Consider the following 56120-nt stretch of genomic DNA (forward strand, 5'->3'; position numbering starts at 1 on the left):
CCCGGGCGTCCTCGGGATCTATCAGCCCGGCTGCGGCCAGTGCATCGAGGCTGGCGCGGGTGCCGCGCAGCCGCAGCGCGGGGTTGCGCCCGCCGTGGATCAGCTGGTGAGTCTGGGCGAAGAATTCGACCTCGCGGATCCCGCCGCGGCCCTGCTTGAGGTTGAACCCCGGGCCGGGGCGGAGCGGGCCGGAATGGTTGGCACGGATCCGCCGGGTCAGCCGCCCGATTTCGGCGATCGCTCCGAAATCGAGACTGCGCCGCCAGACGAATGGCCGGATCGCGGCAAGGAAGCTCTCGCCCGCTGCCACGTCTCCGGCGCAGGCTCGGGCGCGGATGAAGGCGGCCCGCTCCCACGCCAAAGCCGAACTCTCATAGTGCGTCAGCGCCGCTTCATAGGGGATCGCCAGCGGGCTGACCTCGCTGGCGGGCCGAAGGCGCAGATCAACCCGGAAGACATAGCCTTCATGGTCAACGTGGCTCATCAACTGCATCAAAGTGCGCGCCACCCGCTGCGCCGCCTCGCCGGGCTCGTCGCGCTCGCGCCGGGGCAGTGTCGCCGGGTCGTAGAGCAGGATCGGGTCGATGTCGGACGAGTAGTTGAGCTCGCGTGCGCCGTGCTTGCCCAGCGCCAGGGCGATGAACCCGGCGGGCTCGGCATCGGGCACCCGCGCGCGGATCGCGGCGGCAATCGCGGCATCGAGTGCACGGTCGGCAAAGTCCGACAGTTCCTGCACCACCCGGCTGAGCGGAAAGGCACCGGCAAGATCGCCGATCGCCAGCGCCAGAGCCAGCGCCGATTTTTCGCGCCGCAAGGCCGATCCGGTATCGGGCGCATCGGCTCCTGCCGCCTTGACCCAGGCCAGAGCCTCTTCGCCTCGCCCCGCCGCAAGCAGCGCTTGCAGCTGTGGCAGCTGCTCAAGCCCGCGCTCAAGGAACGGTGCGTGCGCCTGCGCACGGGTCAGGGCGGAGGTCCAGTCAGCACTCATCACCCGGTGCGATGCCGCCTTGCGCGGCGGCAATCAAGTCGTTCGTCGGATCGGTGCTTGCGCGGGGGCAGGGGCTTTGCCAGACAGCGCGGCAATCCCCTTCCCGCAGATCAGAGGTCACCCGATGCCTTTCACCCGTACCAAGCTCGTCTCCGCCGTGACGCTGGCCGCCGCCTTGGCACTCGCCGCTGGCGTGTCAGCCCGCGCGCCGCGCGCCGGAGGCGTGCCGATCCCGCAAGTCGCGGCGCCGATGATTTCTGCCGATACGCTCAACACGGTTACCCGTGAACTTTCCTCTGACGCGTACGAGGGCCGCGGCCCGGCGACCCGCGCCGAGGATCTGACGATCACCTACATCATCAAGCGGTTCAAGGATGCCGGCCTCAAGCCTGGCAACAAGGGCAGCTGGCTGCAGGAAGTGCCGACGCTGGAGATCGAGGCGAAGAACCCCAGCGCGCTTTCGGTCAAGGCCGGCGGCCAGACGATGAGCTTTGCCTTCGGGTCGGACTATGTTGCCGGATCCTATCGCGCGGTTCCGCAGACCCGGATCGCCGACGCCCCGCTGGTCTTTGTCGGCTATGGCATCAATGCCCCTGAACTCGGCTGGAACGACTATGCCGGGATCGACATGAAGGGGAAGATCGCGGTCGTGCTGGTCAACGATCCCGATTACGACGCCAAGGATGAGGTCGGCCTCTTCAAGGGCAAGCGGATGACCTATTACGGCCGCTGGACCTACAAGTATGAGGAAGCCGCCCGCCAGGGCGCGGCCGGGGTACTGATCGTCCACGATACCTTCCCGGCTGCTTACGGCTGGCAGGTGGTCAATTCGAGCTGGACCGGGCCGCAGCTCTACATCCAGTCGGCCGACAACGGGATGAGCAATACCGAGGCCAACGGCTGGATCCAGAAGCCCGCCGCCGAAGCGATCCTCAAGGCCAGCGGGCAGGATCTGGGCGCGCTGACTGCTGCCGCCCGGAAGAAGGGCTTCAAGGCGGTGCCGCTTTCGGCCACGGCCAGCTTCGGCTTCGACAACACCTTCAAGAAGACGGTCAGCCGCAACGTGATCGGGATACAGCCGGGCAAGAAGCGCCCCGATGAATATGTGCTCTACACCGGACACTGGGATCATTTGGGCCGCTGCAATGCCGATGCCACCGGCGACGATATCTGCAACGGCGCGATCGACAACGCCACCGGGATCGCCGCGATGGTCGCGATCGCCGAAGCCAACAAGCGCGCCGGGCCGGCCGATCGCAGCCAGGTCTTCCTGGCGGTGACGATGGAGGAATCGGGCCTGCTGGGATCGAAGTACTACGCCGAAAACCCGGTCTATCCGCTGTCGAAGACGGTCGGCGGGGTCAACATGGACGGAGTCGCGCCCGGCAGCCCGAGCCGCGACGTCCAGATCACCGGCGGCGACAAGAACGAACTGACCCGCTACCTCACCGCCGCGATGAAGACGATGGGGCTCTACCAGACCCCGGAGGATCATCCCGAGCGCGGCAGCTACTACCGCTCGGACCATTTCAGCTTCGCCAAGCTGGGCGTGCCGATGTTCGCGGTCGGGCGAGGCAGCGACTGGGTCAAGGGCGGCAAGGCCGCGGGCGAGGCGGCGAGCGAAGACTACGTCCAGCATCGCTATCACCAGCCGAGCGACGAGTATGATCCCAGCTGGGACTGGTCGGGCGCGGTGCAGGAAACCTCGCTCTACTACCGGCTCGGGCGGATGCTGGCTTCGACCACCGACTGGCCTAACTGGCACAAGACCGACGAATTCCGCGCGATCCGCGATAAGAGCCGGGCGGGCGGGAAATAAGGCGAGTTAGGTCTGATAGGCGAGGCCAAGACGTTCGGCCTGTTCACGCATGCGGCGGTCATGCGACCAAAGTTTGGCGCCTTTCAACTGACTTACGGCCGCCAAGAGGTGAACATCGACAAAGCTAAGACCGCGACCATTGAGGCTGTAGTGATCGAGAAACCTGAAAAAGGATGAATCGTCGACCGGCTCAAGTTGCTGAAGGCAGCGCAGGAGCAGGATTGTCCGGTGGCGCGGGTTCACGGTTCCTACTGCCAATTCGCCGCTGATGAACGGGTGGGAACATACCTGTTCGTCAGCAAGCAGATCTCCAAGCCGCGCAATTGGTTTCCTGAAGTGGTCTATCCACACTGACGTGTCTGCGAGAATCACCAGGTCGCCCGCCGCCGTGGAGGTGCTTTGGCGTCGGGCATCGTGCCTCCCAAAGCAGCCAATTGGCGACCTGCTTCTCGCCGAATAAAGTCGGTGATGGCTGCCCGTTCAAGCTCAGCTTTATCGGTAATGCCGCTCAACTCGCTTGCCCTCTTCCACAATTCGTTGAGCTCTGCTGTTGCTTCGCTTCGCCCTTTCTTGGCTGACCGTTCCAAACGAACCTTTTGCCGCGGAAGATCGACCTCTTTGACCAACCAACCTGCATCGATCCAGCCTTTGGACTGCACATGATTTCCACGGGTCGAGTTGCCCCACCATGATTTGTGTGTACGTGCGCTGGGAGGAAGGCTGGTCTTGAGAACCTGCTCGATCTCGGTGAACTTTGCGTCCCATTCATTTCGCGGTATCTCGCTCAAATAACGCGAAAGCGGTTCGTACTTTCCCATGCGAATGCTCCTTTGAAACTAGTTATATGTGACCTAGAAAATGATTTCAAATAGTTTCATGCCCCCCGAATGGCATCCGCAGCGCTGGTTGTGGGTCGGTTTTCCGCACGATGCCGAGGAGTGGCCGGGCTTTCTTGGCCGCGCGCAGGAGCAGATCGCGGCCTTTGCCAGCGCGGTGGCCGATAGCGGGCAGGAAGTCCGGCTGATCGTCCGCGACGAGGCCAACCGGGCGCGGGCGGCGGCGCTGTGCTCGGCGGCGGTCAGGCTGGAAGTGCGGCGCTATGGCGACATCTGGCTGCGCGATACCGGGCCATTGGTGGTCGAGCGCGGTGGCCATGCCTTGGGCCAGCGCTTTGGCTTCAACGGCTGGGGCGGCAAGTATCTGATGGACGGCGATCAGGAGATCGGCGTGGAGCTGGCGGAAAGCGCTGGACTGCCGGTCGCCAGCGCCGACTGGATCCTTGAAGGCGGGGCGCTCGATTGCGACGGCACCGGCCTAGTCGCAACCACCGAACAATGCCTGCTCAATCCCAACCGCAACCCTTCGCTGTCGCGCGCCGATTTCGAGACGCGGCTGCACCGCGATCTCGGCTTTGACCGGGTGCTGTGGCTTGGTGACGGCCTGATCAACGATCACACCGACGGTCATGTCGACAACCTCGCCCGCTTCGTTGCGCCGAATGTGCTGGCCGTGCCGCGTGCAACCGGAGCGAATGATCCCAACGCCGCGATCTATGCCGATGCCAGGGCGCGGGCCCAAGCCTTCGGGGTGAGCGTGCGCGAAGTGCCTTCGCCCGGGCGCGTTGAGACTCAAGGCCGGATCGAACCCGCCAGCTACATGAATTTCGCGATCACAACGAAGCTGGTGGTTGTGCCGATCTATGGCACTTCCCACGATGCCGACGGAGTTGCCGCAATTGCCGAACTGTTCCCTGACCGTGAAGTGATCGGCGTGTTGGCCGATGCAGTGCTGGCCGGCGGCGGTTCGTTCCACTGCGCCAGCCAGCAGATGCCGGCTTTCTAGCCGCGCTTGACCTTGACTCCTGCGGGCCGTGCATATAGTTACATCTGAAACCAAAACAGTTCCGGAGCTTGCCCGCATGGCCGACCTTTTCGACAATCCGCTCGGGCTCGACGGCTTCGAGTTTGTGGAGTTCTCAGCCCCGGAAAAGGGCCTGCTCGAACCGGTCTTTGCGGCCATGGGTTTTGCCTTGGTCGCCCGGCACCGCTCGAAGGACGTGCAGCTGTGGCGGCAGGGCGAAATCAACCTGATCGCCAACTACGAACCGCGCAGTCCGGCGGCCTATTTCGCCGCCGAGCACGGTGCCTCGGCCTGCGGCATGGCGTTTCGGGTGCGCGATGCGGCAGCGGCCTACAAGGAAGCGATCGAGCGCGGGGCCGAGCCGGTCGAGAGCAAGACCGGGGTGATGGAACTGCGGATCCCGGCGATCAAGGGGATCGGCGGGGCCTTCATCTACCTGGTCGATCGCTATGCCACGCTCGATAACCCAGAGGCGCTGTCGATATATGATATCGATTTCGTTTACGAGCCCGGAGTGGATCGCCACCCGGTGGGCGCCGGTTTCAAGAAAATCGATCACCTGACCCACAACGTCTATGGCGGCCGGATGGCGCATTGGGGCGCCTGGTATGAGCGGATCATGGGCTTCCGCGAGATCCGCTATTTCGACATCAAGGGCGAATATACCGGCCTGACCAGCCGGGCGATGACCGCGCCCGACGGCAAGATCCGCATTCCGCTCAACGAGGAAGGCAAGGCCGGCGGCGGGCAGATCGAAGAATTCCTGCGCGAGTACAACGGCGAGGGGATCCAGCACATCGCCCTGATCTGTGATGATCTGGTGGCGTGCTGGGACAATCTGCAAAAGCTTGGCGTGCCTTTCATGACCGCGCCGCCCGCGACCTATTATCAGATGCTCGACACCCGCTTGCCCGGGCATGGCCAGCCGGTTGGCGCGCTGCAGCAGCGCGGCATCCTGCTCGACGGAACCACCGAGGGCGGATCGCCGCGGCTGCTGCTGCAGATCTTTGCCCAGCCCCAGATTGGCCCGGTGTTCTTCGAATTCATCCAGCGCAAGGGCGACGAAGGCTTTGGCGAGGGCAATTTCAAGGCCCTGTTCGAAAGCATCGAGCGCGACCAGATCGAGCGCGGCGTGCTCGATGTCGCGGAGTAGCACTCAGGCCCGCTCGTGCTGAGCCTGTCGAAGCACCTGGCACTGCGGGGCCTTCGACAGGCTCTGGCTGAGCGGGACAGGTAACGAAGGAATTGACGATGAACACGCCCAACCTCAAGCGGATCCACCACGTCGCCTATCGCTGCCGCGATGCCAAGGAGACCGTCGACTGGTATCAGCGCGTGCTGGGGATGGACTACGTCACCGCTTTTTCCGAAGACAAGGTCCCCTCGACCGGCGAGGACGATCCCTACATGCACGTGTTCCTCGATTGCGGGGGCGGCAACGTGCTGGCCTTCTTCGAGCTGCCGCAGCAGCCCGAGATGGGCAAGGACCCCAATACCCCGGCCTGGGTCCAGCACCTGGCTTTCGAGGTGGAGGATGTGAACGCGCTGCTTTCCGCCAAGGCCCATATCGAGGCGCAAGGGATCGAAGTGATCGGGCCGACCTATCACGGCATCTTCCGCTCGATCTATTTCTTCGATCCGAACGGGCATCGGCTTGAGCTGGCCTGCAACATCGGCTCGCCGGACCAGTATGCCGAACTGCGCGCGCTGGCCCCGGTGATGCTCAACGAATGGGCTGCGACCAAGCGCGCCCCGCGCCACGCATCGTGGCTGCATGAGGATCCGGCCGAGCGCGGCGACGCATAATTCGCTTTTCAAGTCGCTGCCGCGCGCTATGGGCGCGGGGTGCGTTTTGAATTGAAACTGGGGGCGATGACCGGCCTTGCGCTGGCGCTGGTGCCGCAAGCGGCATGGGCGCAGCGTGCGTCGGAGAATGTCGCGACCCAATCGGGCGACGCCTTTGGCCGGACCGTGGGCCAGGACAAGTCCGGGCTCTATTCCAGCGACGACGTGCGCGGGTTCAACCCGGTCGATGCCGGAAATGTCCGGCTCGAAGGGCTCTATTTCGATCAGGTCGACCGGCTTTCACCGCGGCTTTCGGACGGCAATACGATCCGGGTCGGCCCCGCGGCGCTGCGTTACCCGTTCCCCGCGCCGACCGGGCTGGTCGACTATTCGCTGACCCAGCCGCGCGGCGCGACCAGTTACAGCTTCAATCTCGAGGATGGCAGCAGCAGCGCCAGAGGGATCGGTGGCTCGTTCGAATTCAAGCAGCCGCTCGATGGCAAGCGGCTTGGCCTGTCGGGCGGATTCGGCTGGCGCGATGCGACCCGTTGGGAAGGCGGCCAGGCCCGCTATCGCACGGTCGGCGCGACGCTTGGCTGGCGCCCGGCCGACGACGTCAGCGTGCTGGTATTCGGCGGCGCCTTCTATTTTCGCAGCGACGAGGCCCGGCCGACCTATTACCCGGTTGGAACCGAACCGCCGCCCAAGCTGGAACGCGGCGAAGACCTCAGCCAGCCATGGACCGGGCGTAACGCCACCAACTGGGCCTATGGCGCGGTGGTCAAGGCACCGCTCGGCGGGCTGCGCGTGGAAGCTGGTCTGTTCTACAACGGACGGACACAGGACACGGTTTTTGCCGACCTGCTGTTCGGGGTGGATGGCAATGGTGCGGTCGCTTCGCGCCGGGTCATCGCCGATGGCAACAACCGCGATGCCTCGCTTTCGGGTGAGGCGCGGCTGGTGCGGCAATGGCAGCACGGCGATACCAGCCACCAGCTGGTCGCCAGCCTGCGTGGCCGTTCGCGCGATCGCCGGTTCGGCGGCAGCCAGTTACTGGACCTGGGCGCGAGCACGATCCTGTCCCGCGATATCAGGCCTGAGCGAGCCTATACGATCGGGCCGAAGAGCCTCGACGAAGTTCGCCAGCTGACTTGGGGCGGGTCCTATTCGCTGGTCCGGACGGGGCATTACGGCTTTGACGCCAGCTTCTCGAAGACCAGCTACCGCAAGGCGATTGACTTCGCCGATCCGAAGCTGGCCGATCCGGTTACCCGCGATGCGCCGATCATGTGGAACGTGGCGGGGACGGTAAATCTGTCGCAGCCCTTGTCGTTCTACGCCGGCGTGTCGCACGGGATGGAAGAGGCGCTGGTCGCGCCCGAGATCGCCAGCAACCGCGCCGAAGCGCCGCCGGCGATCCACACCCGCCAGATCGAGGCCGGGATCAAATATGCGATCACCCCGCGGCTGACCCTGATCGCCGGGGCCTTTTCGATCACCAAGCCCTATTACAATCTCGATCCGGCGCTGCGCTATCGCCAGCTTGGCACGCTGCGCAACCGCGGGATCGAACTCTCACTGACCGGCCAGATCCGCCCGGGACTGACGGTGGTGGGCGGAACCCTGCTGCTCGATCCCGAGATTTCGGGCGAGGCGGTCGAAACGCGCCTGATCGGATCGCGCCCGGTCGGCCAGGTCCGGCGCCGCTCGGTCCTGACGCTCGACTGGCGGACCAAGGCCGGCAAGGGTCCGCTGTCGTTCGACCTGTCGCTGGAGAGCCTGTCGAGCCGGACCGGCAATGCCGCCAACACGCTGAGCGCGCCGGGCCGCACCGTGGTCAACCTGGGCGCGCGCTATCGCTTCAAGATGAACGGGGCCGACTGGCTGGTCCGCCCGGTGCTGCTCAACGCCTTTGACGAATATGGCTGGAACGTCTCGTCCTCGGGCGGTTTCACCTATATCGCGCCGCGCGCGCTGACCTTGCAGCTGGTGGCGGATTTCTAGGCTTCGCCAGGAACCTTGACCCGGCTCATCGCCAGGGCAGCGAATACCAGCGTCGCGGCCGCGAAGGCCAGGGTCCAGATCGGTTCGCCGGGGAAGAAGGCCTTCATGATGGATCCCATCAGGGTGCCGACCAGCAGCTGGGGCAGGACCACGAAGACGTTGAACAGCCCCATGTAGATCCCGAGCTTGGCCTGGGGCAAGCTGCTCGCGAGGATCGAATAAGGCATGGCCAGAATCGAGGCCCAGGCGATGCCGACCCCCACTTCGCTCAGCAGCAGCCAGTCCGGGTCCTTGATTACGAAGAAGCTGGCAAAGCCGGCCGCGCCGCACAGCAGACCGAAGATGTGGGTGCGGACCTTGCCGATCCGCCGCGCCAGATATGGCAGGAGCGTTAGCGCCGCTACCGCCGCGACCAGGCTGTAGGCGGCGAACAGGATGCCGACCCAGTTCCCGGCATCCTGAAATGCCTTGCTGGCCTCGTCGGACGCTCCGAAAAAGTCCTTGGCGACGATCGGAGTGGTGTTGAACCACATGATGAACAGCGCCGACCAGGTGAAGAACTGCACCAGCGCCAGCCGCTTCATGATTTCCGGCATGCCCGAAAAATCGCCGACGATTCCGGTCAGCATCGACGCGGGCCGTCCCGCCCGCGCCAGACGGATCGCGATGTGGCTCAAGAGGCCATAGCCAATCAGCAACCCGGCCAGCAGGTAAACTTCCTTTTCAAGCTGAAACCGCTCGGTCAGCAGCATCGCGGCGATGCCTGCCATGATCCACAGGAACGGCCCGCCGCTACCACGCTCGGCCAGATTGGCAGAGGGCGGCGCGCCGACCTGTTCGGCTTCGCCGAAATCATCCAGCTCTGCAGGAGAGTATTCCTTGGTGGTAATCACGGTCCATAGCACCGCGGCAAGCAGCGCCGCACCGCCCGCCCAGAAGGAGTAGCGGACCGTATCGGGAATCACTCCCTCGGGGGCTTCGTTGGCGACGCCGAGGTGCTCTAGTAGCCAGGGAAAGGCCGATGCGACCACCGCGCCGATACCGATGAACGCGGTTTGCACGGCATAGCCCGCATTGTGCTGGTCCTTGCGGAGCATGTCACCGACGAAGGCGCGGAACGGCTCCATCGATATGTTCAGGCTGGCATCGAGCGTCCACAGCAGCATCGCCGCCATCAGCAGCGCGCCGCTGTAGGGCATCAGGAACAGCGAAAGCGCGGCCAGCAGCGCCCCGGCGAGGAAATAGGGCCGGCGCCGACCCAGCTTGCCGAGCCAGGTCTTGTCGCTCATGTGGCCGATGATCGGCTGGACCAGCAGCCCGGTCAGCGGCGCGGCTGCCCACAGCCAGGGCAGATCGTCCATGCTCGCGCCCAGCGTCTGGAAAATCCGGCTCATGTTCGCGTTCTGCAGCGCGAAGCCGATCTGGATGCCGAAGAAGCCAAAGCTGATGTTGGCCAGCCCGGCCCAGCCTTGCCGTGGTTTTTCCATGCTGAGCGTCCCTCTCCCCTTATCGCGGCAGGGGGTCGCATGTTGTCGGCGCGGCGACAACACGCATACGAATACCTATCGCGTACCTATCCCGCCGTGCTGCGCCGCACCACCAGCCGGGCAGGGATGGTCGGTGCAGGCGGATCGCGGCCCTCGAACTGGGCGATCAGGGTCTCGACCAGCAGATCCCCGCCGGCCTTCAGATCCTGCATCAGGGTGGTCAGTGGCGGACTGGTCAGGCTGGCGGCGGGGATATCGTCAAAGCCCATCACCGCGATATCCTGCGGCACCCGCAGCCCGGCTTCGGTCAGCGCATGGATCGCGCCGATCGCGATCAGGTCGCTGGCGGCGAAGACGGCGTCGAAGGCGATCCCCCGGGCCAGCAAGGCCTCGGTCGCGCGGCGGCCGTCTTCCTCGCTGGAAAGGGCGCCGACCTGCAGCGCCGGATCGATTGGCAGACCGGCCTCATCCAGCGCCGCACACAGCCCGCGATAGCGGTCGGCAAATTCGGGATAATGCTCGTCGGCCTGGCCGATGAAAGCGATCCGGCGGCGGCCGAGACCGATCAAGTGCTCCCCCGCCTGCTGCCCGGCCCCGAAATTGTCGGAGCCGACGGTGATCCCGATATCCTCGTCGCCGACCGCTCCCCAGCGCACGAAATCGGTATCGCTTTCAACCAGTTGCCGCAGCCGCTCAGTGTAAACCGTATAGTCGCCGTAACCCAGCAGGATCAGTCCGTCGGCGCGGTGGCTGTCCTGATAGCGGACGTGCCAATCGTCTTCCATCTTCTGGAACGAGATCAGCAGGTCGAGCCCGCGATTGGCGGTTGCCCGCGTGATCGCCCCCAGCATCGCGAGGAAGAACGGGTTGATGTTCGCTCCATCGGGAGTCGGATCCTCGAAGAACAGCAGCGCGATCGTGTTGGAGCGCTGCGAGCGCAGCGAGGAAGCATTTTTGTCGACCGAATAGTTGAGTTCGCGCGCGATCTGCTCGATCCGCTGGCGGGTCGCCAGACTGACCGAACGCGATCCGCGCAGCGCGCGGCTGACGGTCGGCTGCGAAACCCCCGCCAGATAGGCGATGTCGAAACTTGTCGGCTTGGTGGAGCGCTTGCGGCCCATCCTCTCCTCCCGGTGAAGGCCAGCCTAAGACTTTGCGGCCATGGCTGCAATCGGTGCTTTCAGTAAGGTCCTGAGCGTGTCTTCGGGGCCACAGCAGGGGCTATGCATAAAATGGGTATACGTATGCCATCTTCCTGCTGCCCCCTGCTGCGCCCTATTCGGGTGATCCAAGCAAGGGGGACTGGACTCTTTTCCTTGCACAGGGTCTGCGCGCCGGGACCCAAGTGTCCGGCACGGTTTAGGGAGAGAGACATCGTGACGCTTCGCACCAAGATCGGTGGCCGTGGGGTATCGGCCCTCGCTATCGCCATTTCCGCTTTCGCGCTGCCGCAGGCGGCTTTCGCACAGGATGCTGCGCCGGCTGACGAAGAAGCCAGCGGTGAAATCATCGTCACCGGTTTTCGCGCCAGCCTGGAAAGCGCGGTCAACAAGAAGAAGAGCGCCGACCAGATCGTGGAATCGGTTTCGGCCGAAGACATCGGCAAGCTGCCCGACGCCTCGATCGCTGAATCGATTGCCCGCCTGCCCGGCCTGACCTCGCAGCGCCTTTCGGGCCGCTCGAACTCGATTACCATCCGCGGCTTTGCGCCCGACTTCTCGACCACTCTGCTCAACGGCCGCGAGCAGACCTCGACCGGCGACAATCGCGCGGTTGAATACGATCAGTACCCTTCGGAAATGGTCAGCCAGGTCAACGTCTACAAGAGCCCGATGGCCAGCCTGGTCGGTCAGGGCCTGTCGGGCACCGTCGACCTGCGCACGATCCGCCCCCTGGCGGCCGGCAAGACCATCGTCTCGATCGGTGCACGCGGCACTTACGCCGACAACGGCAAGCTCAATGTCGATTCCAACGACAAGGGCTTCCGCGTCAACGGCCTGGTGGTAACCCAGTTGAAGGACGACACCATCGGCCTGGCGATCGGCGGAAGCTATGTCGATGAATGGTACCAGACCGAAGAATTCAACGCCTGGGGTTACCCGACCGGTCCGGCGAACAACCTGATCATCGGCGGCTCGAAGAGCTATGTCACCTCCTCGCGGCTCAAGCGCCTCGGCCTCAACGGTACGCTCGAAGTCAAGCTCACGCCGAACCTGACCAGCTCGATCGACGCCTTCTATTCGGACTTCAAGGATGACAATACCAAGCGCGGCATCGAACTGCCGCTGTGGTGGTCGAGCGCTTCGCTGAGCCCGGGCTATTCCGCCACAAACGGTTTCGTCACTGGCGGCACCTACACCGGGGTCAAGGGCGTGGTCCGCAACGACGTGTTCCAGCGCCATTCCAAGCTCTATTCGTTCGGTTGGAACCTCGATTACAAGGGTGACGATGGCTGGGATGCCATGCTTGACCTCAGCTATTCGGGTACCGATCGCAACGAACTGGCGCTCGAAAGCTATTCCGGCACCGGCCGCGCCGGGGTTGGCGCAACCGACACCCTGGGTTTCACCTCGGGTGCAACCGGCACCGTATTCACTCACGCGCTGAACTATGGTGATTACAACACCATCCTGCTGACCAGCCCGCAGGGCTGGGGAGGCACCCAGATCGCGGTCAACGGCACCCGGATCGACGGCGGTCAGGACGGCTATTACAACGACCGCATCGTCGAAGATAAGCTCTATCAGGCGCGCGGTCAGGTGGTCCGTCACTTCGACAATGGCGCGATCGAAAGCGTCCAGCTCGGCATGGCCTATACCAAGCGCAGCAAGTCGCTGGTGCCAGACGAGTACTTCCTGGGCCTGGCCGCGAACAATACCGGCAATGTCAGCATTCCGGTGCCGACCCAGTACCGCCTTGGCGTGACCAACCTGGACTTCCTGGGTCTGGGCTCGATGATCAGCTACGATCCGCTCGCGCTGATCCGCGACGGTATCTACAAGCTGGTGCCGAACCCCTATGGCGACGTGGTGGTGAAGAGCTACTCGGTCGAAGAAAAGCTGATGACCGGCTATCTCCAGGCCAACCTCAAGGCCGATGTCGGTTCAGCCCAGCTGACCGGCAACTTCGGGGTCCAGGTGATCTTCACCAACCAGGATTCGACCGGGGCCAGCGCGGTCTATCAGGGCACCAACCCCAACGGTTCGCCCAACATCGGCAGCGCGGTGCGCAAGGCCAGCACCGACTATGTCGACGTGCTGCCCAGCCTCAACCTGTCGCTGCGCTTTGACAGTGATTTCGTGATCCGCTTTGCGGCGGCGCGTGAACTGATCCGTCCGCGTCTTGACGATATGCGCGCTTCGGCCAGCTTTGGCTACGCCTTCGTCGGGCCGACGACGGTTCAAGTCACGGGCGGCTCGGGCAACCCGTTCCTGCGTCCGTGGCGCGCCAATGCGGTCGATCTGACCTTTGAAAAGTACTTCGGTACCAAGGGCTTTGTCGGCTTGCAGTTCTTCTACAAGGACCTGAAGAGCTACATCTATACCGACCGTCAGAGCATCGCGACATCGACTCTCGCCCTGCCTTCGCCGGGCACCGGCATCACGATCCTGCCCAATGCCGATCTGGACATTCCGGTCAACGGCAAGGGCGGCGCTCTCTACGGCGTCGAGCTGGCTGCAACGCTGCCGTTCGGCGAACTGGTCCCGGCGCTGGACGGCTTCGGTATCACCGGTGGCGGCAGCTATACCAAGACCGAAATCAAGCCCAATCCGGGTGCTCCGGCGGAAGATCTGCCGGGCTATTCGAAGTGGGTGGTCAACGGTACGCTGTTCTTCGAAAAGGGCGGCTTCAATGTCCGCGGCTCGATGCGCTATCGTTCGACCTTCATGGGCGAACTGTCGGGCTTCGCGGCCAACCGTGTCCGCCGCCGGGCCGCTCCGGAAACCATCGTCGATGCACAGATCGGCTATGACTTCCAGGAAGGCAGCGCGCTGCAGGGCCTCTCGCTTTACGTTCAGGGCCAGAACCTGACCGACGAGCCGTTCGTCACCACCAACCCGGGCGATACCCGTCAGGTGATCGACTATCAGAGCTACGGCCGCCGCTTCCTGGCCGGGTTCACCTACAAGTTCTGACCAGTCATGGGGGGCTGGCGCTGCGGGGCGAAACGCAAAGGTTTCGTCCCGCAGCCCGCCGACTGGCTTGAATTTCGGTCCGATCGGCGCTCTGCTGGGTGCCGGGGCAGGGCAGAGGACGGGCGATGACTGACGAACCCACCATGCGCATTGTCATCGTCGGCGGCGGTACCGCCGGGTGGATGAGCGCCGCCGCGCTCGCCCGCTTTGCTCCGCCGGGCTATGCGGTAACCCTTGTCGAAAGCGACGCGATCGGCACGGTCGGGGTGGGCGAAGCCACGATCCCGGCGATCCGCCTGTTCAACGAGGCGCTGGACATCGACGAGGGTTCGTTCCTCGCCGCCACCAAAGGCTCGTTCAAGCTCGGCATCGAATTTGCCGGCTGGCTGGAAGACGGGCACAGTTACATGCATGCGTTCGGCACAGTGGGGCGCCAGTTGGGACTGCTCCCGTTTCGCCATTTCTGGGCGCGCGGCCGCGCGCTGGGGCTGGCCAAGCCGCTGGCGCACTATTCCGCCAACGAACTCGCCGCGCGGACCGGGCGGATGCAGGTTGGCGCCAGCGGGCCGGGTATTCCGGAAGTGCCCTATGCCTATCATTTCGACGCCGGGCTCTATGCAGCGTTTCTGCGCGACTACGCCGAAACGCGCGGCGTGACGCGGATCGAAGCGACGCTGGCGGGCGCCAGGCGCGCGGAAACTGGCGATATCGCCGCGGTGGTCACCGCCGACGGACGCGAGATCGCGGGTGACTTCTTCATCGATTGCTCGGGCTTCAAAGGCTTGCTGATCGAGCAGGAACTGCAGACCGGCTATGACGACTGGCGGCATTGGCTGCCGTGCGACCGGGCGATCGCGGTTCCCTGTGAGCCAAGCGGAAACTTCACGCCCTACACCCGTTCGACTGCGCGCCCGGCTGGCTGGCAATGGCGCATTCCGCTGCAGCACCGGATCGGCAACGGCCATGTGTTCTGCAGCGAATTCATGTCCGATGACGAAGCGGCAGCAATCCTGCTCGGCAATCTGGACGGGCCCGCTTTGGCCGATCCGCGCGCGATCCCGTTCGTGACCGGGCGGCGCAAGCAAATCTGGAATCGCAATGTCCTCGCCGTGGGGCTGTCGAGTGGGTTTCTGGAGCCGCTCGAATCAACCTCTATCCACCTTATCCAGTCGACCATCACCCGGCTGCTGACCGTCTTGCCGGGCAAGCAGATCGATCCGGCGGTGGTCGATGGCTTCAACCGCCGTTCGGCAGCGGAATTCGAGAACATCCGCGATTTCCTGGTCCTGCACTATTGGGCTAACCGCCGCGACGGACAGCCGTTATGGGACCGCATGCGCGGGCTTGAACTGCCGCAAAGTCTGCAACAGCGGATCGGCGAATACCTGGCCGTCAATCAGATCCAGCCGGCTCACGACGAGCTGTTTACCGAAGTCGCCTGGTTCCAGGTTCTCGCCGGACAGGGGCTGATCCCGCGCAGCTGGAATCCGATCGCGGATCGCTATCCGGAGGGCGAATTGGCCGGATTCCTCGGCGCAGTCGAAAAGGACTGCGTCGAAACGGTGCGGCCAATGCCGCTGCACATCGATTGCGTTGCCGCGGTCTGCGGGGCGGCAAAGAAGGAGAAGGCGGCATGAAGCGCGCATTGGGTATGCTGTTGGCCGCGGCGATGGTCCTGCCGCTGGCGGCGCATGGGACGCCCACACAGAAGACTGATTTCCGCGCCCGCACGCCCGAACAGGAAGTGATCTACTTTGTCCTGCCCGACCGCTTCGACAACGGCGATCCGGGCAATGATCGCGGCGGCCTGACGGGCGACCGGCTGGTCACCGGCTATGATCCGGCTGCCAAGGGTTTCTACCACGGCGGCGACCTCAAGGGGCTGACCCGCCGGCTCGATTACATCCAGGGCCTTGGGATTACCGCGATCTGGTTTGCCCCGGTGTTCAAGAACAAGCCGGTGCAGGGTCCCAAGGGCGACGAGAGCGCCGGATACCACGGCTACTGGATTACGGACTTCACCACGATCGATCCGCATTTCGGAACCGAAACGGAGTTCAAGGCCTTTGTCGATGCCGCCCATGCGCGCGGCATCAAGGTCTATATGGACATCATCGTCAACCACACGGCGGACGTGATCCAGTACCGCGAGGCGGGCGACTATTCCTATCGCAGCAAGGCCGACTATCCATTCTCCCGCCGGGGCGGGGTCAATGGCGCGGCGATCAATCCGGGCTTTGCCGGAGACCACGTGCGCGGCCCGGCCAATTGGGCGCGGCTGACCGATCCTTCCTTCGCCTACACACCCTTCGTTCCCAAGGGCGAAGAGAACGTCAAGAAGCCGGCCTGGCTCAACAACCCGATCTACTATCACAACCGCGGCAATTCGAACTGGGTCGGCGAAAGCGCGCTCTATGGCGATTTCGTCGGACTCGACGATGTCGCGACCGAACATCCCCGGGTCGTGAGCGGGATGATCGAGATCTACGGCAGCTGGATCGATCGGTTCGGGATCGACGGCTTCCGGATCGATACCGCGCGGCACGTCAATCCGGAATTTTGGCAGGCCTTCGAACCGGCCATGATGGCCCGGGCGAAGGCACGCGGCATTCCCAATTTCCACATCTTTGCCGAGGTCGCGACCGGCGAGATCGATCCCGGCTTCCTGGCCCGCTGGAGCCACACCGCCCACCTTTCCGCGCCGATCGACATGGCCTTTGCCGCAGCCATGCAGCAGGCGGTCTCGGGCAAGATCGGGACCGACAGGGTGGCCCGGATGTTCGAGGACGATCCGCTCTACCGCGGCGGGGCCAAGGCTGCGCTGCGGTTGCCGACTTTCCTCGGCAATCACGATTTCGGGCGCTTCTCGATGTTCGTCAAGCAGGCCAACCCCGGCATCTCGCAGGATGAGCTGCTCAACCGGGTGATGCTGGGCCATGCGATGATGCTGACCCTGCGCGGGGTTCCGACGATCTACTCGGGCGACGAGCAAGGCTTCGTCTCCGACGGCAACGACCAGCTCGCGCGCGAGGACATGTTTGCCAGCAAGGTCGCGGTCTACAACGACAATGACCTGATCGGCACCGATGCCACTACCGCGCAGGACAATTTCGATACCCGCCATCCGCTCTATCGCCTGATTGCCGATCTTAGCGCAGTGCGCCGCAGCACCCCGGCATTGACCAGTGGCATTCAGACTATCCGCGCCTTTTCGGACAAGCCTGGCCTGCTCGCGATCTCGCGGTTCGATCCCAAGACCGGGCGCGAGGTCGTGTTGGTGTTCAATACTTCGGGCGCACCAATCACGAATAGGATTGCGGTCGATCCGGCCAGCCTTGCCTTCACTCCGCTGGCCGGTCAGTGCGCGCTAACGGCCGACGCACCCGGCTCGCTCTCAATCACCCTACCCGCCTTCGGCTTTGCCGTCTGCGCCGCAAAGTAATGAAAAGCCTCCTCCAGTGATGAACCGAATGGCCCAGATTTCCGCTGCTCCGCAAGCAGACCACCAGGAGTGGTGGCGCGGTGCGGCGATCTATCAGATCTATCCGCGCAGCTTCCTCGATACCAATGGCGACGGCGTGGGCGATCTGCCGGGGATTACCCAGCGGCTCGATCACGTTGCCGCGCTGGGCGTTGATGCGATCTGGGTTTCGCCGTTCTACACCTCGCCGATGGCCGATTTCGGCTATGACGTGGCCGACTATTGCGATGTCGATCCGATCTTCGGAACGCTGGCCGATTTCGATGCGCTGGTTGCGCGGGCGCATGACCTTGGCCTCAAGGTTATCGTCGACCAGGTCTATTCGCACACGTCCGATCAGCACGCCTGGTTCACGGAATGCCGCGCGAACCGGGTGGGCCCCAAAGCCGACTGGTACGTCTGGGCAGATCCCAAGCCCGATGGCTCTCCGCCCAACAACTGGCAGTCGGTTTTCGGCGGTCCGGCGTGGACCTGGGACGCGCGGCGCGGCCAGTATTACATGCACAACTTCCTGCCCGAGCAGCCCCAACTCAACTGTCACCTGCCCGCGGTGCAGGATGCGCTGCTCGGCGCTGCGCGGTTCTGGCTGGATCGCGGGGTCGACGGCTTCCGCCTCGATGCGCTCAACTTCGCAATGTATGATCCCGCGCTGACCGATAATCCGCCTGCGCCCGACGATGGCAAGGTCCGGACCCGGCCATTCGATTTTCAGCAGCATGTCCATAACCAGTCGCACGCCGCGATCCCGCAGTTCATCGAACGGATCCGCGCCTTGTGCGACAGCTACGACGCGGTCTTCACCATGGCCGAGGTTGGGGGCAGCAGCGCGCTTGCCGAAATGCATGCTTTCACCGCCGGAGATGCGCGCCTCAACAGCGCTTACGGGTTCGATTTCCTCTATGCTGATCGCCTGACTCCGGCGCTGGTCGCGGCGGCGCAGGCCCAGTGGCCCGATCGGCCCGGTACCGGCTGGCCCAGCTGGGCGTTCGAGAACCACGATGCCCCGCGCGCCCTCTCGCGCTGGTGTGCCCCCGATCAGCGTGCGCCGTTCGCGCGGATGAAGGCGATGCTGATGATCGCGCTGCGCGGCAACGTGATCCTCTACCAGGGCGAGGAACTGGGGCTGACCCAGGTCGAGATCGGGTTCGACCAGTTGCAGGATCCCGAAGCTATCGCCAACTGGCCGCTGACATTGTCACGCGACGGCGCGCGCACGCCGATGCCGTGGGCGGCGCAGGATGAACACGGCGGATTCAGCGCGGCAGCGCCGTGGCTGCCGCTGGGCGAAGAAAACCTTGCCCAGGCTGCCGACCGCCAGCGCCAGGACCCGGATTCGCTGCTCCATCTGACTACTGCATTGCTGCAATTGCGTCGGAACAATCCAGCGCTGCGGTCAGGCAGTTTCGAAGTACTGCATGCCGATACAGCCACGCTGGTGGTGCGGCGCCGGGCGGACGGTCAGGCGATCCTGTGCGTCTTTAACTTTACTGCCGAGCCCCGGCCGTGGCCCGCCGGAACGCCTGCCACCGGGCGGGTGTTGAGTGCGGTCAACGGCGCCGAGCCGGGATCAATGCCGCCCTATGGCGCGCTGCTGATAGAGGAACTGTCCTGATGCGTTTGATGCCCGTACTAGGGGCGGCCGCCGCCCTGGTTCTCGCCAATCCAGCGCTGGCGCAGGTCAAGGGGCCGGTGTCGGCCGCGTCGCCCGGAGGCACGGTCAGTGTAGAGTTCGGCACCGATGGCGATGGCCGCGCGCTCTACACCGTCAGCCGCAAGGGCAAGCCGATCATCGCACCGTCGCGGCTGGGTTTCCTGTTCACCGATGTCGCCAAGATCGACCGCCGGCTTGAGATCACCGGGACCGAAACCCGCGACTTCGATCAGACCTGGAACCAGCCGTGGGGCGAATGGTCGAGCATTCGCAACCGCTACCGCGAGCTCAAGGTCCACCTGCGCGAAACGACCGCATTGGCGCGGGTCTTCACCGTCACCTTCCGGCTCTATGACGATGGCGTGGGCTTTCGCTACGAATTCCCGCAGCAGCCCAACATGGCGAAGACCAAGATCGCCGACGAGCTGACCGAATTCGCCTTCGCGCAGGACGGCACCGCTTGGTGGAAACCCGCTTACTTGTGGAACCGTGAGGAATATCTCTACGACAAAACCAAACTCTCCTCGGTCTCGACCGCGGCGACTCCGGTCACGATCAAGCTGGCCGACGGCACCCATGTGGCGCTGCACGAGGCAGCGCTGATCGACTTTGCCGGGATGAATGTAACCCGCACCGAAGGGACCACGCTGCGCGCCAACCTGACCCCCGGGGCCGGACGGCCCAAGGTTGAAAAGACCGGTGCCTGGAACACGCCCTGGCGCACGCTGATCATCGCCGACGATGCGCCGGGCATCTACATGAGCCACCTTATGCTCAACCTCAACGAGCCCAACAAGCTGGGCGACATGAGCTGGTTCAAACCGGGCAAGTTCGCCGGGGTATGGTGGAACATGATCAAGGGCGAATGGTCATGGGCGCGCGGGGCCAAGCACGGCGCTACCAATGCCAATGTCATGCGCTACATCGATTTCGCCGCCGCGAACGGCATCCCCAACGTGCTGGTCGAGGGCTGGAACGTCGGTTGGGATGGCGACTGGTTCGGCAACGGCTGGGATATGGACTTCACCAAGCCGACCGAGGATTTCGACATCACGATGCTCTCTGCCTATGCCAGGAAGAAGGGCGTGCGGCTGGTCGGGCACCATGAAACCGGCGGGGCGGTGACTCACTACGACAACCAGATGGACCGCAGCTTTGCCTTCGCGGCAAAATACGGGATGATGGTGGTCAAGACCGGCTATGTCACCGATGCCGCCCAGCTTGAGCGGGTTGATCCGGACGGGACCAAGTACCGCGAGTGGCTCGAAGGTCAGTGGATGACCAACCACTTCGTCCGCGTCGCGGAAACCGCCTACAAGTACCGCGTCGCCTTTGACAGCCATGAGCCGGTCAAGGGCACCGGCCTGCACCGCACCTATCCCAACTGGGTCGCGCGCGAAGGCATGCGGGGGATGGAATACAACGCCTGGGGCGGCAAAAATCCGCCCGAGCATGAAGCCAACATTGTCTTCACCCGGATGCTCGAAGGACCGATGGATTTCACCCCCGGCGTGCTCAGCCTGAAGGGCGAGAAGGACAGCAATATCCTTTCCACAATCGCCAAGCAGCTGGCGCTCTACGTGGTGATCTATTCGCCGGTGCAGATGGTGGCCGATACGCCGGAAAACTATGCCAAGTACCCCGGTCCGATGAAGTTCATCCGCGACGTGCCGACCGACTGGGACGAAACCCGCGTGCTGAACGGCGAGGTCGGTGACTATGTCACCATCGTGCGCAAGCAGCGCGGCGCGGAGGACTGGTACCTTGGTGCGGTGGGCGACGAGGAAGCCCGCACGGTCAGCTTCAAGCTCGATTTCCTGAACCCCGGCAGCAAATACGTCGCCGAGATCTACCGCGACGGCGACGATGCCGATTACCGCACCGACAAGCGCCATGCGATCGTGATCGAGCAGCGGTCGGTCAGCGCGGCTGACAGCATGACCCTCCGGCTCGCTCCCGGCGGCGGCGCGGCAGTGCGGTTCAGGCGGGTCAAGTGATCCGATACCTCTTGGCCGCACTGCTGGCGCTGGTGCTCGCCGCGCCGGCGCTGGCCGAGGCTGACCGTGGCCGCCTGGTCGAGGTCGAGCGGATGGCGGCGGCGGGTCTGCCCGATCAACGGCTGTCGATCTGGTTGCCGCCGGGCTACGACACGTCGAAGCGGCGCTATCCGGTGCTCTACATGCACGATGGCCACAACCTGTTCGATCTGAAGAAATCGAACTTCAACAAGATCTGGGCAGCGGATCAGGCGATGCTGGCGGCGATAGCCAGCGGCAAGGTTGAACCGCATATCATCGTCGGCGTGTGGGCCCCGGGGAAGGACCGCTATCGCCAGTACCTGCCCAAGGACATCTACGATCTGGCCGGTCCGGCCCAGCGCCAGCGGATGGATGCCATGACCGGCGGGCCGGTCATCTCGGACGTCTATCTCGCTTGGCTGGCGGGGCCGCTCAAGCAATGGGTCGACCGGACCTATCGCACCCGGACCGGCCCGCGTGACACCGCCATTGCCGGATCGAGCATGGGCGGGCTGATGAGCTGCTATGCCTTCCTGCGCCGTCCCGACATCTATGGCCGCGCCGCCTGCGTCAGTTCGCATTGGCCCGCGGCTGATCCCGGCGCGCCCGGCGCTTTCGACCGCGATCTGGCGGCTCTGTGGGACGAATGGTTCCAAAAGAATCTGGGCAAGCCGCGCGGGCGGCGGTTGTGGCTGGACCACGGCACCGCGACCCTCGATGCCTGGTATGCACCCTACCAGCAGGTGATCGATGCAAGGCTTGGCCAGAGCGGCTGGAAGAGCGGACGCGACTGGGAAAGCAAGGTCTACGTCGGCGCCGAGCACGAAGAGAACGCCTGGGCCCGGCGCCTGCCCGAAATCTTCACCTGGCTGCTGCGCAAGTGATCAGGCCGGTCGCGGCAATGCGGTAGTGGCCTTCATCTTTTCCATCGAAAAGCTGGAACTGACGTCGGCGATATCGGGCACCGCGGCGATCAGCTTGCGGTAGATCCGGTCATAGTGGGCGATGTCGCGAACCACGATCTTGAGCAGATAGTCTACATCACCGGCCATGCGATGGCACTCGCTGATCTCGGCGATCCCGGCAATTCCGGCGCTGAACAGGTCAAGCCAGGCCGGATCGTGGCGCTGGGTGCGGATCGCGACGAAGACCGTGGTGGCCAGACCAAGCTTTTCGGCATCGAGCAGCGCGACCCGCCGGGCGATGATCCCGCTATCCTCCAGCCGCTTGATCCGCCGCCAGCACGCGTTGCTCGACAAGCCGACCCGGTCGCCAACTTCATGCACCGGCAGCGAGGCATCGGTCTGCAGGACACCAAGGATTGCCCAGTCAATCGAATCAAGTTGCAATTCTGATGCATTCATTGGGATGGATTAGCCGCATAACCAGTGAAATGCCAGAAGAACGGTGATGAAATCGCACGCAGACTGCGGCATTGTTGCGTCTGCAACGGGAGAATGCCGCATGGATCCGCTCAAGCCCTTTACCGAACATCCCGCCAGCGTCGGCGAGACCTATGGCGAGCATCTGGCGATGGCCGGCGGGTTCGGGATCCGGATGATCCTGGGCGGCTGCGCCTGCCTGATCCACGGCCTGCTGCCGTTCCTGTTCGTTCGGACCGGCAGCGCGCAGATTTCCGAACTGCACGATGTCATGGTCGCCAACCGCCGCCGCAAGGCGATGCCGGCGGTGCTCGATTTCGTGATCTAAAGCAGCAGCACTGCAAAGCCGAGCGCGGCCGCAAAGCTGGCCAGGGTCGCCAGCACCACCGGCATGAACGAGCGCCAGCCGGCTTCCAGCAGCAGGTCCATCCGGCTGCGCATCGCGGTCGCAGTCACCGCCAGCAGCAGCAGTGTCTTCGACAGCACCAGCCCGCCCTTGGCCAGATCCGCCGGGATCGGGGCCAGGCTGTTGAGCGTCACCACGCCGAGGAAGGCGAGGATGAACCAGGGCAGAGCCAGGCGCCGCCACAGCGGCTGGCCCTTGGCTTCGCCTGCCGGTCCGATCGCCAGACTGGTCATGGCGACCAGTGGGGCGAGCAGGGCGACGCGGGCCAGTTTGACGATCGTGGCCTGGCTGCCGGCCACGTCCGAAAAGGCAAAGCCGCCGCCGATCGCTTGGGCAACGTCGTGGATCGATGCGCCGATCAGAAACCCGGCCTGCTTGTCGCTGAGTGCAAGCTGCTGGGCCAGCACCGGATAGACGGTCATCGCCAGCGCGCTGGCCAGCGAGACGCCGACCAGGGTCAGGGCGAACTGCGCCTGGCTGAGCCGTTCCTTGCCGATTACGCCGTAGAGTGCCAGCGCCGCGCTGGCCCCGCAGATCGCGGTAGCGCCGCCGGCAAGGATCCCGGCATAGCGCGATTGGCCGAACAGGCGGGCCCCGGCCAGACCGGCCAACAGGGTCACCCCCATCACCACCCCGAGGGCCGCAAAGGGGGCCACGCCGACCGCCCCGATCTGCGCAAAGGTCACTTGCAGCCCCAGCACCACGATCCCCCAGCGCAGGCAGGTGCGCGAGGCGAAGTCGAGCCCGGCATGGGTCCGTTCGTCCTGCGAGACGAAGTTGAGCGCCAAGCCGACCAGTAGACCGAGCAGAATGATCGGGAAGCCATAATGGTCCGACAGCCACGCGGCAGTGGCCGCCGCGACGCCGCACAGCGCCAGGCCCGGAAACAGCGGCGGGCGCTTGGCCGGGGCCTCGCTGGCTTCCCGCCTGGCCAGTTCCATTTCGCCGAACAGGTCACCGCCGTGCGGCAGGTTGTCCCAATCGACCGACTTCAGATTGCGCTGCATTGGTCCCCCGCCCGGCCGTTCGCCGCCGGCCCCTGATAGGCGGCGTCATGGCCGAAAACCGGCGCGAAGGCAAAGCCCGTTCGCGCCGGTTTCCGTGTCCGATTCAATCGTCGCCCAGCGCCTTGTCCTCATTGGCGCGCTTGACCACGTAGAGGCGGATCGCCTCGATCTGCTCGGGCTTGAACTGGTCCTTCCACGCAACCATCCCGTTCTGCTTGAGGATGCCGTCATGGACGATCTCCTGCCACAGCTTGGGATTGCCGAGCGCGACCGAGTGCCGCAGATCGGGGTTGAGCGCGCCCGATACCGCCGAGGCGCCGTGGCAGACCGAGCAGCTGTTGGTATAGAGCTTCTCGCCCATGGCCAGCTGCTGCGGCGTGCCTGCCAGCGGCGGCGGATCGAGCACCCGCTGCGCGCTCGGCGGGGCCGCGGGCAGGGTGCCCTTGGCGCCCAGCTTGAACACCAGCAGGCGGCTGATGTTGGGGGTGATCTTGCTGGTCACCAGTTTGCCGGCGGAAACGTCCCAGACCCCGCCCCAACCGACCAGCACGGCGACATACTGTTCGCCGTCGATCGAATAGGTCATCGGTGCGGCCAGGATCCCGCTTTGCGCCGGGAACGACCACAGCTGCTTGCCGGTATCGGCAGTATAGGCGCGGAATTCGCCCAGCGCGGTGCCCTGGAACACCAGGTTTCCGGCGGTGGCGAGGGTGCCGCCATTGGTCGGGGTTTCCTGCGGCACGCGCCACTTCACCTCACCAGCAACCGGATCGAAAGCAATCAGCGCCCCGGTCATCGCCGCCTTGGTTGCGCTGCGGATCGCCTTGTCGGCCGGGACATTGCCCGGGCTGGCGTCGATCCCCAGCTGGAACCCGGTGGTGCCGGGCTTCCAGTCTGGATCGTGGGCATAGACCTGCGGGGTGTTGTTGGTCGGGATATAGACCAGCCCGGTCTTGGGGCTGTAGCTCATCGGGGTCCAGCTGTGCGCGCCGACCGCCCCGGGGAAGCCGAGGAACGGCTTGCCGCTGCGCTCATACTGCGCTTCCGGATTGACATCGGGCTTGCCGGTCTTGGGGTCGAGGCCCTTGGCCCAGTTGATCCCGTCGACAAACGGCTTGCCCGACAGGAACTTGCCGTTCTTCGCATCGAGAACGTAGAAGAAACCGTTCTTGGGCGCATGCATCACCACCCGCCGCTTCTGGCCATTGATTTCCAGATCGGTGACGGTGATCTGCTGGTTGGAATCGAAGTCCCAGCGGTCTTCCGGAGTTTCCTGGAAGTGCCAGACATATTCCCCGGTATCGGGCTTCACCGCGACGATCGAGGCGGTGTAGAGACTGTCGCCCGCGCCATTGGTGTTGCGATAGGCCGGGTTCCACGGCTCGGCATTGGCGGTGCCGAAATAGACCAGGTCGGTGACCGGATCATAAGTGATCGAATCCCACACCGTGCCGCCGCCGCCAAGCTTCCAGAACTCGCCGGTCCAGGTCTTGGCCGCAGCGTCAAGGTGCTTGCCGTCCTGCGGCTTGGATGGATCGCCGGGGACGGTATGGAAGCGCCACTGCTCATCGCCGGTTTCGGCATCGAAAGCGGCAAGGTAGCCGCGGGTGAAATATTCCGATCCGGCCGAGCCGATCAGCACCCGGCCTTTGGCCACGCGTGGCGCGCCGGTGATCGCCATGTGCGATCCTTCGGGGATGGTCAGCTTGTCCCAAATGACCTTGCCAGTCTTCTGGTCGAGCGCGACCAGCCGCCCGTCGAGCGTGCCGACATAGACCTTGTCACCATAAAGCGCGACGCCGCGGTTGACCGCGTCGCAGCACACATCGACCAGTTTTTCGCGCGGGACCTTGGGGTCAAAGGCCCATTTGAGCGCACCGGTCTTGGCGTCATAGGCCTTCACCATCGACCAGGCGGTGGTGATGTAGAGTACGCCATCGTGCATCAGCGGGGTCGCTTCCTGCCCGCGCGCGGTGTCGAGATCGGCCGACCAGGCGAGGCCCAGATCGCCGACGTTCTTGTCATTGATCGAGTTGAGCTGGGAGAAACGCGTTTCGGCGCGGTCGCCGCCATAGGTCAGCCACTCATCGGCTAGCGGCTTTTCGATCAGTGCGTCGGTCACTCCCTCGGTGGCCGGCTGTGACGTCTTGGTTCCGCAAGCGGCAAGCGGCACCAGCATGGCCAGCGCCAGTATCTTCAAACGCATCCCAAACCCCTCCATCGGCGCCTGCCCCTGGGGCAGGTCGTTGTTCGCATCTTGCCTTTAACCGCACGGTTAAGCGAGTCCCTTTTTCACAGGTTTGACCTCGTGCCGCTTGGCTCTATTCTCCCGCCCAAGGAGAGCTGCCATGTGTGATGAACTGACCGCGATCGAGGAAGAACAGGCCCTTGCCGCAAAGGGTTTCAGCCGCCGTGAATTCGCCGCGATCGGGGCGGCCGGGGTGCTGGCAGCCTGCACCGGTGGAGAAAGCCAGGCCAAGGGCCGCGCGCTGAAGGAAGCGGTGGTTTCGGTTCCGACGCCCGATGGCAGCGCCGATGCGTTTTTCGTTTATCCGGCCAAGGGCAAGTATCCCGCCGTGATCCTCTGGCCCGATGTGGCCGGGCTGCGCGATGCCTACAAGGAAATGGCCCGGCGGCTGGCGGCGAATGGTTTCGCCGTGCTGGCGGTCAACCACTATTACCGCGCCGCCAAGGCGCCGCTGCTGAACTCGATCAGCGAATGGCGCAGCCCGGCGGGGCAGGAAAAGCTCAAGCCGGCGATTGCCACGCTATCGCCCAACAATACCGTACGCGATGCCGCCGCCTTCGTCGCCTGGCTGGACAAGCAGGGCCCGGTCAACAAGCGCAAGGGGATCGGCACCCAGGGCTATTGCCAGACCGGATCCTTCGCGATCCGCAGCGCCGCCGCGTTGCCGGGGCGGATCAAGGCCGCCGCATCGTTCCACGGCGGCGGGCTGGTCACCGACAAGCCCGACAGTCCGCACCGCCTGTTCGCCGAGAGCCAGGCCGGCTTCCTGATCGCGATCGCCCGCAACGACGATGCCCGCGCCCCGGCCGACAAGGACGCGCTGCGGACCGCCGCGAAAGAATCGGGCAAGTCGGTCGAAGTCGAGGTTTACAATGCCGACCACGGCTGGTGCACCCTCGACGCCCCGGTCTATGACAAGGCCGAAGCCGACCGCGCCTGGGCGCGGTTGCTGGAACTTTACAAGAGGCTCTGACCGCCGGGCCAATTGAGCGCCAGATCCGCGGCGTTTCAGCCAAGTCCGGTTTCGCTTGCTCCGCACCCGGCGGACGCTAACATGTTGCTTACAGACGGTTGGGAGCAATTTTGATGGTACAGACTCTGCTGGCACTCTTGGTAGTTGTCTTCATATTCCTGCTCATGGGCGTGCGGGTCGTGCGCCAGGGTTACGTCTATACGATCGAACGACTGGGCAAATTCACGCTGGCAGCCGAACCGGGACTGCACGTGATCATTCCGTTTATCGACCGGGTCGGCCGCAAGGTGAACATGATGGAACAGGTGCTGGATATTCCAGGCCAGGAAATCATCACCAAGGACAACGCCATGGTCGGCGTTGACGCGATCGTGTTCTTCCAGGTGCTCGATGCCGGCAAGGCCGCGTACGAGGTTGCCAACCTCTATGTCGCGATCATGCAGCTGACTACCACCAACCTGCGGACCGTGATGGGCAGCATGGACCTCGACGAGACGCTGTCGCGGCGCGACGAGATCAACGCCAAACTGCTGATGGTGATCGATCACGCCACCGCGCCGTGGGGGGTCAAGATCACCCGGATCGAGATCAAGGACATCCGTCCGCCGGCTGACATCTCCAACGCGATGGCCCGGCAGATGAAGGCAGAGCGTGAAAAGCGCGCCAACATCCTCGAAGCCGAAGGCCTGCGCGCCGCCGAAATCCTGCGGGCCGAGGGTGAAAAGCAGGGCGCGATCCTGCAGGCCGAAGGGCGCCGCGAAGCCGCCTTCCGCGATGCCGAAGCGCGCGAGCGTGAGGCCGAGGCCGAAGCCAAGGCAACCACCATGGTCTCCGATGCGATCGCCTCATCGGGCACCCAGGCGCTGAACTACTTCATCGCCCAGAAGTACACCGATGCGGTTTCGCAGTTCGCGACCTCGCCCAACGCCAAGACCATCCTGTTCCCGGTTGAGGCAACCCAGCTGATCGGTTCGCTCGGCGGGATCGGCGAACTGATCAAGGGTTCGCTGACCACCGAAGGTGACCGCAAGTGAGCGGCCTTTCGGGCATGGAGCCGCACTGGTTCTGGCTCGGGCTGGGGCTGCTGCTGGCGATCGGGGAAATGACCATCCCCGGGGTCTTCCTGATCTGGATGGCGGCGGCGGCGCTGATCACCGGCTTTGTCAGCTGGATGGTGCCGATCGGCATGCCTTGGCAGGTGTTGCTGTTCGCGGTCTTGTCGATCGTCGCGGTCTTCTCGGGCCGGCGCTGGCTGCGCCAGCACCCGGTCGAAGCCGCCGATCCCAAGATGAATGACCGCTTGGCGCGGGCGGTGGGCGAGGTGGTCACCGTCTGCCAGGTTTTTGCCGACGGGCAGGGCAAGGTCCGGCTGGGCGATAGCGAATGGCTCGCCAAGGGCCCCGATGCGGAGCCAGGCACGAAGATGAAGGTTACCGGGGCCGATGGATCGATGCTGGTGGTCGAACACCTGCACTAGGCAGACTTAAAGGCCCTTCTTGCCAAAGCCGCCCGGGCGGGGTGCGGGCGCTTCGGGTGCCGGTGGCTCGCTCGGGCGGTTTTGCATGTAGCGCTGCAGCGCAGCATCGGGATCGAACGGTTCATCCGCGCGGGTGGCACGCTGCGGGGTCAGCAGCGGCATTCCGGTTTCGGGCGATTCGGCGCCGCCCTGATCCTTGCCCATGATCCGGCCGATCAGGCGCTTCAAGGCGAACAGGAACAGCCCCAGGGCGATCGCCATCAGCAGCAGGGCGGCGATATAGTATGGCGCGCCCGCGCCGTTGCCGATCCCGGCTTCGAGCGCCGCCCGGTCACCGACCGCTTCAAAGCCCTTCGCCAGCGACAGGGGAATGATTGCCAAGGCGATATAGCGCATTGCGCCTTTGCGTAGGGTCTGGGCCATCAGCGCCTCCTCGTCGCTGCAAATATAACCGGCGGATCGCGATTTGGCTACCATGCCAGCCTTGCGCTTCCCGCCTGCACCCGATCTTCACATTTCCCCCATTAACGCTGCGCGCCAATTGTCCTAAGGGTACCTGTGCAGCCGGGGCCCAAGCCCGGTGGGAGGAAGAAACGAGCCCCATGGCCAGAAACGATTTTCGGCGCAGCCCGCCGCCGCCGCGCGGTGGAAAGCCCGCCAAGCCTGCTCCCACCGGTTTCCGCAAGTTCGTGCGCCGCCTGTTCGTCTGGGGTACGTCGCTGGCCTTGCTTGGCCTGCTGGCACTTACCGTTGCGGTGGCGCTGACCGCGCAATCGCTGCCCAGTTTCGATCAGATCAAGACCACCCAGACCGAACAGATGATCGTGGTCCGCGCCCGCGACGGGACCCAGCTGGTCTCGCTTGGCCCCAGCTATGGCAAATGGGTCGGCCAAGACCAGATCCCGCAGGTGATGAAGGACGCGATGCTCTCAACCGAGGACAAGCGTTACTACGGCCATATCGGGATCGATCCGATCGGCCTCGCCCGCTCGTTCTGGGTGCGATTCCAGGAAGGGCGCTGGAAGCAGGGCGGCTCGACCATCACCCAGCAGCTTGCCCGCACCGTGTTCCTCAACAATTCGCGCAGTTTCGCCCGCAAGCTGCGCGAAGGCGTGCTGGCACTGGCGCTGGAATGGAAATTCTCGAAGGACCAGATCCTCGAACTCTATCTCAACAAGGTCTATTTCGGCGGCGGCGCCTATGGTGTCGATTCCGCCAGCCGCAAGTTCTTCGGCCACCCGGCGACCGAGATCAGCTTGCCCGAAGCGGCGATCATCGCCGGGCTGGTCAAGGCGCCGTCGAACTATGCGCCGACCGCCGATGCCGAGGCTGCGGTGGGCCGCGGCACGGTGGTGTTGGGGCTGATGGCCGAAAACGGCAAGATCACCCCGGCTCAGGCCAAGGCAACCGACCTCAAGAAGATCAAGTTCGCCCAGGAAGCCGGGCAGAATTCGGTCCGCTATTTCACCGACTGGGCTTTGCCCCAGCTCGATCTGCTGCTGGGAGACAACGACCAGCCGATCGAGGTCTGGACCACGCTCGACGTCAAGCTGCAGAATGCCGCCACCGCTGCGATCCAGAACAATGTTCCGGGCGGCGCGCAGGGCGCGCTGGTCAGCATGGACCGCGATGGCGCGGTGCTCGCGCTGGTTGGCGGGACCGATTACGTCACCTCGAACTACAACCGCGCGGTCAATGCCGTGCGCCAGCCGGGATCGGCGTGGAAGCTGTTCGTCTATCTCGCCGCGCTTGAGGCGGGCTACACCCCCAACGCCGAAGTGGTCGACGAGCCAGTCACGATCGAGGGCTGGAGCCCGCGCAATTCGGGCGGCGGCTATGCCGGCAAGATCGATGTGCGCACCGCCTTTGCCTATTCGAAGAACACGGTTGCGGCGCAGCTCGGGCAGGAAGTGGGCTTTTCGGCGGTGGCCGGGATGGCCAAGCGGTTCGGGATCAGCACCCCGATTTCGACCGTCCCGTCGATGGTGCTGGGCACCAACGAAGTGCGACTGATCGACATGACCCGCGCCTTCGCCTCGATTTCGGCCAAGGGTCAGGCGGTCGAGCCCTATGGCATCGTCAAGGTCACCACCACCGACGGCGGCGTACTGTACCAGCGCAAGAACCCCGGCGGCAATCTGCTGGTTCCGGCCTATGTCGCCTCAGGCATCACCGACATGCTGCAGAGCGCGGTGAGCATCGGCACCGGCAAGGCGGCGCAGATCGGCCGCCCGGTGGCCGGCAAGACCGGCACCACCACCGCCAACAAGGACGGCTGGTTCCTGGGCTTCTCCAGCGGGGTTACCACCGGGGTGTGGATGGGCCGCGACGATGATCGGCCCGTCCCCGGGTTGCAGGGCGGCACCGCTCCGGCGCGGGCCTTTGCCTCGTACATGAAGGTCGCCGTTTCGGGCCGCCCGGTCGAAAAGTTCGAGACCGATGCGACCCTGCCGGCCTGGCAGCTTGAGCCTGATGACCAGGTCATGATGAGCGGATCGCCCGAAGACTATTACTATGTCGATGAGCAGGGCAACCTGGTCAATCCCGACCGCTCGCGCGATACGCCGCTGCCCAAGGGTCCGCCCGATGGCGGCCTCGTCCCGGTCGATCCACCGCCGGCGGCGGGCGAGGATTTCCTGAACGAGGCAACCGGCAGGGATCGCCCACCGCCCAGCGCGCCGAACTAGCACGGGCCAACAAAAAACCCTCCCCGTAGCGGGGAGGGTTTTTTGTTTTGGCGGCAGTGACGCGTCAGCCGATCCGCACGGCGATATAGACCAGGCCCTGCTGGCCGGGACGCATCACCTGAAGCGTAACGGTCGGCCGACCGGCAGTCTTCGCGTCGCGGATCGCCTTGTCGAGATCGGACACGGTGTTCACGTCGGCCATGTTGGCCGAGACCACGATGTCGCGGCGCTGCAGCCCGCGATTGGCGGCGTCGGAGGCGGGATTGACCCCGGCGATCACCACGCCCCGGGTGGAGCCGGGAACGCCCAGCTGCGAGGCGTAATCGGGGTTCATGGTCAGCACCTTCAGCCCCAGCGCGCTTTCAGCCAGGCCTTCGCCCTGCGCCTCGGGCCCGGCGAACGGATCGGGGCGCTGTTCGGGGGTCAGCGCCTTGGCCAGTTCCTTCTGGCTCGGGCGCTTGGCGACCGTGGCATAAAGCGTCTGGCTCTTGCCGCTGCGCAGCACCTCGATCGGAATCTTGGTGCCAGGAGCGATATCCGAAACGATGCCCGACAGGGTCCGGTCCGGGGTGACCGGCTGGTTGTTCACCTTCAGCACGATGTCGCCCACCTTGATCCCGGCAGAGGCGGCCGGCTGGCCCGGCTGGACCAGGCGGACCAGCTCGCCGCGATCGTGCGGCAGGCCAAGCGAATCCGCGATCTCGTCGGTCACCGGCTGGATCGAGATGCCAAGATAGCCGCGCTCGATCTCCTGACCGCCCTTGAGCCGCTCGACGATCGGGCGCGCGGTGTCGCTGGGAATGGCGAAACCGATCCCGATGTTGCCGCCGGACGGCGCGACAATCCAGTTGTTGATGCCGATCACGTTGCCGGCCATGTCGAACATCGGCCCACCCGAATTGCCCGAATTGATCGAGGCATCGGTCTGGATGTAATGATCGTAGGCACCGGTGCCGGTGTTGCGGTTGACCGAACTGATGATCCCCGAAGTGACCGTACCGCCCAGGCCAAACGGGTTGCCGATGGCGATGATCCAGTCCCCGGCGCGGGCCTTGGCCGAATCGCCGAACTTGACGAAGGGCAGCGGGGCTCCGGCATCGATCTTCAGTACGGCGATATCGGATTCGACATCGCGGCCCGCGATCCGGGCCTTGTACTGCTTGCCGTCGGACAGCCGCACGGTGACCTCGTCGGCCTGCCCTTCGCGGTCCAGGCTGATCACGTGGTTGTTGGTGACGATATAGCCATCGGGCGAGACGATGAAGCCCGAGCCGACCGCTTCGGCGGTCTTCGACTGGGCACCGCCGCCGGGCAGTATCTGGCCGAACGGCAGCGCCGCCATCGGGTTCTGGACGGTCACCTTCTGGCGGACCGAGATGTTCACGACGGCGGGCTGAAGCTGCTGGGTCAGGTCGGCGAAACTGGCCGGGGCGCCAGCGCGCGGCACGATCGTGCGCATCTGCTCGACGTCGTTCTGCGCAACCTGGGCGCCGGCGGGAATCCCGCCGACCAACGAAAGCGCCGCTCCGCCCAGCAGCAGCGCCGTGGTGACACTGTATACGTACTTCACGTGGCTAGTTCCTCTTGCCTTAGAATCTGCCCCTTGGTGGCGGATTCACGTCATTTTCCCTTAATGGGGATTGAACGCGCTATTTGCCACCAAAGTGCTTCAGATAGCCGCTGTCGGGCGGCAGCACGATGGTGGTGCTGTTCTTGCGTTTGGGATCGCCGTACAGTTCGTCATAGCTACGCATCGCCCTGAAAAAGCTGTAGAACTCGGGATCCTTGTCGGCCGATTGCTTGCGCCGGGTGGTGGCTTCGGCTTCGGCCGCAGCGGTTATCGCCAAGGCATCGGCGGCGCTTTTCATCTCGATGTCCAACAGGCTGTCCTCCAGACGTTCCTGCATTCGGCTGAAGGCCACGTTGCGGCCATCTTCGTCGAGCTGCACACGGGCCAGTCGCACGTCGACCACCTGCACGCCGTATTGCCGGACCTTGGCATCGAGCCCGCGCAACAGCGCGGCATTGGCGCCGCCCGCACCAGGGCGAACGATATCGGCGGCGCTGCGCTGGGCCAGTTCCTGATCCAGCAGCGGGGGGAGCAAGGCCTTCAGCTGATCGTCAACCTTGACCGCAGAACCAAGCGAATTGACCAGTCGAACCGGATCGATGATCCGGTAGGTCACGTCGGTATCAACCAGCAAGGTGTGCAGGTCGGAACTGCGGACTCGCTTGGCTTCATAGCCATAGGTCACCAGCCCGCGCGGCAAAGAGATGACTTGTTCAAGCAGCGGAACATGGACAACCAGCCCTGCGCCGGTCGGTCCCTGGGGCCGGAACCGGTTGACCATCCGGACAGGCTCACCCATCCGCTCGATCACCACCTGTTCGTCTTCGCGCACCACGGTCAGGCTGGCCAGAGCAAGCAAAGCCACGAACAGCAGAGCGAACAGCGGATGGCGATAGTCGCGCAGCACCTGGTTCATGTCAGTTGCCCCCCTGCTTGGCCGCCGGGATCGCGGGCGGGGCACTGGCCGGGGCAGGACCGCCGATCACTACCGGGTTGTTGCGCAGCACCCGCTCAACCGTGTCATAGTAGATCCGCTCACGCGTGACGCGCGGGTCGATCCTGTAAAGCTCATAGGCCTTGTCGAACGATGCCGTTTCAAGATTCGCCTGGGTACGGATCCGCGCTGCATAGGCGATCGCCGCCTCGTGGTTCTTGCGCGCTGTTTCCTCAGCCTTGTCGATCTTCTTGTAGGCCTCGGTCAGCTTGGCAGGCGGCTTGGTGCCGGTCACCTCGACCGAGACGATGGTGATGCCTGATCCCCAGGCATCGAGCACACGCTGCATTCGGCCGGCAACGCGCTGTTGCAGTTCGGCCTGACGTTTGCCGCCGCGCAGCTCGTCAAAGGTCAGTTCGGCTACCCCGGCGCGGATCGCGCTGTCGGCCAGCCGCCGCAATGCTTTTTCGCCATCGGGCAGGGCAAAGGTGAACTGCTTCAGGTCCTTGACCTTCCAGCCGACCTGGCTGCGCAGGTCGATCAGTTCGCCGTCGCGGGTGGGCATCAGGGTCTCGCTCTCCTGCTCGGGCAGCAGCAGCTTGCTTTCCTCGCTGACTTTGCGGGTCAGGACCGCCTGGACCGGCCAGGGCATGGTGACATTGAGGCCGGGACCAATGGTCTGTTCAAACCGGCCGAAAGTGGTGACTATCCCTTGCTCGCCCGGGCTCAGGATATGAAGCGAGGTCGTCGCCAGCCAGGCCGATAGCACCCCGGCGGCGGCCAGCGCCCACATCGTCTTGCCATTGGCGGCGGGCAGCCGTGACGACGAAGATCTACGCGGGCGAAGGATATCGTCGATCGAAGCCGAACGCCGCTGCGTTGGCTCATCGCCCGCGCTGCGCCAGGGATTGCCGGCCGGTTCGTTCGATGGGGGATTCGCTTCGCCCGGCGTTTCCACCGAAGCATCCGTTTCCGGAGCCTTGCCCTCAACCTTCTTCCTGCCCCGCTTCGGGTTTTCGCCTTCGCTCATGAACAACACTATAGGGGTGCGCCGCGCAATTAACAGGGTGACCCATGCATTTTTCCTTGCCAGCCGGGCCCGAAACGGGTTTCGGCCCTAGGCCATGAACAATCCCAAAGACGATACCGCCGCGCTGCGCGCCGCCCTGCCGCCACTCGCCCAGTCCCGCCTGCAATCGCTGCGGCTGAAGAATGACTTGGCGATCGTGGTGCTCGAAGCCGGCGGGTTTGACGCGCTGGAGCGCGAGCGGCTGGAGGCGGCCGTCAAAGAAGCATTGGCCGGACAGCCCGGTGTGGCCGAAGTACGGGTCGCGCTGACCGCCGACAAGCGCGGCCGCCGGATCATCGCGATCGGATCGGGCAAGGGCGGGGTCGGCAAGAGTACGGTATCGACCAACCTGGCGGTGGCGCTGGCCCGCGCCGGGCGCAAGGTCGGACTGGTCGATGCCGATATCTATGGCCCGTCGCAGCCGCGCCTGCTCGGCAACGAAGGGATCAAGCCGCAGGCCCGCGGTGACAAGCTGGTGCCGGTGCCGAGCCAATGGGGCGTGCCGGTGCTGTCGATGGGCCAGCTGATCGAACCGGGCAAGGCAATCGCCTGGCGCGGGCCGATGGCCGGCAATGCGCTGGGCCAGTTGATCGATGCCGATTGGGGCGATGTCGATACCCTGATCGTCGACCTGCCGCCCGGCACCGGCGACGTCCAGCTGACCATGCTGCAGCGCTACAAGCCCAGCGGCGCGGTAATCGTATCGACCCCGCAGGACCTCGCACTGATCGACGCGCGCCGCGCGATCCAGCTGTTCGAAGTCGGCCAGGTTCCGGTGGTCGGGCTGATCGAGAACATGTCCGGCTATGCCTGCCCGCATTGCGGTGAAATCAGCGATCCGTTCGGCAGCGGCGGGGCCGAGACTGCCGCTGGCGAGCTGGGCCTGGCTTTCCTCGGCCGGATTCCGCTGGAACTCTCGATCCGTCAGGCCAGCGATGCCGGCAAGCCGCCGGCTGCTGGAGACGGTCCAGGGGCGGAAGCCTTCAATGCGATCGCCCGGCGCGTGGCGACCTGGCTCGACAATCAATAGCCAGCCCCTAAGGTGACCTGGCAGCAACGGGGAAGGTGATGCGGTTCACGCGGCGGGGGGTTCTGATCGGGGCGGGGGTGACCGGCGGGCTGATTGCCGCCTGGGCGCTCAGCCCGCGCCGGTTCACGCCGCCGCTGCTGGCGGGTGAGGGCGAATATGCCTTCGATGCCTGGCTCAAGATCGGCAAGGACGGGGTGGTCAGCGTGGCCGTGCCCGATCTTGAGATGGGCCAGGGCATCACCACGCTGATCCCGCAGATCGTTGCATACGAGCTTGGGGCAGACTGGCGCCAGATCGCGGTTGAACCGGCTCCCATAAGCGGCGCCTATGGCAATGCCCCGCTCGCCGCGCAGTGGGCGCCGCTGTGGATCCCGCTTGCTGCGGGTCTGGCCGATGCGCCCGACAGCCTGCTGGCGCGGCGCTTTGCCGAGGGCGAGGCCTTTGTGGTCACCGCCGCCGGTACCGCACTGGCCGCGCATGAAGAAGCGGCGCGGATTGCTGCGGCGAGCGCGCGGGCGGTGCTAGCGATGGCCGCGGCCGATCGCTGGGATGTCGCCTGGGAAGAATGCGACGCGCAGAACGGCTTCATCGTCCACGACCAGCAGAAACTGCCCTTCGCCGAGCTTGTGGCTGAAGCCTCCACATATTCGCCGCCCAGCCCGGCGGTGGCCCGGTCCCAGCCGCCGCAGGAACGCCCGGCCGAGTTTCCCGCCGGCGCCCCACTGCGCGCGCCGCGGCTCGACCTGCCTAGCAAGGTCGACGGGACCTACACTTTCGCCGGCGACGTACGCCTGCCCGACATGGTCTATGCCGCGATCCGCCATGCCCCGGTCGGCGATTGCACGCTCGGCAGCTTCGATGCGGACCGCGCCAAGGGCGTGCCCGGCCTGCTGCGGCTGGTTGAGAACAAGCACTGGCTCGCGGCGGTCGCGACCGACTGGTGGGCGGCGGAACGCGCGCTGAAGGTCGCCCTGCCGAAATTCCGCCCCGCAAACCTGGCCGATAGCGGCAAGATCGGCGAACTGCTCGAAGCCGCGTTGCGCCGGGGCGAGGCGACGCGGATTGCCGAAGAAGGCGATCCTGACGCCTGGCTATCGGAAAAGTTCGAACATGTTGCCCGTTATGCGATTGCTCCGGCGCTCCACGGCAGCCTCGAAACCGCTACTGTGACGGCCCGGGTCGAGATTGGCCGGGCCGAACTGTGGCTGGCGAGCCAGGCCCCGCAGGCGGCGCGGCAGTCGGTTGCCGACGCGCTGAACGTCGCGCTCGATACGGTGGTGATCTATCCGATGCCGGCTGGCGGCAGCTTCGATGCCCGGCTCGATGCGCAGCACGCGGTCGAAGCGGCGCTGATCGCGCGCGAGGTGGGCAAGCCGGTGCAGCTGGTCTGGTCGCGCTGGCAGGAACATCTGGCGGGATTGCCGCGCACGCCGGCGCGGGCAGTGCTGGCGGCGCGGACCGCGCAGGATGGTTCGCTCACCGCGCTCAAACTGCGGATCGCGATGCCGGCGACGATGCGCGAATTCGGCGCGCGGCTGTTCGGGCGCGAAAGCCGCCGCGAGGCCCTGGAAATGCAGGACAAGGCCGATCCGCTGGCCACAGAGGGTATGGTCCCGGTCTACCGGATTTCGCACCTGGTGGTCGAGCACGTGCCTGCCGCCATTCCGCTGCCGACCGGGCCGCTGCGCGGCAATTCGCACGGGATCGGGGCTTTCCTGATCGAGACTTTCATTGACGAGCTGGCCCGCCGCGCCGGGCGCGAGCCGCTGTCCTACCGGATCGCGATGCTGGGGCACGAGATCAAGCTGGCCAACTGCCTGCAGCGCGCCGCGACCCTGGCCGAATGGAGCGGCGGCGGGGGCGGATCGGGGCAGGGGCTGGCCTGCTACCGCATGACCAGCGGCGGGCGCGAGGGCCGGATCGCAGTGATCGCCAGCGCCCGGCTCGACGAGCACGGGATCCGGGTCGACAAGCTGACCGCGGTGGCCGACATCGGCCGAATCATCAATGTCGACATTGCCCGCCAACAGATCGAAGGCGGTCTGATCTTCGGCATGGGGCTCGCCAATGGCAGCGCAACTGCCTTCAAGGACGGGTTGCCGACAGTCGGCCGGTTGGGGATGCTCGGGCTTCCCCTGCTGAGTGACTGCCCGGAGATTGAAGTGGATTTCATCGATAGTGACGCCGATCCGTTCGATCCGGGTGAACTGGGCGCAGTGATCGCTCCGCCGGCAATCGCCAATGCCCTGGCCTCGGCCGGCAGCGAGCGCTTGCGGAACCTGCCGCTGACCGGGGCCGGCCAGTGACCCTGCCCGCCGGTCACCCCCCGTTCGCCGCGCCGAAGCTGGGCGTGCTGCTGGTCAATCTCGGCACGCCCGACGCGCCGACGGCAAGCGCGGTTCGACGCTACCTCAAGGAATTCCTGTCCGACCGCCGCGTGGTCGAGATTCCCCGGCTGGTCTGGTGGCCGATCCTCAACGGTATCATCCTCAACACCCGCCCGCGCAAGAGCGCCCATGCCTACAGCCAGGTCTGGGGGCCGGACGGTTCGCCGCTCGCCGCGATCACCAAAGGCCAGGCCGAAGCCTTGCAGGCGCGGCTGGGGGACGCGGTGATGGTCCGCTGGGGTATGCGCTATGGCAATCCCGCGCTGGGGGTGGAACTTCAGGCGCTGAAGCGGGCCGGGTGCGAGCGAATCCTGTTTGCGCCGCTCTATCCGCAGTATTCCGGCGCAACCACCGCGACCGCGATCGACGCGCTGGGCGCGCAGCTCGCCGCGATGCGCTGGCAGCCGGCGATCCGCACCCTGCCGCCCTATTACGACGATCCCGCCCATATCGAAGCGCTGCGGGAAGATACCGCGCGCCAGCTCCGCGCGCTCCCCTTCGAGCCCGAAGTGCTGCTGCTGTCGTTCCACGGCATGCCCGAACGGACTCTGCACCTGGGCGATCCCTATCACTGCCAGTGCCGCAAGACCGCGCGGCTGCTGAGCGAGGCACTGGCCGGGGAGTTTCCGGCGCTACGGATCGAAACGACCTTCCAGTCGCGCTTTGGCCGGGCCAAGTGGCTTGAACCGGCGACCGATGCGGTGCTGGCGCAGGAGGGCGCGAAGGGCACCCGCCGTCTCGCCATCGCCGCGCCCGGGTTCTCCGCCGATTGCCTCGAAACCCGCGAAGAGCTGGCGATCCGAGGGCGTGAACAGTTCGAAGCAGCTGGCGGAACTGAGTTCGCAGCGCTCGATTGCCTCAACACCAGCGAGGCCGGGATCGGGATGCTGGAGGCATTGGTCCGGTGCGAACTGGCGGGGTGGCTTTAACCGCACGACTAAGTTACATCGCTGTCAGTAACCCCTTCCCGAGGACTCCATGGCAACGCTTGCACCCGAAGCCCCGAAATTCACCCACTGGTCACAGCGGCAACCGGCGCACGCGCTCGATCACATTCCGGGCGAGGATGGCTGGCCGGTGCTGGGCAATACGCTGCAGCTGCTGGCCGATCCATCCGGCTTTGGCGACCGGATGCGGGCGAAATACGGAGATGTCTTCCGCAACAATGCCTTCGGGCGGCGCGGGGTGTCGCTGTTCGGCGCCGATGCCAACGAATTGGTGCTGTTCGACCGCGAGAAGATCTTCTCGTCCGAACAAGGCTGGGGCCCGGTGCTTGATCTGCTGTTCCCGCGCGGGCTGATGCTGCTCGATTTCGATCACCACCGCGCCGATCGCCGGGCGCTGTCGATCGCGTTCAAGCCGGGGCCGATGCGGCACTATGCCGAGGCCCTGAACCGCGGCATTTCCGACCGCGCGGAGTCATGGCGCGGGCAGGAGCTCCTGTTCTATCCGGCGATCAAGCAGCTCACGCTCGATCTGGCGGCAGACAGCTTTCTCGGCGTGCCGCTGGGGCCGGAGGCCGATGCGATCAACAAGGCCTTTGTCGACATGGTCCAGGCCTCGATCGGCGTGGTGCGCAAGCCGCTGCCCTTCACCGCGATGGGCCGTGGCGTGGCAGGCCGCAAGTTCCTGCTCGAATACTTCACCCGCGAAACGCTGAAGCGCCGCGAAAGCGGCGGCGGGCAGGACATGTTCAGCCAGTTCGCCACCGCCACGCACGAGGACGGCAGCCTGATGCCGGTCGACCAGGTGGTCGATCACATGATCTTCCTGATGATGGCCGCACACGACACGATCACCAGTTCGGCCAGCTCGCTGGTCTGGTTGCTGGCGAAAAATCCCGAATGGCAGGGCAAGCTCCGCGCCGAGATCCTGGCGGTGACCGGCGGGGCAGGGCGGCCGCTGGCCTATGACGATCTCGGCAAGCTGGAGCTGACCGAAATGGCCTTCAAGGAGGCGCTGCGGCTGATCCCGCCGGTTCCCTCGATGCCGCGCCGGGCGCTGCGCGAATTCACTTACAAGGGTGTGCGCATTCCGGCCGGCTCCCCGGTCGGGATCAGCCCCGCCGCGGCCCATATGGACGAAGAGCACTGGCCCGAGCCGCGCCGCTTCGATCCGCTGCGCTTCACGCCCGAACAGGTCGCCAAGCGCCACAAATACGCCTGGGTACCGTTCGGCGGCGGCGCGCACATGTGCCTGGGGCTGCACTTCGCCTATATGCAGGTCAAGGTGCTGATGACCCACCTGCTGAGCCGCTATCAGATCGAGATCGAACCGGGCTACGAACCGGGCTGGCAGCCCTGGCCGATTCCCAAGCCGAAGGATGGGCTGAGGGTTACGTTCCGGCCAGTGTGATTAGAAATCCACCGCGATGCCTTTTCGCACCCAGTCGCCGTAGCGGGTCGGGCTGAGGCCGTCGGGGTCTTCGCCTTCGACCGGCGCGGCCGGGGCGGGGGCCGGGTCATTGCTCCAGTGGGCCGGTTTCTTGAAGTCCTTGGGACGCTGAGTGGCGCGCTTGGTCATCGGCATTCCATGCGCGCGCTGGCCCTCGATTGCAATTGGCTCTAGGGGCAGCGCGATGGACATTCCCGGTTTCCCCGCGCGCAAGGGTGCGCTCAAAATGCTCGATGCGGTGCTTAACCGGGGCGAGACGCTCGACATGGCGGCAAACGGCGCCCTGCAAGGGATCCGCAGCGGACCCGACAAGGCGCTCGCACGCGCACTCGCTGGCGAGGCGCTGCGCTGGCTGATCGATCTCGACGCGCTGATCGACAGCGCGACCCGCTTGCCGCTTGCACCGGATGCCAAAGCGCGTTCGGTGCTGCGGCTGATGCTGGCGGGGTGGCTGCGGCTCGATACTCCGCCCCACGCGGTGATCGCGACCGGGCTGGAACTGCTGAGCGGCGGTCCCCGGCGACTGGCGCACGGGGTATTCTCGGCGCTGGTCCGCCAGGATGCGAAGCTGCCCGCCGTGCCGACCTTGCCGCCGCAAGTGGCGGAGCGCTGGGCCGGACGCGCGCCGGCAATCGCCTCCGGCCTGGCCGTGCCGCCGCCGCTTGACCTGTCGCTGCGCGATCCGGCCGAAACCGCGCTCTGGGCCGAGCGGCTCGACGGAACTTCGCTGGCACCGGGCCATGTCCGGCTGGCGCGCGGCACGGCGGTGGAAAACCTTGTAGGCTTCGATGCCGGGGCGTGGTGGGTCCAGGATCTGGCCGCCAGCCTGCCCGCGCGGCTGCTGGGTGCTGGCGCGGGGCGCCGCGTGCTTGATCTCTGCGCCGCGCCGGGCGGCAAGACGCTGCAACTGGCGGCAGCCGGATGGCAGGTCACCGCGGTGGAACGCAGCGCCAAGCGCGCCGAGCGGATCGACCAGAACCTTGCACGCCTGAACCTTTCCGCCGAAGTGGTGATCGCCGATGCCCTGCAATGGCAGCCGGCCGAGCCGTTCGACGCGGTGCTGCTCGATGCGCCGTGCACCGCCACCGGCACCGCCCGCCGCCACCCCGACGTGCTTCATCGGATCGGCCCGCGCCAAATTGCCGAGATGGCCGAATTGCAGGCGGCGCTGCTGGCCCGCGCGGCAAGCTGGATCAAGCCCGGCGGACAGCTGGTCTATGCGGTCTGCTCGCTCGAGCAGGCCGAGGGCGGGGCGCAGGCCCAGCAGGTGTCGCTGAAGCCCGACCCCATCCGCGCCGATGAGCTGCCCGCCGGACTCAGTCCGAGCAGCGAGGGCTGGCTACGCACCGATCCCGGCATGCTGGCTGATGCAGGCGGGCTCGACGGCTTCTTCGTCGCCCGGTTCCGCGCCTAACCCTTCAGCTTTTCCGCAAAGCCCTTTTGCAGCTTGGCCAGCTTGGGCGGGATCACCGCCAGGCAATAGGGATTCCGCTGGCCTTCGCCCTGCCAATATTCCTGATGATAGTCCTCGGCCGGATACCAGGTTGCGGGGCCTTCGATAGTGGTCACCGCCTGCTGCCCGGGATGGGCATCGTTCCAGCGTGCGATTCCGGCTGCGGCTTCGGCGCGCTGGTCATCGTCCAGCGGGAACAGCGCGCTGCGGTATTGCGTGCCGACGTCATTGCCCTGCCGGTTGAGCTGGCTGGGATCGTGCGTGGCCATGTGGATGTCGAGCAGATCGGCGTAGGATAGTACGTCTGAATCGAACTCGATCCGGATCGCTTCGGCATGGCCGGTGTCGCCGCCGCAGACCTGCTTGTAGGTCGGGTTGGCTGTTGCCCCGCCGATGTAACCGCTCTCAACCGCGCTGACCCCCGCGATCGAGCGGAACACCGCTTCGGTGCACCAGAAGCAGCCGCCTGCGAAAATTGCCTGTGCCATGACCTGTCCTTTCGTGTCGAAGCCCTAGATAGTTACAGCACCCCCGCTTGTCATCGCCCCGCCACACACTAGGTTGCTGACACGATAATCTTTCCGGGAGAAAACCATGCGCCGCTTCATCCTGCCGATCCTGGCCCTGGGCCTGGCTGTGCCGACCGCCGTGGTGGTCGCCGCGCCGTCCAGGTCGGCCTCGGCCAAGGTCAACGCCGATCTTGCCGCTGCCGTCGCCAGCCCGCTGCGCGACAAGGATCGCGCCCGCGACCAGTACCGCCGCCCCGCCGAAACGCTGACTTTCTTCCAGGTTTCGCCGGACATGAAGGTGGGCGAATATGCCCCGGGCGGAGAGTGGTACTCGCGCCTGCTCGGGCTCTACCTCGGCCCCAAGGGCAAGCTGGTCGGGCTCTATTTCGATCCCACCTCCGGCCCGTTCAATGAAAAGTCGCAAAAGGGCATCAGGGATGGCGCAGCCAGCTATCCGGCAGACATCGCCGCCTGGTCGGGGCTTCCGGCGGACCGGTTTGCGGCCTATACCCTTGATGCCGTTCCGACGGGTGAAAAGGGCACTTTCGACCGGATCTTGATCATGCGGATGATGCACAATCTGTTCACCTGGAACATCGCCGATCGCGAGATCAAGGCGATGCGCGACCTGCTCAAGCCCGATGGCATGATCGGTATCGAGCAGCACCGGGCCAAGCCCAATGCGCCCTACAGCTATACCGACGGATCGAAAGGTTATCTGCGCGAAAAAGACGTGATCGCCTTTATGGAACTGCACGGCTTCCAGTACGTTGGCAGCAGCAAGGCCAATGCCAACCCCAAGGACCCGGCCAACTGGCCGAACGGGGTCTGGACCTTGCCGCCGGTAATGAGCAATGCGACCGAAGCCGACAAGCCCCGGCTCCGAGCCATTGGCGAGAGCGACCGGATGACGCTGTTGTTCCGCAAGCGGATGTGATCGCCAGCGTTGCTTTTCCGCAAGCGGGGTCGATTGACCGCGCTGCTTTTCCGCAAGCGCAGGGAATGCTAGGGGCGACGGCATGAGCACGCTGAATGTCGCCGCCCTGCAGCTTCCTCTCGGTTCCACCGATGAGGTCGAGAACATCGTCGCAGTCTCGATGCTGGTCGAGGAAGCGGCAGCCGCGGGCGCGCAGCTGATCCTCCCGCCCGAGCTGTTTTCCGGCCCCTATTTCTGCAAGCAGGAAGACGAAGCGCTGTTCGCGCTGGCCCGGCCGACCACCGAGCATCCCTCGGTCCGGGCGATGCAGGCACTGGCCGCCAAGCACAAGGTCGCGATCCCGACCAGTTTCTTCGAGCGCGACGGCCAGCACTATTACAACACCATGGCGATGATCGGCCCCGACGGCGCCATTCTGGGCACTTACCGCAAGAGCCACATTCCCGATGGCCCAGGCTATGAGGAAAAGTACTATTTCCGCCCCGGCAACGACGGGTTCAAGGTCTGGGACCTGTTCGGGCACAGGATCGGCGTGGGGATCTGCTGGGATCAGTGGTACCCCGAATGCGCGCGGGTGATGGCGCTGATGGGGGCCGAGGTGTTGCTCTATCCGACCGCGATCGGCAGCGAGCCCTATGACGCCGATCTCGATACCAGCCGGATGTGGCGCCGCGCCATGCTGGGCCATGCGGTGTCGAACTGCATGCCGGTGATCGCCGCCAACCGGATCGGCAGCGAAGACGGCCAGCGCTTTTACGGCCATTCCTTCATCACCGACGAATGGGGCGATTTTCTCGCCGAGTTCGGCGCGGAGGAAAGCGGCGTGCTCAGCGCAACGCTCGATCTGGCCCGCGCAGCAAAGCACCGCGCCGGCATGGGCTTTTTTCGCGATCGCCGCCCGCAGCTCTACACCCGCATCGCCCAGGATATCTGAGCCATGGTCCAGCGCTATCTGATCGCGCTGGGTTCTAACCGGCGCCACCAGCGCCATGGCCCGCCGGAACGCGTGCTGCGTGCCGCGCTGGCGGCGCTGGGGGCGAATGGTGTTCCAGTCGTTGCCGCAGCACCGATCCTGCGTTCGGCCCCGCTCGGCCCGTCGCGGCGGCGCTATGCCAATAGCGCGGCGCTGATCGAGACCAGGCTAAGCCCGCCCGACCTGCTTCGCGAGCTCAAGCGGATCGAGGCTGCGTTCGGCCGGCGCAGCGGCGGCCAGCGCTGGACCAGCCGGGTGCTCGATCTGGATGTGCTGTTGTGGAGCGGCGGGATCTGGGCCGATCCTGACCTGACCGTGCCCCACCGCGAATTCCGCCAGCGCGACTTCGTGCTCCGCCCGGCCCTCGCCCTGGCCCCCGCCTGGCGCGACCCGATCACCGCACTTTCGCTCCGCCAACTGCACGCGCGCTTGACCCGGCCCCGCCCGATCCCTAGGTGACCTCCCCGTGGTCGGGCCCTTAGCTCAGTCGGTAGAGCAACTGACTTTTAATCAGTAGGTCGCTGGTTCGAACCCAGCAGGGCTCACCACGGTTAGGTCGGCGATTGCCGGGCATCGCCGCTGCCAATCATCCACCTCGGAAAGTGCCGGGTGCGGGAATACCCGTCCTGATGGACAGGGTGCGGTTCGCAGGCAATGATCTAGCGCAGCCTCGTGACCGGGCGGCTGATCCTTATCCTGGGCGACCAGCTCTCCATGACCGTAGCCTCGCTGGCGGGCGGGGATCGGTCTGGCGACGTGGTGCTGATGGCCGAGGTTTTGGCCGAGGCGCAGTATGTTCCGCATCACAAGCGGAAGATCGCGCTGGTCTTTGCAGCGATGCGGCATTTTCGCGATGAGCTGATCGCCGACGGCTGGCGGGTCGACTACGTCCGGCTCGACGATCCTGAGAACAGCGGTACGCTGGGCGGAGAGGTGCGGCGCGCCATGGCCCGGCACGGCTTGTCGCGGGTCGTGGTGACCGAACCCGGCGAATGGCGCCTGCTGGCCGAGATGCGCAGCTGGGATTTTGCAGAGCTGCTGCCGGACGGCCGCTTTCTGGCCGACCGCCTTGGCTTTGCCGCCTGGGCCGAGGGACGCAAGGGCCTGCGGATGGAGCACTTCTATCGGTTGATGCGGCGCAAGACCGGTCTGCTGATTGAGGGAGACCAGCCGGCTGGAGGGCGCTGGAACTTCGATTCCGACAACCGCAAACCTGCGGCGGCAGAGTTGTCGATGCCGCGCCCGCCGCGCTTTGCCCCCGATGCGATCACGCGCGAGGTGCTGGAGCTTGTCGCCGAGCGCTTTCCAGACAACTTCGGCGTGCTGGAGGGCTTTGCCATGGCGGTGACCCGCGCCGATGCCGAGGCCGCCTTTGCTCACTTCCTGCACCACGGCCTGGCGCAGTTCGGCACTTATCAGGATGCGATGCTGCTGGAACAGCCGTTCCTGTTCCATGCCTTCATTGCGCCCCAGCTCAACCTGGGGCTGCTCGATCCGCTGGATCTGTGCCGCAAGGTCGAGGCGGAGTGGCGCGGCGGCAGGGTACCGCTCAACAGCGCCGAGGGATTCATCCGCCAGATCATTGGTTGGCGCGAATTCGTGCGCGGGATCTATTGGTGGCGGATGCCGGGCTATGACCGTGAGAATGCGCTCGACGCCCGCTGTCCGCTGCCCGCGTTCTACTGGACCGGCAAGACGGAGATGGCCTGCATCCGCGCCTGCGTCGAACAGACCCGCGATCATGCCTATGCGCACCACATCCAGCGGCTGATGGTGACCGGCAATTTCGCCCTGCTGGCCGGGATCGATCCGCATGAACTGCACGAATGGTATCTGGCGGTCTATGCCGATGCCTATGAATGGGTCGAACTGCCCAACACCTTGGGGATGAGCCAGTTCGCCGATGGCGGCCTGCTGGCGAGCAAGCCTTATGCGGCGAGCGGAGCCTATATCAACCGAATGAGCAACTATTGCTCTGGCTGTGCCCATGACGTGAAGGCCAAGGCCGGGCCGCGGGCTTGCCCGTTCAATCTGCTCTATTGGGATTTCATTGCCCGCCACCGCGACCGGTTGGTCCGCAACCCGCGGATGGTGCAGATGGTGCGAACCTGGGACCGCTTCACAGACGAGAAGCAGGCCCAGCTAAGGCGCGATGCCGGGCGGTTTCTGGACAGGCTTGGCTGAGCGGCAGCGATCGGAGCAATAGCGCACGCTATCCCAATCGCGCGCCCACTTTTTGCGCCAGGTGAAGGGCAGGCCGCAGGCTGCGCAGGTCTTGCTTGGGAGGTCGGCCTTGCGCCGCATTTTCGGCATTGTGGCTATTCCGGCAACCGGGTGCCGTCCCAGGCGAACAATCCGCCGCTGTCGGCCGGATCGAGGGCGGGCAGCACATCGAGGAGGTGGCCGGCGGCCTGATCGGGGCTGAACAGCTTTTCCGGCGCGACGCCGCGCTGAAACGGGGCCGAGAGGCGGCTGTCGACCGTCCCGGGGTGCAGCGCAACGGCGAGTGCCTGAGGGTGGCTCCGGGCCAGTTCGATTGCGAAATTGCGGACCAGCATATTGAGCGCGGCCTTGCTCGCCCGGTAGCTGTGCCAGCCGCCCAGGCGGTTGTCTCCGATCGATCCGACCCGGGCTGAAAGCACCGCGAACACGGCGCGGCGATCGCGTGGCAGCAGCGGCAAGAAATGTTTGGCGATCAAGGCCGGGCCGATTGCATTGGCGGCGAAGACCTCTGCCATGGCGCTGCCGTCGATCGCGCGCCAGCTCTTCTCCGGCGCGATCTGCCGGGCTTCGTCGTGGAGCAGTCCGGTCGCAACCATGACCAGTTCAGGCGCCTCCACCATTCGTGCGGCTTCCTTGATCGACGCCTCGTCGCCAAGGTCGAACCGGAAGGGGATCGCGCCCACGGGAAGATCGGTAGTGGGGCCTCTGGTTCCGGCGTGAACAGCGCCGAACCTTCCGCTCTCCACCAACCGCGCAACCAAGGCCCGGCCGATCGCGCCGCTGGCCCCGAAGACAACCGCCGATCCTGTGGCGGCAAGGGAACTGCGATCCGGCATGATTGCGGCCTGCCACCGTGCGGGGAGCCGGGCGACCTGCCAATTCGGGCATGCCGCCGGACTAACCGGCCAAGCCCGCCGTTGCCGCGGCTTGAAATCGGTGCAACCATGCGCAAGTTCCTGCATCGCGCGGGGGAGGAGCAGCACGGTGGCGGCACGGTTCGAGAGAATTCCCTATCTGGTGGCTTTCGAGGAAGTCAGCGCCTTCAAGGATACCTATGGCGGCGCGATCGGTCAGGTGGTGGTTGAGGCGATGCACCTGAAGCCCGCTGAGCCTTCGGATCGGGTGGTGATCTTCTCGCATCCGATCGGCGGGGGATCGTGGCTGCCGCTGGTGACGATGCTGGCCAAGATGGGCGTCCACACGATCTATGCCAACACCCGCTATCGCGGCAACGATACCGCGCTGATCATGGAGCGCGCGACGATGGATTTCGCCGCGGTGATCCGCGATGCGAAGGAACGGCTGGGCTATGCCAAGGTCTATCTCGGCGGCTGGTCGGGCGGGGGCGCGCAGAGCCTGTTCTATCAGGCCGAGGCACAGGACCCGCGGGTCACCCACACCCCGGCGGGCGATCCCTATGATCTGGTCGCGGCGAAGTTCGTGCCGGCGGACGGCGTGCTGCTGCTGGCCGCACACCTTTCGCGCAACCTGACGCTGACCGAGTGGATGGACGCCTCGATCGAGGACGAAAGCCGCCCGTTCGATCGCAATCCGGAATGGAACCTGTTCGCGCCGGATGGGCCAAAGCCGCCGTTCTCGGCCGAGTTTGTGGCGGAATACCGCGCCCGCCAGATTGCCCGCAACCGGCGGATCACCGCCTGGGTCAAGGACCAGCTGGCCGATCTGAAAGCGCGCGGGCTGGACAATCACGAGCGCTGCTTCACCGTTCAGGGCACGATGGGCGATCCGCGCTGGGTCGATCCGCTGGTCGATCCCAACCAGCGCAAGCCGAACTGGTGCATGCTGGGCGATCCGGCGGTGGTCAACGACGGGCCGGTCGGGCTGGCCCGCTTCACCACGCTGCGCTCGTGGCTGTCGCAGTGGTCCTATGATGACAGCAATGCCGATGGTCTGAAATGCGCGGCAAGGATCAAGGTGCCGATGCTGGTGATCGAGAACGGCGCGGATGATGCCTGCACCCCGAGCCATGCCGCGCGGCTGATGGCGGCGGCAAAGGATTGCCCGATCGATCGTCACCTGATCGAAGGGGCCAACCACTATTACTTCGGCCAGCCAAGCCTGGCCCAGCAGGCTGCCGAACTGGTGCGCGACTGGGTAATGACGCAGGGATGAGCCTGCCTTCCGCCATCGAATTCGTCGAGGTCGGTCCGCGCGACGGGCTGCAGAACGAGGCTGTGCTGGTTTCGACCGCCGACAAGGTCGAGCTGATCCGCCGGGCGATTGCGGCGGGCGCGCGGCGGATTGAGGTGGCGAGTTTCGTCAACCCCACGAAGGTGCCGCAGATGGCCGATGCCGAAGCGGTAGTCGCGGCGCTCGGCCGGCCCGAGGGCGTGACCCGGATCGGGCTGGTGCTCAATGAGCGCGGCGCGGAGCGGGCGCTGGCCGCCGGGCTTGATCAGCTCGGTGCGGTGGCGGTCGCCTCGGACGAGTTCGGCGGGCGCAACCAGGGGCAGGATTCGGGGCGATCGGTTGAGGTCGCAGCGCGGATCATAGGCATGGCCCGGGAGGCGCGGATCAGTGCGCAGGTGACCATCGCCGTCGCCTTTGGCTGTCCGTTCACTGGCGCGGTCGATCTGGCGCACGTGGTGGCGATGGCGCGGCGGCTGGCTGAGGTCGGGCCGATCGAGATCGCGCTGGCCGACACGATCGGGGTGGCGGTACCGACCGAAGTGGCCGCGCTGGTCATGGCGGTGCGCGAGGCGGTGGCGCCGCTACCCGTGCGGGTTCATTTCCACAACACCCGGGGGACCGGGATCGCCAATGTCTGGGCGGCGGTGGAAGCCGGGGCAAGCGTGGTCGATGGATCGATCGGCGGGCTGGGCGGCTGCCCCTTTGCCCCCGGCGCGGCGGGCAATGTGGCGAGTGAGGATGTGGTGTACATGCTGGACCGTTCGGGCGTTCAAACCGGGCTCGACCTGGCCGGACTTGTCGAAACCGCGCGCTGGCTCGGCGGGGTGATGGGCAAGGAGATGCCGTCGATGCTGGCAAAGGTCGGCGCGGAATGAGCGGGGCGCTGGCAGGGGTGAAGGTGATCGAGCTGGGCCAGCTGATCGCCGGGCCGTTCTGCGGCCAGCTGCTGGGCGACATGGGCGCCGATGTGATCAAGATCGAGCCGCCCGGCGCAGGCGATCCGATGCGGGCCTGGGGCAATGGCGAACACAAGGTCTGGTGGGAAGTGATCGGCCGCAACAAGCGCTCGGTCACAGCCAACCTGCGCGTGGCCGAAGGGCAGGATCTGGCGCGGCGGCTGCTGGCCGATGCCGATATCATGATCGAGAATTTCAAGCCTGGCACGGTCGAGAAATGGGGGCTGGGTCCGGCTGACCTGCACGCGATCAATCCCCGGCTGATCGTGGTGCGGATGAGCGGCTATGGCCAGTCCGGGCCTTATGCCAGCCGCGCCGGCTATGGCGGGATCGGCGAGGCGATGGGCGGCTGGCGGGCTATTGTCGGCGATCCCGATCGGCCGCCGAGCCGGATGGGCGTCTCGATCGGCGATACCCTCGCGGCGAGCTATGGCTGCATGGGCGCGCTCGCCGCGCTGCATGCCCGGGAAGCCAGCGGCATGGGCCAGGTGGTCGATTCCGCGCTCTACGAGGCGGTCCTGCAGGTGATGGAAAGCGTGGTGCCGGAATATGACCTGATGGGGCTGGTGCGGCAACGCTCCGGTTCGATCCTGCCGGGCATCGCGCCGAGCAACGTCTATACCTGCAGCGACGGCGAATACATGATCGGCGGCAATGGCGATACGATCTTCGCCCGGCTCTGCGCGGCGATGGGCCGGCCCGAACTGGCCACCGATCCGCGCTATGCCACTCACGTGGCGCGGGGCGAGCGGCAGCACGAGCTGGACGATCTGATCAATGGCTGGACCCGGACCATGACGATCGACCAGCTCGAAGCGCTGATGATTGAACATTCGGTCCCGGCCGGGCGGGTCTATACCGGCAAGGAGATGCTGTCCGATCCGCACTTTGCCGCGCGGCAGGCGATCGCCTCTGTCGACCATCCCGTCCACGGTTCCTTGAAGATGCAGGCGCCGATGCCCAAATTGTCGGAAACGCCCTCGTCCATCCGCCGCCGCGCGCCGCTGGTGCCGGGCGAACACAATGCCGAAGTCTATGGCGAGCGGCTCGGCCTGACCGAAAAGGAACTGGCCGAGCTGGCTGCCAGGGGCGTAGTCTGAGCTGTAACGACCGGGTCCGTTCGCGCGAACCTGCCTGCGAAATACCAGAGGAGATCTGCCATGGACTGGCGCGAAGTAATTGCCCTGGCGCAAGGCGCCCCCAACCCGGCGCCGCGCCGGGTCGAGAAGTCGGACGAGGAATGGCGTGCGCAGCTGACCCCCGATCAGTTCGCGGTGGCCCGGCAGGCCGGGACCGAGCGGCCCTTTTCCAGCCAGATGTGCAGCCTGTTCCAGCCCGGGCTCTACGCCTGCGCCTGCTGCGGGACCGAGCTGTTCGACAGTTCGTCCAAGTTCGAAAGCGGCACCGGCTGGCCCAGCTTTGGCGCGCCGGTGGCGGACGGCGTGGTCGGCTATCATGCCGATAACAGCCACGGGATGGTCCGGGTCGAGGTGACCTGCAACGTCTGCGACGCGCACCTCGGCCATGTCTTCCCCGACGGGCCGGAGCCGACCGGGCTGCGGTACTGCATCAACGCCTTGTCGCTGGAGAAGATTGCCAGCTGATGCTGAACTTCGACCATAGCCTGGCGCGCGCGCTGGAGGGTTTCTACGTCCCCTGGCAGGCCGCCGAGCCGCCGGCGCCGAAGCTGGCGCTGTGGAATGCCCCGCTGGCGGCGGCGCTGGGCCTGCCGGAGGCAGAGCCTGAGCAGTACGCGCGGTGGTTCTCCGGGGCGGAAGCCGTGCCGGGCTCGCAGCCGCTCGCACTGGCCTATGCCGGGCACCAGTTCGGGCACTTCAATCCGCAACTCGGCGATGGCCGGGCGTTGTTGCTGGGCGAGGTGCTGCGGCCCGATGGCGCGCGGTTCGACCTGCAGTTCAAGGGCTCGGGCCCGACCCCGTTCTCGCGCCAGGCCGATGGCAAGAGCACGCTGAGCGCGGCGCTGCGCGAATACCTGATGTCCGAGGCGATGGCCGCGCTCGGTGTACCGACCACCCGCAGCCTCGCTGTGGTGCTGACCGGCGAGGGGATCTGGCGCGAAACCCCGCAGCCGGGGGCGGTGCTGACCCGTGTCGCCGCCAGCCACCTGCGGGTCGGCACCTTCGAATGGGCCGCCGCGCACAAGGGCCGCGAGGCGGTGGAGCAGCTGGCCGACTATGCCTTGCAGCGCCATTTCCCCGAGCGCCTGAGTGAGCGCAACCGTCCGCTGGCCCTGCTCGACGCGGTTTGCGAGGTGCAGGCGCAGCTGGTCGCGAAGTGGATGAACCTCGGCTTCATCCACGGGGTGATGAACACTGACAATGTCACGATCAGCGGCGAGACGATCGACTACGGACCATGTGCCTTCCTTGATGCTTATTCCGCCACGCAGGTGTTCAGCTCGATCGATCACAACGGCCGCTATGCCTTTGGCAATCAGCCGGTGGTCTGCCGCTGGAACCTTTACCGGCTGGCCTCGGCGCTGATCGAGGCGATCGTCGCGGTCGACGAAGCCGACAACGAAGCCGCGCGGCTGATGCTGGAGCAATGGGGCGAGCGCTATGAACGCCACTGGATCGCCGGACTGCGCCCCAAGCTGGGGCTGGCCACCGCTGAAGAGGGCGATCTTGCGCTGGGGCAGACTCTGTTTGCCGCGCTGGAAGGGCAGGGGGCGGACTTTACCCGGCTGTTCCGCGCGCTGTCGGCCTCGCTCAGCGAAGGCTACGGCGCAGTCGGCGCGGAATGCAGCGATCCCGAGGCGCTGCGTGAGTGGTGGGAATTGTGGCAGGCGCGGCTGGCGCGCGAACCGCTGGCCATTGCAGAGCGTCAAGCGGCGATGGATGCGGTCAATCCGGTCTACATTCCGCGCAACCATCTGACCGACGCCGCGCTCAAGGCCGCAGATACCGGCGATATGGAACCCTTCAATGCGCTGCTGGAACTGGTTACCCACCCCTTCGTCCAGCGTGACGGGATGGAGCACTATGCCCATGGTGCGCCCGAAGGCTCACCCGCCCATGTAACCTACTGCGGCACCTGAGCGAACCAGCCATCGAAGGAGCACCGCCGATGACCGCCCGACCGATCCTGATCCTGACTGCCACCCTGACCCTTGCCATACCCGGCCTGGCCCAGGCCCGCAGCGAAACCATCGTCCTCGCCGGGGGCTGCTTCTGGGGGATGGAGGGCACCTTCGAGCACGTGAAGGGCGTGACCGACGTGGTCTCGGGCTACGCCGGCGGCACAGCAGCGACCGCAACCTATGATCAGGTTTCGAGCGAGACCACCGGCCATGCCGAGGCTATCCGCGTCACCTACGATCCGGATCGGGTCAATCTCAGCCAGATCCTCTCGATCTATTTCGTGGTGGCGCACGATCCGACCCAGTTGAATCGGCAGGAGCCCGATGAAGGGACCAGCTATCGCAGCGCGATCTTCCCGCAGAATGCAGCCCAGCGCGCCTTTGCCCAGGGCTTCATTGCCAGCCTCAACGCCAAGCCCAGCTTTCGCGGGCGGATCGTCACCCGGATCGAGGGCGGGGCGTTCTATCCGGCGGAAACCTATCACCAGGACTTCATGAAGAAGAACCCGCGGCACCCCTACATCCTGCGCTGGGACGTGCCGAAGCTGCGCAAGCTCAAGGCTACCTATCCGGAGCTCTACAAGGGTTAAACGGGGACTATCGCCCCGGCGCGATCCGCTGCATTGCGGCGCTGAACTGGGCGTCGATCCCCGGATTGTCACCGATGAATTCGCTGGTCCCCTTGGGCCGGTTGGGCGGATAGAGCACCGGGTTGGCGCGATATTCGGCCGGCAGCAGCGCGCGGGCCGCCTCGTTGGGGCTGGGGAACCAGATATGCCCCGCCACCCCCGCGCCGGCCTCTGCCCTCAGCAGGAAATCGATCAGCTGGTGGGCATTGCCCGGGCGGCGCGCATCGGCCGGGATGCACAGGCAATCGCAGGAAAGCAGCGCGCCTTCCTGCGGCACTTCGAAGGCGATGTCGGGATCTTCCAGCGCGACCTGTACCAGATCACCGTTCCAGGCGACTACCAGATCGGCCTCACCCTTGAGCAGCAGGTCCTGTCCGCCATCGCGGTGCAGGGTTTTTACCTTGGGCATGGCTGCGGCCAGCAGCGCTTCGGCTGCCTTGAGCCGGTCGGGATTGAACAGGTTGGCGGAAAAGCCCAGCGCCTTGGCGGCAATCCGGAACAGCAGCGCGGGATCGGCCGGCAGCGCGATCCGCCCGGCATGGGCCGGCCCGGTCAGCAGCTCCTTCCACCCCAGCGGCGGCCGCGTCACCCTGGATTTGCGGTAGCCGATCCCCAGCGCCAGCCAGGTATAGGGCACCGAATGGGCATTGCCGGGGTCATAGGGCAGATCGGCGAAGGGTCCCTCCAGGTTGGCGAGATTGGGCACGCGGCCATGGCTGATCTGCGCCAGCATGCCTTCGCGCACCATCCGTTCGACCCACTGACTGGACGGGACGACCAGATCATAGCTCGCTGCGCCCGATTTAAGCCGGGAGTAAAGCTCGGCATTGTCGGCAAAGGTCGAAACCGCAACCTCGATGCCGGTGGCCTTGCGGAAATCGTCGAGCGTGGTCTCGCCAAGGTAATCGCGCCAGATCGCCAGCGACAATTGCTGGCCTTCGCCCGTGCAGCCGGTCAGCCCGCTCAGCCCCAGCCCGGCCAGCGCCGCCGCACCCAGCAGGCTGCGGCGCGAAAACTGCATCGGTTCAAGGCTGCGACCCCCGGCCATGCACTTTTCCCTAGTCGCAACCTTGGCAAGAGGGAAGCCGGGCGATTGCCCTTGTCCCAAGCCTTTGCCATACAAGGGCAATGGACGTGCTGGACGAGGACGACTTCAACCCTGAACCGCCGCCCCGCACCAAGCTGGGCGTGATCCTGCTCGTCGCCTTGCTGCACGTGGTGGTGATCCTGGGACTGATCCGCGCCTTCGCGCCGGACTTCACCGCAAAGGTGGCGGACAAGGTCCTGTCGACCTTCACCGTCACCATCACCGCCCCGCCCCCGCCTCCACCCCCTCCGGAAAAGCCCAAGGCGGCGGGCGATCAGGGTACGGCCGGCAAGAAGGCGGTCCCCGCGCCGACCAAGGCGCCCGAGCCCAAGGTCGCGATCGCCAGGAACCCCGCGCCCAAGGCCAGCTCGACCGGCAGCGCGGTCACCTCCGGCGCGACCAGCCAGGGTGGCGGCACCGGTGCAGGCGGAACCGGGAGCGGGCCGGGTGCCGGCGGCACTGGTTCGGGCCAGGGCGGCGGCCTTGCCACCAAGGCGCAGCACATCGGCGGCCAGATCAACAACGCGCGCGATTTCCCGGTGCCTCCGGGCGGACGCGAGGCACGGATCGGCAAGGCGGTGATCCTGGCGCTGACCATCAGCCCCAACGGCCGCGCGACCGGCTGCCGGGTCTACAAGTCGAGCGGGTTTCCCGATACCGACGCGGTCGCCTGCGTCCTCGCGCAGGAAAAGCTGCGGTTCAAGCCCGCGACCAATGCCGCGGGCGAACCGGTAACCTCGACCTTCTACTGGCAGCAGAAGTTCTTTTTCTGAGGCTTCAGCCCGCGCCGATAGCGATTGTCCGTCAAGCTTTGCATAGGGGGTGTAATGGCGAAGCGCCTAACCGAGAAAGAAGCCAAGCAAACCTATGGTGTGGCCGCATTTCATGAGGTCATGGATAACGGGGAACGGCGCTTTCGATTGCGGCATGCGAGCGGCTCGGCCTATATTCGAACTGAGGCAAACGCGACCTCTGGCTGGCAGAGCAGCCATTATCATCGCGAGGTGCGGGAAACCTATATCGTCGAATCCGGTTGGATGGCTTTCGCGGAACTTCGCGGCAATCAGCTGGAATTGCGGATCGTCGAAGCCGGAGAAGTCCTGACCACCAATCCGGGGGTCATCCACAATGTATTCCTGCCACCACAGGCGGTCATTCACACGGTTAAGCATGGCGCCGTTGGTGGAGATGACCGACTGACCGATCGCGAGTCAGGCGCATTCGATGTGGTGACCACGGCACTGGAAAACGAAGTTGCAATTCGTGCTGCCGCGATCAGGCCGTGGAGGGCTGCGAGCTATCCAGAGGA

General features: G+C 65.4%; 50 protein-coding genes and 1 tRNA gene (2 of these 51 running past the window's edge). 34 read left to right on the forward strand and 17 right to left on the reverse strand.

What is annotated here, in order from left to right:
* Positions 1-988, reverse strand: the start of a protein-coding gene (locus B2V17_RS09460; RefSeq protein WP_292997105.1) for a bifunctional [glutamine synthetase] adenylyltransferase/[glutamine synthetase]-adenylyl-L-tyrosine phosphorylase. The gene continues 1721 nt to the left of window position 1, outside the view; the window shows 988 of its 2709 coding nt (coding positions 1-988); it begins with the start codon at positions 986-988; its stop codon lies beyond the left edge, outside the window.
* Positions 989-1112: 124 nt separating this feature from the next.
* Here B2V17_RS09460 and B2V17_RS09465 point away from each other — a divergent pair, with 124 nt between their 5' ends.
* Entirely contained in the window at positions 1113-2807 is a 1695-nt protein-coding gene (locus tag B2V17_RS09465) for a M28 family metallopeptidase (RefSeq protein WP_292997106.1), read from the forward strand.
* A gap of 6 nt (positions 2808-2813) precedes the next feature.
* On the opposite strand, the gene B2V17_RS09470 is transcribed toward B2V17_RS09465, so the two are convergent.
* Complete coding sequence (locus tag B2V17_RS09470; RefSeq protein WP_292997107.1) at positions 2814-3179, reverse strand: type II toxin-antitoxin system VapC family toxin; 366 nt, start codon at positions 3177-3179, stop codon at positions 2814-2816.
* Complete coding sequence (locus B2V17_RS09475; protein WP_292997108.1) at positions 3176-3625, reverse strand: DUF7662 domain-containing protein; 450 nt, start codon at positions 3623-3625, stop codon at positions 3176-3178. Before B2V17_RS09475 ends, B2V17_RS09470 begins: the two co-directional genes overlap by 4 nt.
* A gap of 40 nt (positions 3626-3665) precedes the next feature.
* Between B2V17_RS09475 and B2V17_RS09480 the strand changes: the two genes are divergently transcribed.
* The 4 genes from B2V17_RS09480 (at position 3666) to B2V17_RS09495 (ending at position 8456) form a co-directional block, all read left to right on the forward strand.
* On the forward strand, positions 3666-4649 hold the full coding sequence (locus B2V17_RS09480) for an agmatine deiminase family protein (RefSeq protein ID WP_292997109.1): 984 nt from the start codon (positions 3666-3668) through the stop codon (positions 4647-4649).
* Positions 4650-4725: 76 nt separating this feature from the next.
* The gene (gene hppD / locus B2V17_RS09485; RefSeq protein WP_292997110.1) at positions 4726-5820 is read left to right on the forward strand and encodes a 4-hydroxyphenylpyruvate dioxygenase; all 1095 of its coding nucleotides are present in this window, start codon (positions 4726-4728) and stop codon (positions 5818-5820) included.
* Positions 5821-5918: 98 nt separating this feature from the next.
* Positions 5919-6473 carry a VOC family protein gene (locus B2V17_RS09490; protein WP_292997111.1) on the forward strand — a complete coding sequence of 185 codons (555 nt, stop codon included), beginning with the start codon at positions 5919-5921 and terminating at the stop codon, positions 6471-6473.
* A gap of 39 nt (positions 6474-6512) precedes the next feature.
* The gene (locus B2V17_RS09495) at positions 6513-8456 is read left to right on the forward strand and encodes a TonB-dependent receptor domain-containing protein (RefSeq protein WP_292997112.1); all 1944 of its coding nucleotides are present in this window, start codon (positions 6513-6515) and stop codon (positions 8454-8456) included.
* Here B2V17_RS09495 and B2V17_RS09500 read toward each other — a convergent pair.
* Together B2V17_RS09500 and B2V17_RS09505 are read right to left on the reverse strand one after the other, a co-directional pair.
* Complete coding sequence (locus tag B2V17_RS09500; protein WP_292997113.1) at positions 8453-9943, reverse strand: MFS transporter; 1491 nt, start codon at positions 9941-9943, stop codon at positions 8453-8455. The genes B2V17_RS09495 and B2V17_RS09500 overlap by 4 nt on opposite strands.
* Before the next feature lie 86 nt (positions 9944-10029).
* The gene (locus tag B2V17_RS09505; protein ID WP_292997114.1) at positions 10030-11064 is read right to left on the reverse strand and encodes a LacI family DNA-binding transcriptional regulator; all 1035 of its coding nucleotides are present in this window, start codon (positions 11062-11064) and stop codon (positions 10030-10032) included.
* Between the two features lie 255 nt (positions 11065-11319).
* On the opposite strand from B2V17_RS09505, the gene B2V17_RS09510 reads away from it, so the two are divergent.
* From B2V17_RS09510 to B2V17_RS09535, 6 genes are all read left to right on the forward strand, one after another.
* Positions 11320-14079: a TonB-dependent receptor gene (locus B2V17_RS09510; protein WP_292997115.1), complete on the forward strand. Its 2760-nt coding sequence runs from the start codon at positions 11320-11322 to the stop codon at positions 14077-14079.
* A 125-nt stretch (positions 14080-14204) separates the two neighbouring features.
* On the forward strand, positions 14205-15716 hold the full coding sequence (locus tag B2V17_RS09515) for a tryptophan halogenase family protein (RefSeq protein WP_292997116.1): 1512 nt from the start codon (positions 14205-14207) through the stop codon (positions 15714-15716).
* Entirely contained in the window at positions 15713-17521 is a 1809-nt protein-coding gene (locus B2V17_RS09520; RefSeq protein WP_292997117.1) for an alpha-amylase family glycosyl hydrolase, read from the forward strand. Before B2V17_RS09515 ends, B2V17_RS09520 begins: the two co-directional genes overlap by 4 nt.
* A gap of 28 nt (positions 17522-17549) precedes the next feature.
* On the forward strand, positions 17550-19172 hold the full coding sequence (locus tag B2V17_RS09525) for an alpha-glucosidase family protein (RefSeq protein WP_292997118.1): 1623 nt from the start codon (positions 17550-17552) through the stop codon (positions 19170-19172).
* The gene (locus B2V17_RS09530) at positions 19172-21208 is read left to right on the forward strand and encodes a glycoside hydrolase family 97 protein (RefSeq protein ID WP_292997119.1); all 2037 of its coding nucleotides are present in this window, start codon (positions 19172-19174) and stop codon (positions 21206-21208) included. Before B2V17_RS09525 ends, B2V17_RS09530 begins: the two co-directional genes overlap by 1 nt.
* Positions 21205-22113 (forward strand): alpha/beta hydrolase, encoded by a 909-nt coding sequence (locus B2V17_RS09535; protein WP_292997120.1) that lies wholly within the window; start codon positions 21205-21207, stop codon positions 22111-22113. The genes B2V17_RS09530 and B2V17_RS09535 overlap by 4 nt, the downstream gene beginning before the upstream one ends.
* Here the strand turns inward: B2V17_RS09535 and B2V17_RS09540 are convergent, their stop codons facing one another.
* Positions 22114-22593, reverse strand: coding sequence for an Lrp/AsnC family transcriptional regulator (locus B2V17_RS09540; protein WP_292997121.1), 480 nt, complete (start codon positions 22591-22593; stop codon positions 22114-22116).
* A gap of 100 nt (positions 22594-22693) precedes the next feature.
* On the opposite strand from B2V17_RS09540, the gene B2V17_RS09545 reads away from it, so the two are divergent.
* Positions 22694-22939, forward strand: a complete 246-nt coding sequence (locus B2V17_RS09545; RefSeq protein WP_292997122.1) for a DUF6356 family protein — start codon at positions 22694-22696, stop codon at positions 22937-22939.
* Here the strand turns inward: B2V17_RS09545 and B2V17_RS09550 are convergent.
* Both B2V17_RS09550 and B2V17_RS09555 read right to left on the reverse strand, forming a co-directional pair.
* On the reverse strand, positions 22936-24024 hold the full coding sequence (locus B2V17_RS09550; protein ID WP_292997123.1) for a YeiH family protein: 1089 nt from the start codon (positions 24022-24024) through the stop codon (positions 22936-22938). The two genes, B2V17_RS09545 and B2V17_RS09550, sit on opposite strands and share 4 nt — an antisense overlap.
* A gap of 103 nt (positions 24025-24127) precedes the next feature.
* Positions 24128-26230: a PQQ-dependent dehydrogenase, methanol/ethanol family gene (locus B2V17_RS09555; RefSeq protein ID WP_292997124.1), complete on the reverse strand. Its 2103-nt coding sequence runs from the start codon at positions 26228-26230 to the stop codon at positions 24128-24130.
* A gap of 142 nt (positions 26231-26372) precedes the next feature.
* Between B2V17_RS09555 and B2V17_RS09560 the strand changes: the two genes are divergently transcribed.
* The 3 genes from B2V17_RS09560 to B2V17_RS09570 all read left to right on the forward strand — a co-directional run bounded on the left by B2V17_RS09560 (position 26373) and on the right by B2V17_RS09570 (position 28722).
* Complete coding sequence (locus B2V17_RS09560; RefSeq protein ID WP_292997125.1) at positions 26373-27245, forward strand: dienelactone hydrolase family protein; 873 nt, start codon at positions 26373-26375, stop codon at positions 27243-27245.
* Positions 27246-27358: 113 nt separating this feature from the next.
* Positions 27359-28279 carry an SPFH domain-containing protein gene (locus tag B2V17_RS09565; protein ID WP_292997126.1) on the forward strand — a complete coding sequence of 307 codons (921 nt, stop codon included), beginning with the start codon at positions 27359-27361 and terminating at the stop codon, positions 28277-28279.
* The gene (locus B2V17_RS09570; protein ID WP_292997127.1) at positions 28276-28722 is read left to right on the forward strand and encodes an NfeD family protein; all 447 of its coding nucleotides are present in this window, start codon (positions 28276-28278) and stop codon (positions 28720-28722) included. Before B2V17_RS09565 ends, B2V17_RS09570 begins: the two co-directional genes overlap by 4 nt.
* 6 nt (positions 28723-28728) lie before the next feature.
* Here B2V17_RS09570 and B2V17_RS09575 read toward each other — a convergent pair whose 3' ends face one another.
* A complete protein-coding gene (locus tag B2V17_RS09575) occupies positions 28729-29145 on the reverse strand; it encodes a hypothetical protein (protein ID WP_292997128.1) in 417 nt (138 codons plus the stop codon).
* A gap of 179 nt (positions 29146-29324) precedes the next feature.
* On the opposite strand from B2V17_RS09575, the gene B2V17_RS09580 reads away from it, so the two are divergent.
* Entirely contained in the window at positions 29325-31409 is a 2085-nt protein-coding gene (locus B2V17_RS09580) for a transglycosylase domain-containing protein (protein WP_292997129.1), read from the forward strand.
* 64 nt (positions 31410-31473) lie between these two features.
* On the opposite strand, the gene B2V17_RS09585 is transcribed toward B2V17_RS09580, so the two are convergent.
* From B2V17_RS09585 to hflK, 3 genes are all read right to left on the reverse strand, one after another.
* Positions 31474-32979: a Do family serine endopeptidase gene (locus B2V17_RS09585; RefSeq protein ID WP_292997130.1), complete on the reverse strand. Its 1506-nt coding sequence runs from the start codon at positions 32977-32979 to the stop codon at positions 31474-31476.
* Between the two features lie 79 nt (positions 32980-33058).
* Positions 33059-33895, reverse strand: coding sequence for an SPFH domain-containing protein (locus B2V17_RS09590; protein WP_292997131.1), 837 nt, complete (start codon positions 33893-33895; stop codon positions 33059-33061).
* Position 33896: 1 nt separating this feature from the next.
* Positions 33897-34943 (reverse strand): protease modulator HflK, encoded by a 1047-nt coding sequence (gene hflK, locus B2V17_RS09595; protein ID WP_292997132.1) that lies wholly within the window; start codon positions 34941-34943, stop codon positions 33897-33899.
* 94 nt (positions 34944-35037) lie between these two features.
* Between hflK and B2V17_RS09600 the strand changes: the two genes are divergently transcribed.
* The 4 genes from B2V17_RS09600 to B2V17_RS09615 are packed head-to-tail and all read left to right on the forward strand — an operon-like array spanning position 35038 to position 40754.
* The gene (locus B2V17_RS09600; protein WP_292997133.1) at positions 35038-36012 is read left to right on the forward strand and encodes an Mrp/NBP35 family ATP-binding protein; all 975 of its coding nucleotides are present in this window, start codon (positions 35038-35040) and stop codon (positions 36010-36012) included.
* A gap of 38 nt (positions 36013-36050) precedes the next feature.
* Positions 36051-38318, forward strand: a complete 2268-nt coding sequence (locus B2V17_RS09605; protein WP_292997134.1) for a xanthine dehydrogenase family protein molybdopterin-binding subunit — start codon at positions 36051-36053, stop codon at positions 38316-38318.
* The gene (hemH, locus tag B2V17_RS09610; protein WP_292997135.1) at positions 38315-39328 is read left to right on the forward strand and encodes a ferrochelatase; all 1014 of its coding nucleotides are present in this window, start codon (positions 38315-38317) and stop codon (positions 39326-39328) included. Before B2V17_RS09605 ends, hemH begins: the two co-directional genes overlap by 4 nt.
* A 49-nt stretch (positions 39329-39377) precedes the next feature.
* Positions 39378-40754, forward strand: coding sequence for a cytochrome P450 (locus B2V17_RS09615; protein ID WP_292997136.1), 1377 nt, complete (start codon positions 39378-39380; stop codon positions 40752-40754).
* On the opposite strand, the gene B2V17_RS09620 is transcribed toward B2V17_RS09615, so the two are convergent.
* A complete protein-coding gene (locus B2V17_RS09620) occupies positions 40755-40922 on the reverse strand; it encodes a DUF1674 domain-containing protein (RefSeq protein WP_292997137.1) in 168 nt (55 codons plus the stop codon). It lies immediately after the preceding gene.
* Positions 40923-40977: 55 nt separating this feature from the next.
* Between B2V17_RS09620 and B2V17_RS09625 the strand changes: the two genes are divergently transcribed.
* A complete protein-coding gene (locus B2V17_RS09625; protein WP_292997138.1) occupies positions 40978-42207 on the forward strand; it encodes an RsmB/NOP family class I SAM-dependent RNA methyltransferase in 1230 nt (409 codons plus the stop codon).
* Here the strand turns inward: B2V17_RS09625 and msrA (B2V17_RS09630) are convergent.
* Positions 42204-42734: a peptide-methionine (S)-S-oxide reductase MsrA gene (gene msrA / locus B2V17_RS09630; protein WP_292997139.1), complete on the reverse strand. Its 531-nt coding sequence runs from the start codon at positions 42732-42734 to the stop codon at positions 42204-42206. The two genes, B2V17_RS09625 and msrA (B2V17_RS09630), sit on opposite strands and share 4 nt — an antisense overlap.
* 106 nt (positions 42735-42840) lie before the next feature.
* Between msrA (B2V17_RS09630) and B2V17_RS09635 the strand changes: the two genes are divergently transcribed.
* The 5 genes from B2V17_RS09635 to B2V17_RS09655 all read left to right on the forward strand — a co-directional run bounded on the left by B2V17_RS09635 (position 42841) and on the right by B2V17_RS09655 (position 46849).
* Entirely contained in the window at positions 42841-43692 is an 852-nt protein-coding gene (locus B2V17_RS09635; RefSeq protein ID WP_292997140.1) for a class I SAM-dependent methyltransferase, read from the forward strand.
* Positions 43693-43774: 82 nt separating this feature from the next.
* A complete protein-coding gene (gene aguB, locus B2V17_RS09640; protein ID WP_292997141.1) occupies positions 43775-44626 on the forward strand; it encodes an N-carbamoylputrescine amidase in 852 nt (283 codons plus the stop codon).
* A gap of 3 nt (positions 44627-44629) precedes the next feature.
* Positions 44630-45124, forward strand: coding sequence for a 2-amino-4-hydroxy-6-hydroxymethyldihydropteridine diphosphokinase (gene folK / locus B2V17_RS09645; protein WP_292997142.1), 495 nt, complete (start codon positions 44630-44632; stop codon positions 45122-45124).
* A gap of 13 nt (positions 45125-45137) precedes the next feature.
* Positions 45138-45213, forward strand: a tRNA-Lys gene (locus B2V17_RS09650).
* Positions 45214-45337: 124 nt separating this feature from the next.
* Positions 45338-46849 (forward strand): cryptochrome/photolyase family protein, encoded by a 1512-nt coding sequence (locus B2V17_RS09655; protein WP_292997143.1) that lies wholly within the window; start codon positions 45338-45340, stop codon positions 46847-46849.
* Here B2V17_RS09655 and B2V17_RS09660 read toward each other — a convergent pair.
* Complete coding sequence (locus B2V17_RS09660; protein ID WP_292997144.1) at positions 46808-46978, reverse strand: DUF2256 domain-containing protein; 171 nt, start codon at positions 46976-46978, stop codon at positions 46808-46810. The two genes, B2V17_RS09655 and B2V17_RS09660, sit on opposite strands and share 42 nt — an antisense overlap.
* Before the next feature lie 5 nt (positions 46979-46983).
* Positions 46984-47724 (reverse strand): SDR family NAD(P)-dependent oxidoreductase, encoded by a 741-nt coding sequence (locus B2V17_RS09665; protein ID WP_292997145.1) that lies wholly within the window; start codon positions 47722-47724, stop codon positions 46984-46986.
* 148 nt (positions 47725-47872) lie between these two features.
* Between B2V17_RS09665 and B2V17_RS09670 the strand changes: the two genes are divergently transcribed.
* The 6 genes from B2V17_RS09670 to msrA (B2V17_RS09695) are packed head-to-tail and all read left to right on the forward strand — an operon-like array spanning position 47873 to position 53685.
* Positions 47873-49021, forward strand: a complete 1149-nt coding sequence (locus B2V17_RS09670; RefSeq protein WP_292997146.1) for an alpha/beta hydrolase — start codon at positions 47873-47875, stop codon at positions 49019-49021.
* Positions 49018-49914 carry a hydroxymethylglutaryl-CoA lyase gene (locus B2V17_RS09675; protein ID WP_292997147.1) on the forward strand — a complete coding sequence of 299 codons (897 nt, stop codon included), beginning with the start codon at positions 49018-49020 and terminating at the stop codon, positions 49912-49914. The genes B2V17_RS09670 and B2V17_RS09675 overlap by 4 nt, the downstream gene beginning before the upstream one ends.
* Positions 49911-51095, forward strand: coding sequence for a CaiB/BaiF CoA transferase family protein (locus B2V17_RS09680; protein WP_292997148.1), 1185 nt, complete (start codon positions 49911-49913; stop codon positions 51093-51095). Before B2V17_RS09675 ends, B2V17_RS09680 begins: the two co-directional genes overlap by 4 nt.
* A 60-nt stretch (positions 51096-51155) precedes the next feature.
* On the forward strand, positions 51156-51599 hold the full coding sequence (gene msrB, locus B2V17_RS09685) for a peptide-methionine (R)-S-oxide reductase MsrB (RefSeq protein ID WP_292997149.1): 444 nt from the start codon (positions 51156-51158) through the stop codon (positions 51597-51599).
* The gene (locus B2V17_RS09690) at positions 51599-53053 is read left to right on the forward strand and encodes a protein adenylyltransferase SelO (RefSeq protein ID WP_292997150.1); all 1455 of its coding nucleotides are present in this window, start codon (positions 51599-51601) and stop codon (positions 53051-53053) included. Before msrB ends, B2V17_RS09690 begins: the two co-directional genes overlap by 1 nt.
* Before the next feature lie 29 nt (positions 53054-53082).
* On the forward strand, positions 53083-53685 hold the full coding sequence (gene msrA / locus B2V17_RS09695) for a peptide-methionine (S)-S-oxide reductase MsrA (RefSeq protein ID WP_292997151.1): 603 nt from the start codon (positions 53083-53085) through the stop codon (positions 53683-53685).
* A 7-nt stretch (positions 53686-53692) separates the two neighbouring features.
* Here msrA (B2V17_RS09695) and B2V17_RS09700 read toward each other — a convergent pair whose 3' ends face one another.
* A complete protein-coding gene (locus tag B2V17_RS09700; protein ID WP_292997152.1) occupies positions 53693-54772 on the reverse strand; it encodes a polyamine ABC transporter substrate-binding protein in 1080 nt (359 codons plus the stop codon).
* Positions 54773-54852: 80 nt separating this feature from the next.
* On the opposite strand from B2V17_RS09700, the gene B2V17_RS09705 reads away from it, so the two are divergent.
* Both B2V17_RS09705 and B2V17_RS09710 read left to right on the forward strand, forming a co-directional pair.
* On the forward strand, positions 54853-55584 hold the full coding sequence (locus tag B2V17_RS09705; protein ID WP_292997153.1) for a TonB family protein: 732 nt from the start codon (positions 54853-54855) through the stop codon (positions 55582-55584).
* Positions 55585-55638: 54 nt separating this feature from the next.
* On the forward strand, positions 55639-56120 hold the 5' portion of the coding sequence (locus tag B2V17_RS09710) for a cupin domain-containing protein (RefSeq protein ID WP_292997154.1). 400 nt of this gene lie beyond the right edge of the window; 482 of the gene's 882 nt are visible here — the first part of the coding sequence; it begins with the start codon at positions 55639-55641; its stop codon lies off the right edge, out of view.

Source organism: Novosphingobium sp. UBA6272 (assembly GCF_002440635.1).
Taxonomy (GTDB): Bacteria; Pseudomonadota; Alphaproteobacteria; order Sphingomonadales; family Sphingomonadaceae; genus Novosphingobium.

What these genes read in the sequence shown, in the direction of transcription:
- B2V17_RS09520 (WP_292997117.1), top strand. Translation starts at nt 15,713, where the DNA reads ATGAAGCGCGCATTGGGTATGCTGTTGGCCGCGGCGATGGTCCTGCCG.
- B2V17_RS09505 (WP_292997114.1), bottom strand. Translation starts at nt 11,064, where the DNA reads ATGGGCCGCAAGCGCTCCACCAAGCCGACAAGTTTCGACATCGCCTAT.
- B2V17_RS09665 (WP_292997145.1), bottom strand. Translation starts at nt 47,724, where the DNA reads ATGCCGGATCGCAGTTCCCTTGCCGCCACAGGATCGGCGGTTGTCTTC.
- B2V17_RS09620 (WP_292997137.1), bottom strand. Translation starts at nt 40,922, where the DNA reads ATGACCAAGCGCGCCACTCAGCGTCCCAAGGACTTCAAGAAACCGGCC.
- B2V17_RS09475 (WP_292997108.1), bottom strand. Translation starts at nt 3,625, where the DNA reads ATGGGAAAGTACGAACCGCTTTCGCGTTATTTGAGCGAGATACCGCGA.
- B2V17_RS09500 (WP_292997113.1), bottom strand. Translation starts at nt 9,943, where the DNA reads ATGGAAAAACCACGGCAAGGCTGGGCCGGGCTGGCCAACATCAGCTTT.
- B2V17_RS09575 (WP_292997128.1), bottom strand. Translation starts at nt 29,145, where the DNA reads ATGGCCCAGACCCTACGCAAAGGCGCAATGCGCTATATCGCCTTGGCA.
- B2V17_RS09550 (WP_292997123.1), bottom strand. Translation starts at nt 24,024, where the DNA reads ATGCAGCGCAATCTGAAGTCGGTCGATTGGGACAACCTGCCGCACGGC.
- B2V17_RS09560 (WP_292997125.1), top strand. Translation starts at nt 26,373, where the DNA reads ATGTGTGATGAACTGACCGCGATCGAGGAAGAACAGGCCCTTGCCGCA.
- B2V17_RS09590 (WP_292997131.1), bottom strand. Translation starts at nt 33,895, where the DNA reads ATGAACCAGGTGCTGCGCGACTATCGCCATCCGCTGTTCGCTCTGCTG.
- msrA (WP_292997151.1), top strand. Translation starts at nt 53,083, where the DNA reads ATGACCGCCCGACCGATCCTGATCCTGACTGCCACCCTGACCCTTGCC.
- B2V17_RS09465 (WP_292997106.1), top strand. Translation starts at nt 1,113, where the DNA reads ATGCCTTTCACCCGTACCAAGCTCGTCTCCGCCGTGACGCTGGCCGCC.
- B2V17_RS09605 (WP_292997134.1), top strand. Translation starts at nt 36,051, where the DNA reads ATGCGGTTCACGCGGCGGGGGGTTCTGATCGGGGCGGGGGTGACCGGC.
- msrA (WP_292997139.1), bottom strand. Translation starts at nt 42,734, where the DNA reads ATGGCACAGGCAATTTTCGCAGGCGGCTGCTTCTGGTGCACCGAAGCG.
- B2V17_RS09525 (WP_292997118.1), top strand. Translation starts at nt 17,550, where the DNA reads ATGGCCCAGATTTCCGCTGCTCCGCAAGCAGACCACCAGGAGTGGTGG.
- B2V17_RS09530 (WP_292997119.1), top strand. Translation starts at nt 19,172, where the DNA reads ATGCGTTTGATGCCCGTACTAGGGGCGGCCGCCGCCCTGGTTCTCGCC.
- B2V17_RS09635 (WP_292997140.1), top strand. Translation starts at nt 42,841, where the DNA reads ATGCGCCGCTTCATCCTGCCGATCCTGGCCCTGGGCCTGGCTGTGCCG.
- B2V17_RS09660 (WP_292997144.1), bottom strand. Translation starts at nt 46,978, where the DNA reads ATGCCGAAAATGCGGCGCAAGGCCGACCTCCCAAGCAAGACCTGCGCA.
- B2V17_RS09580 (WP_292997129.1), top strand. Translation starts at nt 29,325, where the DNA reads ATGGCCAGAAACGATTTTCGGCGCAGCCCGCCGCCGCCGCGCGGTGGA.
- B2V17_RS09700 (WP_292997152.1), bottom strand. Translation starts at nt 54,772, where the DNA reads ATGGCCGGGGGTCGCAGCCTTGAACCGATGCAGTTTTCGCGCCGCAGC.
- B2V17_RS09515 (WP_292997116.1), top strand. Translation starts at nt 14,205, where the DNA reads ATGACTGACGAACCCACCATGCGCATTGTCATCGTCGGCGGCGGTACC.
- msrB (WP_292997149.1), top strand. Translation starts at nt 51,156, where the DNA reads ATGGACTGGCGCGAAGTAATTGCCCTGGCGCAAGGCGCCCCCAACCCG.
- B2V17_RS09680 (WP_292997148.1), top strand. Translation starts at nt 49,911, where the DNA reads ATGAGCGGGGCGCTGGCAGGGGTGAAGGTGATCGAGCTGGGCCAGCTG.
- aguB (WP_292997141.1), top strand. Translation starts at nt 43,775, where the DNA reads ATGAGCACGCTGAATGTCGCCGCCCTGCAGCTTCCTCTCGGTTCCACC.
- B2V17_RS09625 (WP_292997138.1), top strand. Translation starts at nt 40,978, where the DNA reads ATGGACATTCCCGGTTTCCCCGCGCGCAAGGGTGCGCTCAAAATGCTC.
- B2V17_RS09705 (WP_292997153.1), top strand. Translation starts at nt 54,853, where the DNA reads ATGGACGTGCTGGACGAGGACGACTTCAACCCTGAACCGCCGCCCCGC.
- B2V17_RS09480 (WP_292997109.1), top strand. Translation starts at nt 3,666, where the DNA reads ATGATTTCAAATAGTTTCATGCCCCCCGAATGGCATCCGCAGCGCTGG.
- B2V17_RS09675 (WP_292997147.1), top strand. Translation starts at nt 49,018, where the DNA reads ATGAGCCTGCCTTCCGCCATCGAATTCGTCGAGGTCGGTCCGCGCGAC.
- folK (WP_292997142.1), top strand. Translation starts at nt 44,630, where the DNA reads ATGGTCCAGCGCTATCTGATCGCGCTGGGTTCTAACCGGCGCCACCAG.
- B2V17_RS09540 (WP_292997121.1), bottom strand. Translation starts at nt 22,593, where the DNA reads ATGAATGCATCAGAATTGCAACTTGATTCGATTGACTGGGCAATCCTT.
- B2V17_RS09545 (WP_292997122.1), top strand. Translation starts at nt 22,694, where the DNA reads ATGGATCCGCTCAAGCCCTTTACCGAACATCCCGCCAGCGTCGGCGAG.
- B2V17_RS09490 (WP_292997111.1), top strand. Translation starts at nt 5,919, where the DNA reads ATGAACACGCCCAACCTCAAGCGGATCCACCACGTCGCCTATCGCTGC.
- B2V17_RS09600 (WP_292997133.1), top strand. Translation starts at nt 35,038, where the DNA reads ATGAACAATCCCAAAGACGATACCGCCGCGCTGCGCGCCGCCCTGCCG.
- B2V17_RS09555 (WP_292997124.1), bottom strand. Translation starts at nt 26,230, where the DNA reads ATGCGTTTGAAGATACTGGCGCTGGCCATGCTGGTGCCGCTTGCCGCT.
- B2V17_RS09690 (WP_292997150.1), top strand. Translation starts at nt 51,599, where the DNA reads ATGCTGAACTTCGACCATAGCCTGGCGCGCGCGCTGGAGGGTTTCTAC.
- B2V17_RS09565 (WP_292997126.1), top strand. Translation starts at nt 27,359, where the DNA reads ATGGTACAGACTCTGCTGGCACTCTTGGTAGTTGTCTTCATATTCCTG.
- B2V17_RS09615 (WP_292997136.1), top strand. Translation starts at nt 39,378, where the DNA reads ATGGCAACGCTTGCACCCGAAGCCCCGAAATTCACCCACTGGTCACAG.
- hppD (WP_292997110.1), top strand. Translation starts at nt 4,726, where the DNA reads ATGGCCGACCTTTTCGACAATCCGCTCGGGCTCGACGGCTTCGAGTTT.
- hflK (WP_292997132.1), bottom strand. Translation starts at nt 34,943, where the DNA reads ATGAGCGAAGGCGAAAACCCGAAGCGGGGCAGGAAGAAGGTTGAGGGC.